The organism is Desulfofustis glycolicus DSM 9705 (assembly GCF_900130015.1).
GTDB lineage: Bacteria > Desulfobacterota > Desulfobulbia > Desulfobulbales > Desulfocapsaceae > Desulfofustis > Desulfofustis glycolicus.
This window is the reverse complement of the sequence record NZ_FQXS01000032.1, coordinates 1-47,847: the sequence shown is the minus strand read 5'-3', so window position 1 is coordinate 47,847 and position 47,847 is coordinate 1. Positions and strand designations below refer to the sequence as shown.

At 55.8% G+C, this 47,847-nt stretch carries 43 protein-coding genes and 1 pseudogene; 18 read left to right on the top strand and 26 right to left on the bottom strand.

Features of this window, described 5'->3' with window-relative positions:
* Both BUC26_RS19200 and BUC26_RS19195 read right to left on the bottom strand, forming a co-directional pair.
* The coding region (locus BUC26_RS19200; RefSeq protein WP_073378712.1) for an IS3 family transposase at positions 1-223 on the bottom strand (223 nt) is incomplete at its 3' end.
* Positions 224-282: 59 nt separating this feature from the next.
* The gene (locus BUC26_RS19195; protein WP_073378711.1) at positions 283-585 is read right to left on the bottom strand and encodes a cyclic nucleotide-binding domain-containing protein; all 303 of its coding nucleotides are present in this window, start codon (positions 583-585) and stop codon (positions 283-285) included.
* A gap of 141 nt (positions 586-726) precedes the next feature.
* Between BUC26_RS19195 and BUC26_RS19190 the strand changes: the two genes are divergently transcribed.
* Entirely contained in the window at positions 727-915 is a 189-nt protein-coding gene (locus BUC26_RS19190) for a DUF2237 family protein (RefSeq protein WP_143166077.1), read from the top strand.
* Positions 916-1,236: 321 nt separating this feature from the next.
* Here BUC26_RS19190 and BUC26_RS19180 read toward each other — a convergent pair whose 3' ends face one another.
* The 8 genes from BUC26_RS19180 to BUC26_RS19145 all read right to left on the bottom strand — a co-directional run bounded on the left by BUC26_RS19180 (position 1,237) and on the right by BUC26_RS19145 (position 10,003).
* Positions 1,237-1,677, bottom strand: coding sequence for a DUF1810 domain-containing protein (locus tag BUC26_RS19180; protein WP_073378705.1), 441 nt, complete (start codon positions 1,675-1,677; stop codon positions 1,237-1,239).
* 40 nt (positions 1,678-1,717) lie between these two features.
* On the bottom strand, positions 1,718-1,915 hold the full coding sequence (locus BUC26_RS19175; protein ID WP_073378703.1) for a hypothetical protein: 198 nt from the start codon (positions 1,913-1,915) through the stop codon (positions 1,718-1,720).
* Positions 1,916-2,563: 648 nt separating this feature from the next.
* On the bottom strand, positions 2,564-3,247 hold the full coding sequence (locus tag BUC26_RS19170) for a Crp/Fnr family transcriptional regulator (protein ID WP_073378701.1): 684 nt from the start codon (positions 3,245-3,247) through the stop codon (positions 2,564-2,566).
* A 111-nt stretch (positions 3,248-3,358) separates the two neighbouring features.
* Positions 3,359-4,558 carry an MFS transporter gene (locus BUC26_RS19165; protein ID WP_073378699.1) on the bottom strand — a complete coding sequence of 400 codons (1,200 nt, stop codon included), beginning with the start codon at positions 4,556-4,558 and terminating at the stop codon, positions 3,359-3,361.
* 26 nt (positions 4,559-4,584) lie between these two features.
* Positions 4,585-4,929: a cytochrome c3 family protein gene (locus BUC26_RS24565; protein ID WP_073378697.1), complete on the bottom strand. Its 345-nt coding sequence runs from the start codon at positions 4,927-4,929 to the stop codon at positions 4,585-4,587.
* Between the two features lie 69 nt (positions 4,930-4,998).
* A complete protein-coding gene (locus BUC26_RS19155) occupies positions 4,999-6,501 on the bottom strand; it encodes an FAD-dependent oxidoreductase (protein WP_073378721.1) in 1,503 nt (500 codons plus the stop codon).
* Positions 6,502-6,805: 304 nt separating this feature from the next.
* Positions 6,806-8,617, bottom strand: coding sequence for a sodium:proton antiporter NhaD (gene nhaD / locus BUC26_RS19150; protein ID WP_073378696.1), 1,812 nt, complete (start codon positions 8,615-8,617; stop codon positions 6,806-6,808).
* 444 nt (positions 8,618-9,061) lie between these two features.
* Positions 9,062-10,003 carry a universal stress protein gene (locus BUC26_RS19145; RefSeq protein WP_073378694.1) on the bottom strand — a complete coding sequence of 314 codons (942 nt, stop codon included), beginning with the start codon at positions 10,001-10,003 and terminating at the stop codon, positions 9,062-9,064.
* A 663-nt stretch (positions 10,004-10,666) separates the two neighbouring features.
* Here BUC26_RS19145 and BUC26_RS19140 point away from each other — a divergent pair.
* A complete protein-coding gene (locus BUC26_RS19140) occupies positions 10,667-12,163 on the top strand; it encodes an acetyl-CoA hydrolase/transferase C-terminal domain-containing protein (protein ID WP_073378692.1) in 1,497 nt (498 codons plus the stop codon).
* Between the two features lie 135 nt (positions 12,164-12,298).
* A pseudogene (locus tag BUC26_RS19135) lies at positions 12,299-13,110 on the top strand (ZIP family metal transporter).
* Positions 13,111-13,280: 170 nt separating this feature from the next.
* Here BUC26_RS19135 and BUC26_RS19130 read toward each other — a convergent pair.
* The 3 genes from BUC26_RS19130 to BUC26_RS19120 all read right to left on the bottom strand — a co-directional run bounded on the left by BUC26_RS19130 (position 13,281) and on the right by BUC26_RS19120 (position 16,218).
* Positions 13,281-14,216 carry a radical SAM protein gene (locus BUC26_RS19130; protein WP_073378690.1) on the bottom strand — a complete coding sequence of 312 codons (936 nt, stop codon included), beginning with the start codon at positions 14,214-14,216 and terminating at the stop codon, positions 13,281-13,283.
* 72 nt (positions 14,217-14,288) lie between these two features.
* On the bottom strand, positions 14,289-15,140 hold the full coding sequence (locus tag BUC26_RS19125; RefSeq protein WP_073378688.1) for an HAD-IIB family hydrolase: 852 nt from the start codon (positions 15,138-15,140) through the stop codon (positions 14,289-14,291).
* Between the two features lie 172 nt (positions 15,141-15,312).
* Positions 15,313-16,218: a TIGR01777 family oxidoreductase gene (locus BUC26_RS19120; protein WP_073378686.1), complete on the bottom strand. Its 906-nt coding sequence runs from the start codon at positions 16,216-16,218 to the stop codon at positions 15,313-15,315.
* A gap of 603 nt (positions 16,219-16,821) precedes the next feature.
* Between BUC26_RS19120 and ftsH the strand changes: the two genes are divergently transcribed.
* On the top strand, positions 16,822-18,690 hold the full coding sequence (gene ftsH, locus BUC26_RS19115; RefSeq protein WP_425267087.1) for an ATP-dependent zinc metalloprotease FtsH: 1,869 nt from the start codon (positions 16,822-16,824) through the stop codon (positions 18,688-18,690).
* 29 nt (positions 18,691-18,719) lie between these two features.
* Here ftsH and BUC26_RS19110 read toward each other — a convergent pair whose 3' ends face one another.
* The gene (locus tag BUC26_RS19110) at positions 18,720-19,658 is read right to left on the bottom strand and encodes a 1-phosphofructokinase family hexose kinase (protein ID WP_084540776.1); all 939 of its coding nucleotides are present in this window, start codon (positions 19,656-19,658) and stop codon (positions 18,720-18,722) included.
* Positions 19,659-20,502: 844 nt separating this feature from the next.
* On the opposite strand from BUC26_RS19110, the gene BUC26_RS19105 reads away from it, so the two are divergent.
* Positions 20,503-21,075, top strand: coding sequence for an Lcl C-terminal domain-containing protein (locus tag BUC26_RS19105; protein ID WP_073378680.1), 573 nt, complete (start codon positions 20,503-20,505; stop codon positions 21,073-21,075).
* A gap of 152 nt (positions 21,076-21,227) precedes the next feature.
* On the opposite strand, the gene BUC26_RS19100 is transcribed toward BUC26_RS19105, so the two are convergent.
* Genes BUC26_RS19100 through BUC26_RS19065 form a run of 8 tightly spaced genes read right to left on the bottom strand, consistent with a single transcriptional unit; the run spans position 21,228 to position 28,601 of the window.
* Positions 21,228-23,363, bottom strand: coding sequence for an FAD-dependent oxidoreductase (locus BUC26_RS19100; protein ID WP_084540775.1), 2,136 nt, complete (start codon positions 23,361-23,363; stop codon positions 21,228-21,230).
* 18 nt (positions 23,364-23,381) lie between these two features.
* A complete protein-coding gene (locus tag BUC26_RS19095) occupies positions 23,382-23,957 on the bottom strand; it encodes an electron transport complex protein RnfA (protein WP_073378676.1) in 576 nt (191 codons plus the stop codon).
* Between the two features lie 11 nt (positions 23,958-23,968).
* Positions 23,969-24,592, bottom strand: a complete 624-nt coding sequence (gene rsxE, locus BUC26_RS19090; protein ID WP_073378674.1) for an electron transport complex subunit RsxE — start codon at positions 24,590-24,592, stop codon at positions 23,969-23,971.
* Entirely contained in the window at positions 24,589-25,188 is a 600-nt protein-coding gene (locus BUC26_RS19085) for an RnfABCDGE type electron transport complex subunit G (RefSeq protein ID WP_073378665.1), read from the bottom strand. Before BUC26_RS19085 ends, rsxE begins: the two co-directional genes overlap by 4 nt.
* Entirely contained in the window at positions 25,181-26,176 is a 996-nt protein-coding gene (locus BUC26_RS19080) for an RnfABCDGE type electron transport complex subunit D (protein ID WP_073378663.1), read from the bottom strand. The genes BUC26_RS19085 and BUC26_RS19080 overlap by 8 nt, the downstream gene beginning before the upstream one ends.
* Entirely contained in the window at positions 26,173-27,492 is a 1,320-nt protein-coding gene (locus BUC26_RS19075) for a 4Fe-4S dicluster domain-containing protein (RefSeq protein ID WP_161949887.1), read from the bottom strand. The genes BUC26_RS19080 and BUC26_RS19075 overlap by 4 nt, the downstream gene beginning before the upstream one ends.
* A gap of 10 nt (positions 27,493-27,502) precedes the next feature.
* A complete protein-coding gene (locus BUC26_RS19070; protein WP_073378660.1) occupies positions 27,503-28,135 on the bottom strand; it encodes a cytochrome c3 family protein in 633 nt (210 codons plus the stop codon).
* Positions 28,125-28,601, bottom strand: a complete 477-nt coding sequence (locus BUC26_RS19065) for a hypothetical protein (RefSeq protein ID WP_073378658.1) — start codon at positions 28,599-28,601, stop codon at positions 28,125-28,127. The genes BUC26_RS19070 and BUC26_RS19065 overlap by 11 nt, the downstream gene beginning before the upstream one ends.
* Positions 28,602-29,357: 756 nt before the next feature.
* Here BUC26_RS19065 and BUC26_RS19060 point away from each other — a divergent pair.
* The 7 genes from BUC26_RS19060 to BUC26_RS19030 all read left to right on the top strand — a co-directional run bounded on the left by BUC26_RS19060 (position 29,358) and on the right by BUC26_RS19030 (position 34,643).
* Positions 29,358-29,921, top strand: a complete 564-nt coding sequence (locus BUC26_RS19060) for a class I SAM-dependent methyltransferase (RefSeq protein WP_073378656.1) — start codon at positions 29,358-29,360, stop codon at positions 29,919-29,921.
* An 84-nt stretch (positions 29,922-30,005) separates the two neighbouring features.
* Positions 30,006-31,193, top strand: a complete 1,188-nt coding sequence (locus BUC26_RS24235; protein ID WP_084540773.1) for an ABC transporter permease — start codon at positions 30,006-30,008, stop codon at positions 31,191-31,193.
* Between the two features lie 24 nt (positions 31,194-31,217).
* Entirely contained in the window at positions 31,218-32,009 is a 792-nt protein-coding gene (locus BUC26_RS19050) for an ABC transporter ATP-binding protein (protein WP_073378717.1), read from the top strand.
* Complete coding sequence (locus tag BUC26_RS19045) at positions 32,009-33,004, top strand: MlaD family protein (RefSeq protein ID WP_073378654.1); 996 nt, start codon at positions 32,009-32,011, stop codon at positions 33,002-33,004. The genes BUC26_RS19050 and BUC26_RS19045 overlap by 1 nt, the downstream gene beginning before the upstream one ends.
* On the top strand, positions 33,001-33,618 hold the full coding sequence (locus BUC26_RS19040; protein WP_073378652.1) for a PqiC family protein: 618 nt from the start codon (positions 33,001-33,003) through the stop codon (positions 33,616-33,618). The genes BUC26_RS19045 and BUC26_RS19040 overlap by 4 nt, the downstream gene beginning before the upstream one ends.
* 82 nt (positions 33,619-33,700) lie before the next feature.
* Positions 33,701-33,967, top strand: a complete 267-nt coding sequence (locus BUC26_RS19035) for a VF530 family protein (RefSeq protein ID WP_073378650.1) — start codon at positions 33,701-33,703, stop codon at positions 33,965-33,967.
* The gene (locus BUC26_RS19030) at positions 33,954-34,643 is read left to right on the top strand and encodes a transglutaminase-like domain-containing protein (RefSeq protein WP_073378648.1); all 690 of its coding nucleotides are present in this window, start codon (positions 33,954-33,956) and stop codon (positions 34,641-34,643) included. Before BUC26_RS19035 ends, BUC26_RS19030 begins: the two co-directional genes overlap by 14 nt.
* 141 nt (positions 34,644-34,784) lie before the next feature.
* Here BUC26_RS19030 and BUC26_RS19025 read toward each other — a convergent pair whose 3' ends face one another.
* Positions 34,785-35,282: a YkgJ family cysteine cluster protein gene (locus tag BUC26_RS19025; protein WP_161949886.1), complete on the bottom strand. Its 498-nt coding sequence runs from the start codon at positions 35,280-35,282 to the stop codon at positions 34,785-34,787.
* Positions 35,283-35,570: 288 nt separating this feature from the next.
* Between BUC26_RS19025 and BUC26_RS19020 the strand changes: the two genes are divergently transcribed.
* Together BUC26_RS19020 and BUC26_RS19015 are read left to right on the top strand one after the other, a co-directional pair.
* A complete protein-coding gene (locus BUC26_RS19020) occupies positions 35,571-36,824 on the top strand; it encodes an exonuclease SbcCD subunit D C-terminal domain-containing protein (RefSeq protein WP_073378714.1) in 1,254 nt (417 codons plus the stop codon).
* A complete protein-coding gene (locus tag BUC26_RS19015; RefSeq protein WP_073378646.1) occupies positions 36,824-40,504 on the top strand; it encodes an AAA family ATPase in 3,681 nt (1,226 codons plus the stop codon). Before BUC26_RS19020 ends, BUC26_RS19015 begins: the two co-directional genes overlap by 1 nt.
* Positions 40,505-40,565: 61 nt before the next feature.
* On the opposite strand, the gene BUC26_RS19010 is transcribed toward BUC26_RS19015, so the two are convergent.
* The 3 genes from BUC26_RS19010 to BUC26_RS19000 form a co-directional block, all read right to left on the bottom strand.
* On the bottom strand, positions 40,566-40,997 hold the full coding sequence (locus BUC26_RS19010; RefSeq protein WP_073378644.1) for a YqaA family protein: 432 nt from the start codon (positions 40,995-40,997) through the stop codon (positions 40,566-40,568).
* 181 nt (positions 40,998-41,178) lie between these two features.
* Positions 41,179-42,600: an MFS transporter gene (locus BUC26_RS19005; protein WP_073378642.1), complete on the bottom strand. Its 1,422-nt coding sequence runs from the start codon at positions 42,598-42,600 to the stop codon at positions 41,179-41,181.
* Positions 42,601-42,823: 223 nt separating this feature from the next.
* Positions 42,824-43,669: an HDOD domain-containing protein gene (locus BUC26_RS19000; RefSeq protein WP_161949885.1), complete on the bottom strand. Its 846-nt coding sequence runs from the start codon at positions 43,667-43,669 to the stop codon at positions 42,824-42,826.
* 373 nt (positions 43,670-44,042) lie between these two features.
* On the opposite strand from BUC26_RS19000, the gene BUC26_RS18995 reads away from it, so the two are divergent.
* The 4 genes from BUC26_RS18995 to BUC26_RS18980 form a co-directional block, all read left to right on the top strand.
* Positions 44,043-45,497, top strand: coding sequence for a sigma-54-dependent transcriptional regulator (locus tag BUC26_RS18995; protein ID WP_073378638.1), 1,455 nt, complete (start codon positions 44,043-44,045; stop codon positions 45,495-45,497).
* Positions 45,498-45,948: 451 nt separating this feature from the next.
* The gene (locus tag BUC26_RS18990) at positions 45,949-46,422 is read left to right on the top strand and encodes a hypothetical protein (RefSeq protein WP_073378636.1); all 474 of its coding nucleotides are present in this window, start codon (positions 45,949-45,951) and stop codon (positions 46,420-46,422) included.
* The gene (locus BUC26_RS18985; RefSeq protein ID WP_073378634.1) at positions 46,422-47,522 is read left to right on the top strand and encodes a histidine kinase dimerization/phospho-acceptor domain-containing protein; all 1,101 of its coding nucleotides are present in this window, start codon (positions 46,422-46,424) and stop codon (positions 47,520-47,522) included. The genes BUC26_RS18990 and BUC26_RS18985 overlap by 1 nt, the downstream gene beginning before the upstream one ends.
* A 42-nt stretch (positions 47,523-47,564) precedes the next feature.
* The coding region (locus BUC26_RS18980) for a transposase family protein (RefSeq protein WP_143166075.1) at positions 47,565-47,847 on the top strand (283 nt) is incomplete at its 3' end.

The following is a 47,847-nucleotide window of genomic DNA, read 5'->3' as shown; positions in this document are numbered from 1 at the left end:
GTTCAGGTTCTCGATGTGCCGCGATCGGTGTAGGACCTCGCTTTCCTTCAAAGAGCGTTTTTGCCTGCTCTTGAAGTTCCTTCTTCCAATGCCCAACCGTAATAGGGTGGACCCCAAATTCTTGCCCTATCTCGTTGAGCGTTTTTATCCCTCGCAATGCCTCCAGAGCTACCTTGGCCTTGAACTCGGGAGTATGGAACTTTCTCTTCTTTCCTTCACTCATCTTTTCCTGTTCCTCGGGATTGCGTCTAGCTTAAACTACTGTCTTAAAACTGGGGTCCACTATACCCGGGCGGAAGTGGCGTTCGGCTGATGACTGGCCCAGGAACCCTCACCGAGGAAATCACCATCACTGAAATATCCGAGTCGATCATGCTCGCCGAACGAGCCGATACTAAACAACTCGACTTCGCCCTGAACAATGATAAACAGATCGGTTAGAGGACTGCTCTGCTCGAAGAGCAGAGCTCCCTGGTCGAAATACCGTTCCGCAGCATGCTTGGCTAAAAGTGTCAGCTCTTCCTCGGACAGCCCAAGAAAGAGTTCGATACTGCGCAGCAGCTGCATCCGTGTGTCATCGCTCATATCCTCTGTCCTCTGGTGACGAGCATCATTGTATGGCGTAAAAAAAACTGCCGCCTGGCAAAAAGAGTTTTGAATTTTCTCCCGATTATAGATAAGCATGGAACTCTTGACAACGATTGAATGGTGGGTTTGAAAAGAGACATGATCGACATTCGTGCAGTGGGTAATTTTAAAGGCGGTGCCAGCCGGTGCCTTTGTGCTCCGAGCCGGCAAGAGGCGCTGGAGTATGGGATGGCGCCATCAATGGACCAGATGGTCACCCATGAGTCGGCGCACAAGTTCGCTCGCCTCGATGAATTTCTGGAGCACTCGGCCGGTAGCGATACATGAACAACGCGCAAGGAAATCATACGATCAAGAGCTGTCCGGACTGCGGCCAGCAGCTCAGAATTCCCAAGAATACCGGTGGTATCACCCTGAAATGTCCTTCCTGCGGGCACCGTTTTGCCTCTGATTTCAAAATCGGCCGGGTTGGGAGGAGACCTCAAGGATCCGCAAGGGTTTCTCTTCTTCGACTGATCTTCGAATTTCCCGGCCGGATGTTCGACCGACTGTTCAAGTAACGGGCGGTGGGCAGTTCTCCTTTAAACATCCGTCTGTATTTGTGCCGGGAAACGTTTCTATTGTCTTGGAAATCTTGCCGGGGGGCTATTATGTTTGTTGACGTTCAAGTAACTCCAGCGTTCGGACATCCTGCTCGCCGTTGTAATATTTGTTGATAGCCCGCTGGAAGAGGTCAATTTCGGGCACTGCCATGAGAAAAAGAGTCATCGAGGACCTGAACTTCAAGTCGTCGGGATGTCCGAAGATAGTGTTTGCCGATTTGCCATCAACCGCAATAACCAGCTCGGTGCATTCCTGCAGTCGCTGCCCGAGAACCGAATGCTGAGCGTAGGCGCGTGCCTCGTCGAGCGTCTTTATCGCGTAGGTTCGGGATATTGGTGTTTGACCGAGGCCGATGAACTGGGGGAAAAGGAACCACATCCAATGCCCGGTTTTGGCACCGCGACGGAGTTCTTGAATCACCTGGGGATAGATCTTTTTCTGGGCTTGCACAAATCGATCGAGATAAAACGGGTCGGCCGCGGCCATGGGTAAGGCTCCTTAGATGTGATAAAGAATGCTGCCGGGATCAGGTAAATACCTTGTAGAGACCGAACCCGGCAGAAAGCAGTGAGGAGGTCAGTATCATCAGGACTACTGCGCATCCCCTGTTTTCAACGGGCGGCTGCTGATTTTTAGCATCCCTGTCGAACAGCAGGATGGTCTCATTAACTCCGTCACCATCGTTTTCAAGCAGGTTGAGCGGATCTTCATCAAAATCGTCCATGAACATCTCCCTAAAAAAAATGCAGGGTTACCCTGCAAAGGGATATACGCCATTGTATCGATCCGGTCACGTCAGCACAAGGATTCAACAAGTAGTGAACCGGTATCCTCCCAACCCCATAATAAGCGCTACAAGAAGGAGACCTGATTTCTAAGCTCCAGCTGATGATTTGCAACCAAATAAAGTGCGACAGTTGACTGAGAATTCAATCGTCACCCAAGGGCTTTTGAGATTTGGGAAGAAGTTGGTCTGTGATTTGGCAATAGCTTGACTTTTAACAATAATTATCCACCGAATAGGCTTATGGATTTGTCCAGGTTTTGTAAGACTGTTCCCTATGAACGAAATGGATGGACAAAACGGCGAGACAGCAGTACGGCCCGAATCAAAGACCAATAGAACCAATTATGCTCATTATTCGGAATTGGCGACGTTAGCGAAGATATAAAGAATGCTTTGACAGCATAAAGTGACGGTCAATTCAGGGAGAGATCGTCCTCTACCAGATAGAGGAAGGCAACACTTTATTCGAGGCACGGTTCACGGACGATACGGTCTTCCCGCAATTGTTGAGGTCATCTGTTGAGCCGGAAGTGACGGGACAGTATGCCGCCGCTATCCACGTTCACATAACTTAGGCGACGATATTCACCGATGCCAGTCGTAAACATCCGCCAGGAGTGAGGTGTTTATATAAGCCTTTCGGTCTTTTTTTTGGTACAGACCTTGATGGTTCCATTTTTTCTTGATGCGACTTACGGTCACTCGAGTCGCATTAATGATCATGCCAAGCTCTTCATTGAATAGGGGGATTGGAATTTCCACCATACCGATTTTGTTTTCCAAGGCGAATGAATGGAGCAGCGACTTGAAGAAAACCTTCAAGCGATCTTCATGAGAAAGGGTAAAATTGGCAATCATGCCCTCCAACAGACTTTCTTGGGTTGCGATAATAAATTTCATGTAACGAACGGCCAAATCTTGACGCTTGGCGATCTGTTCAAGCAAGATCGCTGGAGACATGGAGATAAGGTCCGTGTTTCTTTTGGCAAGTGTTGTGACGTTGACCCGTTCGCCGGAGATACAGGATATATTACAGAGAGAGCGGCCAGGAGGAATAAGGGCAAGCACTCTTGTTTTGCCAATGGAGTAATTTACGAGATACATGCACAGCCCTTTTTCAAGCAAGAAGAGCCGGTTATGTTGCCCACCGCTTTTTATGACTGAATTTTTTGTTACCTTTTTTACCGTGCCGTAGGTGTAAAATAGCTGTTTGATGTCGGCTATCTCTGAGGGAGGAATCCAGGGGGCGGAGTTGAATACTTGGCGCATATGATCCTTGCGTTTTCAGTCCTCCATACGAATAGCTGGCTGGCGAGATAACCATTCGTGTGGATTTCTCAGGGGGATAGTTTTATTACTACCCGTCCCCGCGGTACAGAATCAATACTGGGCCAAAAGTGCAGTGTCCGCAACTACTTTTTGCATGGGGCGCAATTGAAGGAACAGGAACGCTGAGAGTATGCCAAGACCTCCGGCAACATAGAATACGGAATGAAGTCCTAACGTTCGATACAGCAGAGTGCCACCTAGTGGACCGCATATAAAACCGAGGTGCAATGCAGTGTAAAACAGTCCATATGCATGGCCGGGTCCATATTTTTCTCCTTCCCTGACGAGTAGTGCCATACCGGCAGGTTGTGATACGCTGGTACATATCCCCAGGAGCGATGTGAGAAGTAAAATTTGTTCGAACGAGCCAGTCCATGGGATCGTGATGAGCAACATACCTGAACACGTGCCGCCGAGAAGCACCATGAGCCGGTGGGAGGTTTTATCTGCAAGCTTACCGGCAGGCCGAAGCAGGATAAGGAGCATTATCGTGGAACACGCCATTGCCAGGCCGATGCGGGTGTCGCCAAGATTCAATTGACTGGTCAGAAAAATAGGGAGAAAAACGAGTAAAACGGAAATCCCGCAGGCTCGTCCAAAAATAAAGAGAAGAAGACCGGTGAGTCCCCGTCCTGGGCAACGCCATTTAGGTGTTCGACCGGTTTGTCTGCAGGATGAGAAGGTGGTTTTCGGCGTCGGTGGTTGGCTAACGAATATATAAAAGGCTAATGCAGTGGCTGCTAAACAGATAACGAAAAGCGTGGTAAAAACTCCATGGAACCCCCATGAGCTTTTGATTAAGCCGCCGGTCAATGGTCCGAGTGCAACGGCACAGTAAAAGGAAATATCAAAGGTCCCGAGTACTGTGGATGTCTGGTTACGTGGAATCGTTTGCTGAACCATGGCCAACAGGACGGGTCGGAACAAAGCGCAGGCAATACCTTGGAAAAAGCGCAGCAGGACGATTGCATAGAGGCCGTTGGCAAGTAAATAGCCACAAGAAACGGCCAAATACATGCCTATACAAACCAAAAAGGATTTTGCCAGCCCCATTCGCTCAAGCTGTGAGCCGGCAAAAAGACAGCAGGTGGCTTTGGCAAGTGAATAAACCGTAACGCTGAATGCGAGCAGAAAACCTTGGGCTCCGAGGGATAGGACGTAAATGGAGAAAAAAGTATCAACGATACCATACCCTAAGGCTAAGGCGAAGTTGATCAGAAATAGATACCAAAACAACCGTTTCCGTCCCATGGTTCTTGAAAAGACCCAAAGCCTTGCTACGGCGTTATTATTTCAAGCTCGTGACAGCTGTTGCAATACAAATCCGATGGTTCATGAATGTGATGACAGAGAGTGCATCGTAGTTGACCTTCATGGGAATCGTGGATATTAACCAAAAGTTCCATGCCGCGATCAGCGTAGGTTTTGACAGAGCCGGGAACTGCAGAATGACAGTCAATGCAGGCCTGATCTGAGGCGCGTTTCTCAGGTTCGTCGATTTCGTGGCAATTTTTGCAAGTAATGTCGTTTTCCCGATGGATTTGGTTGACTTCGATTGCTCGCGCGTTGAACGGACCGATTAGGTATACCGTGCATAAGCATATCAATATGCTGCGTAACACTGGCTGCCTCCCTTGTAAACGCAGGCCGGAATCTCGATTTTCCGGCCTGCGTTCGGATCGATAGTTGATTTATTGTTGGACCGTTTTTATATATTCGGCAGCGTGTTCGGCAGCCATACGCCCCGAATTCACGGCAAATCCGATAGTGCTTCCGGCCATTAATAGATCGTAGCTGTCCCCATACATGCCACCGGCGTCATTTCCGACCGCATACAGTCCGGGGATTACGTTGCCTTGCGTACTAAGAACCTGCATATCCTGAGTAACCTTGGCTCCGCCCAACGTGCCGAGCGCCATCGGTCTTGCCTCGACAGCAAAAAACGGAGGAGTGACTACCGCACGCAGATATTTCGGATCTTTTGCAAATTGCCCATCATGTTTCTGCTGGGCAAAGCTGTTGTACAGTTCAATTGTTTCCTTCAGGTTATCAATCGGGGCACCCATTTTTTCGGCAAGTCCTTCGATGGTGTCTGCAGTAAAGGCAACGTTATTAGCAATTCCGCGCTGCAGATCTTTATCCAGATTAGCCAGCTTTGTTTTAACGGGAACCATGACGCCGACACCTACGTCAATGCCGTCTTCAATCATGTACTTTTTGGTGTTTGCGTCATAAATCGCAAACATTAATCCACCCGAACGTTCAAGTGCGTTACCGGCAAACGGCCACTGGAAGATGACCATCTCGTCACAGAACCGTTCGCCTTTGGTATCGACCCAGAGGTACGGTTGCCGGACGGATGCCAGAAGGTGAGACGTTGTCGGTTCACCACTCAAGCCAGGACGATAGGATTGGACAACCTCCATCCCTTCAGTTGCGGCATCGGCCGAAAGCATCATTTGGATTCCGTCACCAGTCTTGCCGACGTTGCCCACCGGGATGACATCTGGGAATCGGGTATATTTGCTCATCATTTCTTTGTTGTTCAAAAAACCGCCTGTTGCGACAATAACTGCTTTTGCATGGATATTAAGTGTCTCTCCGTCGCGATTTTCGGCGACGACCCCAGCAACTACACCGTCCTTGATGATAAGGTCTTTGCCAGGAGTTTCGGTCATTATCTGAATATTCATTTCAGGGAATTTTTGGGTCAGCACGTCGAGCATGCCCTTGCCACGACCGTTGAAGATATGCCAAGACTGGAGTCCTCCCGGATAGTTGGATGTCAACTCCGCAAATTCAACCCCTTGGGTTTGTAGCCATTCGATTGTTTCGGGCGATTTGTCAACGAAAGCCCGAACCAATTTCGCATTGGCACGCCAATGGCTATAGTTCATGATCATTTTAAAGGCATCATCCTTGGGCAACAGGATATTGCGCTCCTGTTGAATCTTGCTGTCAGCGGCAAAAATTCCTTCCGCATATTTTGCGGTTCCCCCTATTGCCGGTTGTTTTTCCAGCACGATAACGCTTTGCGCGCCGCCTTGTGCCACGGCATAAGCCGCGACAATTCCTGAGCCTCCCCCGCCGATTACTACGACATCAGCTGAGAGGTTTTTCTCCGCGAAAGCCGGTAAAGCGACTAACTGGAATAAGAGGCATAATAATACCGCGTGTTGAGTGATTCTTCTCATGTGCATCCTCCCTAATGGATTTGTTAGGAAACCGTATTTTGCCTTGCTCATTTGCAGCACCGGTTCCGGTGAACGATGTTTCGTAGCATGGGCATAAGTTTAGAAGAAAAACGCTCAAAAAAACGTATACCGGGATACAACTGGAAAAAAATCGTTTGAAATATTTCGGTCCCAGCTTTTGTGCCGGTAGAGGATTATAAACGAGTTTCCGGCGTGTTTATGTGCGAGACGGTTGTTGTGCCCAAGATATTTTGGCGGAGGTAGTGTTCAGTGGGTGGAGCTGAGTTCAGGGGGTGGCGATCACTCACATCAATCGAGCGTTGAGAAAAAGGTGACAGAGTATACCGGCCGCATAGCCCATTAGGATAACAGGGGTCCAGCGTAGATGGGCACCAAAGGTATAGACCCCGCGAGCGGTACCCATGAGGGCGACACCTGCGGCGGAGCCGATTGACAACATGCTCCCGCCGACTCCGGCGGTCAGGGTTACCAGCAGCCATTGCCCATGCGACATGGACGGATCCATGGTCAACACGGCATACATCACCGGGATATTGTCAACAACCGCCGACAACAGTCCGACTAAAACGTTGGCGGTGGTCGCCCCCAAATCATGATACATGTACTGGGAAATGACAGCAAGATAGCCAAACTGGGCAAGACCGCCGACACACATGATCACCCCGTAAAAGAAGAGCAGCGTATCCCATTCGGCTCGGGAGATCTTTTTCATAAGATCAAATTGACGTGCGGCGGCCGCCTTGTCGGTGTAGTCCTCGATTACCTCCACTGCGCCGACCACCTTCCCTTCGGCATTCTTCAATGGTGCCCCGGTAAAACAGATCCAACGTCCATTTTCGCCAAGGCTTGGCACAAAGCGGGTCGCCTCATAGACGCCATCGAAGTAGGTACTCCTTTTAAAGTGTCCGGCATAATGCCGTTCGATTGCCTTTTCCGGCATATAGTTGAGAACCAGGTCAGCCATCACCGGTTGCTTTTTGTCATAGAATGGCTGCCATTGGTTACGGGTTCCCACCATCTTCGGGGCTGGCAGTCCGGTAAATTCTTCACAGGCTTTGTTCCAATGGGTGATGTTGTGATCGTTATCGATGGCAAAGGCCGGCATCGCCACCTTTTCTATGATATCAGACAATTCCAGTTTGCTCTTCAGAATGGTGGTTATTGGATTAATGGATTCGGCACCCCGGGTGCCAAGGATATAATCGTATCTCTCCGACCGGCCTTCATGGAGTTTGATGTGATAGGAGAGCGGTCCCAAAAAGCCCAACCCCAGCATCATCCCGACCACCGGCGGTAAATGCAGGAAATTATGAAAACATACCGCTGTCGTGATAGTGAGCAGAAAAAAGGCCATGATTGCCCGTGCCCCGTATTTCATCGAGACTTTTTCATCCAGCATTTTAGGGCCGGTATTGACAATCGCCATGCTCATCGCCGCTGCCGGGATTAACCAGTTCACCAGAGATGGAAAGAAAATGACCCAAAACTCAGCAAAATGCACCTTGCCCTTTTGCCAGACCATGAGGGTGGTAATATCGCCAAACGGAGAAAATGCCCCTCCGGCATTGGCGGCGATGACCACATTGATACATGCCAGACCGACAAATTTTTTATTATCCCCACCCACCGCCATAACCACGGCACCCATCAGCAGCGCCGTGGTAAGATTGTCGGCTATGGGAGAAATCAAAAATGCCAGTAACCCCGTCAACCAGAAAATGATGCGCAGGGAAAACCCTCGGGATACGAGAAAAGCGCGGAGGGCCTGGAAAACATTGCGCTCCTCCATAGCATTGATATAGGTCATGGCCGCCAGCAAGAACAAGAACAGTTCAGCATATTCAAGAAGGCTCGACCGGATGGCCTCATGAGCGGTATGGGTATCACCAGCGCCAAGATAGGCGAGCGCCACCAGTATCCAAATAAGACCGGCGGCCAATAGGACCGGTTTACTCTTTCGCAAATGAATGACATTCTCGAAAGGAACAAGAATATACGCCAGCGCGAATAGCAGAATAGCCAGATAACCGTAAACGGTTCCGGTAAGATCAACAGCGGTAGCAACACTTGCAAGTTCTGTGGTCAGGTTTGACATAATTTGATAACCTGGAAAGAAGAAATACAGCGCAATCGTTGCCGACAGTTTGCCATACCCCGATTGACAGAAACGAGTGTTGCTCCAGCCGGGTTATGATGCCACCAGCTTTGATTTCTTTCAATACATGGCTTAACGTCGCTTTGATATACAGACTGTCACTGGACTGGACGGAGCCTTGAAAAATTGTCGTTCCGCCCAACCTCATCGTTGTGCAATCAGAATTTATCCTCGGAATATCATGTATATGCCTACGGTAAAATTTTCTTGCGTGCCTCGCTCCCTAACGAAATTTCGAATTTTTCAAGCTCCCCTTTATCTCAACGAGGAGGCCGCTCACAAAACCCCGACAGTGGTTGTAAAAAACGTGGAATGTTCTCTTTTCTCTGGATGGTGGAGGGGCGATGAATTCTCGTCATGCCCCCGGCACCAATAGGTGATAACTCAGGCAACGATGCACAAAGCCTGTGAATGAACCAGTTGGGTCAGTTTGTTGGCCACCCTGCCCATTGAAAAATCGGCAACCTGTGTGACTCCGCGCCGACCGCAAACGATTGTTCCGCACCCGGTCTTTGCGGCTTCCTCAACTATGGCAGTAGCGCGACTACTGACTCCGTTGACCGTCTTGATAGCAATGTTGTCGGCGGCGACTCCGGCCTCAATGAGTACGCTCTTGGCTCTGTCAAAAATGGGGTCGATTTTTGCTTGTGCGTCTTGGGTTATGTTTTTCGCATAATCGTCCGGAAAGATGGACTCCAATCCTTGCATCGATACCGAGATACCCCGTACCGCATGGAAAAGTGTAATTGACAGCTTGCGGCAATCAAACATCTTGGCAGCATGTTCGGCAAGATGGATTGCTCGTGGAGAGGAATCAAGTGCAATGAGAATGCGTGTCGAATGCGGTTTCCCACCCATCATCCAGACACTGGTTGAAGAGACGTTAGCAAGCAGTTTGCTGGTAACACCGCCAAGCGGCATGTTGGTATCGTGCGCAGATTCACCGCGACCGATAACCAGAACATCGTAATTATTCTTGCATTCCGAGATCAAGTCACGGGCAATCCCTTCTTTTTGTTCACCGATTTTGAATGAAACAGCATCTGCCGGGAAACCTGATGTTTCGAATACGGCTCGTGCTTGCTCCATGAAAGCGGAAGATCTTCTTTTCTGTTCGACTTCCCAGGACCTGATAACCTCGACTTTTTTTATCCAAACCGGATCCCTCTCCAGATCCCAGAACTCTTCGGGAATCGCACTCATGACTTGATAGAGGGTTAGTTCCGATCCTCTTTTGGGCAGCGATTCACTGATATAACGAACTGCTGTCATTGAATCATCACTTCCATTTACCGCTATCAGTACTTTTCTGTTTCCGTCTTCCATTGAGCCTCTCCATGTTTGTAAAGTTGAGACGGCCTTGTGCGAACAACCGAGGATAATGTTCAGGCCGAAAATTTTCATTCCAGTAAGGAGGCGCTATCCAAAAAGAGTGCCAACTGAACGAAATTCAGAAAGATTGGGCATGCGCTACACTTTACGGGATGCTGATCATGCAGCAGTTGTGGGCTGAAACCGGAAGCTGGCCTGAGTGTTCGATAAGGAGAGAGGGGAGAGAGCAGGGAATGAACTAACTATATCTGTCAGCAGACTTTACACTTGACTGTTATTTTGCTTTGCACCTAACAGATTTAACGGAAGTGTAGATCATCAGCATCAGCGCTACCAGTATTGGGGTGGCTATCAGGATCGGATAGAAAAAAACAGACGGTGGCGAAATCGAAGCAAGCAGGGGCTGTGGCAATGTCTGTGGGCTGAGGTCTTGACTGCCGCCTTCGTGAACGACGCTCCCTCCAAGTGATGGTCACAATCTTCGTGCCTTAGTTTTGAAAGTCTGGCATAAAATCCATATGCCCATGGATGTATTCAAAATCTGCGGGATAGAACTACATAGCCACCACCCATCCTCCGCCGAAGAGAACCAAAGCAGGTGCGCCTCGGGCGGGAGGTTAGGAAGTTTTAGTGTTAAGAAAACAGGGAGCTAACGACATGTTGACCGACAGGGTGCGTTTTAAACCGTTGCAGGACAAGATTACCGATGCTGTGACCGCTGCCAAGCACATCGCCGACGGAACAAACCTCTTTATTTCCGGGTTTACCGCCGGTTATCCCAAATTGATTCCCCAGGAACTGGTGAGGCGGGCGGAAAGCGGTGAGCAGTTCAAAATTAATCTGTTTGCCGGAGCCTCGACCGGCGACATGGTGGACGGAATTCTTGCCCGAGCCAACCTTGTGGCCTGGCGACGGCCTTACATGAGTGACAAATTCATGCGACAGGAAATCAACCTCGGGAAAATCTCCTTCAAGGACGACCACCTGTCCCAGCTGTCGGCCAAAGTCAGAGCCGGGGAGTGGGGCCGGTGCGACGTCGCCGTGGTAGAGGCTGCAGCTATCACCGAAAAAGGCCACCTGATCCCCACTATGTCGGTGGGCAACACGCCTACTTATATGCGGGAAGCTAAGAAAATTATCGTGGAAATATCTGAAAGCTCGCCGCTCCAGGAGGGTATTCATGACATCTTTATTCCTGAAGATCCGCCATACCGGACACCCATTCCGCTCTACCGTACCGCCGATCGGATTGGCAAACCCTTCATTGATATGAACCCCGACCGAGTCGTGGCCATCCTCTTCAGCACCGAGAAGGATCATTGTCCGATTTTTATGCCGCCCGATTCTAACTCTAAACGAATCGCCGAACATATCCTCGAGTTTGTCCAACATGAGATCAAGAAAGACCGTATCCCGCCGTCACTACCCTGGCAGGCCGGTGTCGGCGATGTCGCCAATGCTGTTTTGTCCGGGTTCATCGAAGATAAGAACTTTTCCTCTATCGATATTTATTCTGAGGTTCTCCAGGATAGCGTTCTCGACCTCATCGACATTGGGAAGATCCGAGCGGCATCCGGCTCCGCTTTGACCCTGTCGGAGAAGGCCCGGGCGCGCTTCTTTAATGAAATATACCGTTACCAAGAGAAAATCGTGCTCCGGCCGGTGGAAATCTCCAACTCGCCGGAAGTGATTCGCCGGCTGGGAGTTATCGCCATCAACACTGCCATCGAGATCGACATATATGGTCAGGTGAATTCCACTCATGTTATGGGCACGCAGTTGATGAACGGGATCGGCGGATCGGGGGATTTCATGCGTAATGGCGCTCTGACGATGATGGTAACGCCTTCTACCGCCAAGGGAGGCATGATTTCAGCCATAGTCCCCATGGTTTCGCATGTGGATCATTCGGAACATTCGGTGGATGTGGTGGTAACCGAATACGGCCTGGTCGATACCCGCCCACTGACCCCGCGTCAGGTTGCCGAGCAGATCATCCATAAATGTGCCCACCCTGATTTTCGTGATCAGTTATGGGACTATTTCCAGCGAGCGGTCAAAGAGCGAGGCGGGCATGAACCGCATATTCTTGAAAAGTCGTTTTTCATGCATCAACTGTTCATGGAAAAGGGCGATATGCGGCAGAAGGGGTAAGGGTAATCAGAGAACGTTCCGAGTGTTGATCAAATCAGAAGGCCGGTGGCAGGAGAATGGGTGAGGTGCACGATAGCAGGAAATGAAGTAGAGAGGCGGTAACGATTTACTCATCAACTGATTCGAGGGCCTTTTATGGTTGAATGGTTTTTAGAATTAAATGCCGTGATGCAGGCTTTTGTGGCCACGTGCTTTACGTGGTTCTTGACGGCCCTGGGGGCGGGGGTCGTTTTTTCCTTTAAAGAGATCAACCGGAAAATGCTGGACGGCATGCTCGGTTTTGCTGCCGGCGTGATGATCGCGGCAAGCTTCTGGTCTCTTCTGGCTCCGGCTATTGACATGGCGGAAGATATGGGGCATCGGGCCTGGTTGACTGCCGCCATCGGTTTTTTGTCCGGCGGGGCCTTCCTGTGGGTGTTGGACGAGTGTCTGCCTCATCTCCATCTGGGATTTCCACGATCAGAGGCCGAGGGTGTGAAAACCGGCTGGCACCGCAGTGTCCTTCTGGTCTTGGCTATCACCCTGCACAACATTCCTGAAGGATTGGCTGTAGGCGTGGCTTTCGGGGCGTTGGCCGCCGATCTGCCGTCGGCCACCATGGCCGGTGCAGTGGCCCTGGCGGTAGGTATTGGATTGCAGAATTTTCCTGAAGGTGCAGCTGTCTCCGTACCCCTGCGACGTGAAGGATTCTCACGGCTGAAGTGCTTTGGTATGGTCAGTTGTCCGGAATCGTAGAGCCCATTGCAGGGGTGATTGGCGCTTTTGCGGTCATCGCTATGCAGCCGCTCCTTCCTTATGCGTTGGCTTTTGCTGCCGGAGCCATGATCTATGTCGTCGTGGAGGAACTTATTCCCGAATCACAATTGGAAAAAAATACGGACATCGCGACAATCGGCACTATGTGCGGTTTTGCGGTGATGATGGTGCTTGACGTCGGGTTAGGATGAATACCGATTCCAAGCTGGACATCGCCATTGATTTTTGGGTACAGAACTGTGGTCCAGAAGCAGGAAGATTGGTGCCGGTACTCTACCGCCCCGCCTGGCCTTGCTTGCTCACGTCGAGAAGGCATGATTCCAGACGAGATGATTCGCTGGGGTACTCTTGCCGATAAAGGCTATCCGTTTCGTTTATAAAAGATTCCCCGCGGCTGCCGCACTGAAACGATTTTCCCCTCGTTATCGAGGACATCGAGGTATTTGTTCACCTCATTGGCATGAAGTCCCAGGATGGCGGCCAAGTCTTCTAAGGTGCAGGGTCTTCGGGCAATGGTTTCCAGAATTGCTGTTTCAGTGTCGCTGCGGTAGGACTGCGAACGTTTTCTGGTTGCCGCGGCAGCAATGATCTCGACCTGGTCGAGTTGCCAAAATTCTTTTACCCGCTGCAGTTCGGCCAGCGTCGCGCCTCGCAGATTCGGCACGGTTCCCGGGCGATCCAGCGTATTGAGCTGCACGGTGTCGGGCGCAATCCGAACGATTGCATCCCGTAATGCACGAAGCTCGGCTTCGTCGTCATTGTAGCCGGGCAGGATAAGAATCTCCAACCAGATGGTGCCGCTAAATTCCTTGCGAAAGGCAACCAGTCCATCAATGCAGGATGCTGCAGTAAGTCCTTTGGCCGGACGATTAATCCGCCGAAACGTTCGCTCGGTGGCACCATCGAGAGAGGGCAGCACCAGGTCGGCCGGGAGAATTTCCTTCCTGACGGCGGGATTGGAAAGCAAGGTGCCGTTGGTCAGTACCGCGACGGGAATCTCCGGCTGTCGGTCTTTGATGAACTGCAGGATTGCACCGATGTCGGCATGCAGGGTTGGTTCCCCGGAACCCGAAAAGGTGATGTAGTCGGGTGCTGGACGGTTGGCAAAATAATCTTCCAACTCTGCTTTGAGGGCGACCGAATCGATATAGGCCCGCCGATTGAGCGTCAACTCTGTGGTCTTGCCGACCTCGCAGTAAACGCAATCAAGCGAGCAAACTTTGGGGGGCACCAGATCGACCCCAAGGGACATGCCGAGGCGCCGGGATGGTACCGGCCCGAATAGGTATTTATACATGTTTCCAGTTGTTCTCCGATATGAAGGTTCAGGGTTCCGGACTGCTTCGCCATAGGAGCTGAGCATATCTCTTCAGCCCGACTGTTCGAGCCAGGCCAGTATCTCGGGAAAGAAGTGGGCGAGCCCTTCGATAACCCCCGAGGAGTAATTGCCGTTGAGAGAAAGCAGGTCGCCGCGGGCCAGGTAGAGCCTGTCGACCATCTTGTTTCGTTCAAGGGCGGCAACGGCCTGCCGGCGTACATCATCTGCTGCGTTTTTAACCAGGATCGCCTGAAGGCCGCTGGTAAGAGCGTCGAGATCGTTGCCGCTGTCTCCGGCGAAGACGGTCCGGCTCTCCTCGATTCCTTCCTGCTCTATCAAGAAACGGATCGCCTCGAGCTTGTTGGCACTTGCCGGCAGGATATCGAGCAGTCCGCAATTTTCCGCCTCGTCCCTGCTCCAGATCAGATTGGCGGATACGGAATTGGCCTGCAGGATCGTATGCAAATCCTCGGTGAGTTTTTTGCTGTCTATGTCCGGTTCGGTGAAATAGCTCAGTTTGTACGTGTTCTGTTTCTCCGGTGGTTGCAGCCATAACTCGCGACTACTATGGTCGATCAGCAACTCTGCAATATCGTCTCGCGTCAGGCCGTTCCAGTCCTTGCCGATGTGGTGCTGCCAATCAGAATCGACCTGCCAGTCATTGCTCCTGATTCGATAGAGTGTCGTGCCGACGTCACCGATGACGAAATCGGGCTGGGGCAGATTATATTCGGAGATCGCCTGCTGCACCAGTCTTTTGTCGCGGCCGCTGACGTAGCCGAGGCGCAGTTTCGGGTAATCGGCAAGCCGGTTCAGCAACGGTCTGGCGTGAGCGGACTCCGGTTGCGCACCATTGGGAATCAGGGTACGGTCCAGATCACTGCACAGAAGTATCGTTTCCATTGATTACAAAACTCCGTTTCCCTTTATCTGGTAACCCCCCGCCGACACAGTCGGCTTTCAGCGCACATGGCCTTGATTGCCGATCGGCGGGATGAAAAAAGCAGGTCCAACGAAGTCTATCGAAAGCACCGTATAAGGGCGAGTCATCGTGAAATTCCATCATGATACGGGGTTAGTTTTTGAGGAGCTCATCAAGAGCGGTCTCGAGCGTTTCGTAGGTAAAAGAGAAACCGGACTGCAATAATGCCTCTGGCTTACCGCGCTGACTGTTGAGCAAAGTTTGTCCGAATTGTCCGAGCAGCCCCCTCATCATCCAGGACGGTGTCGGCAGCATCACCGGTCGTTTTAGTTTTCCGGCCAGCATTCTGGTCAGATCGGCATTGCGTACCGGTTGCGGAGCACAGAAATTTGCCGGACCGGAGAGGTCTGGCTGATCCATTGCAAAGGCACAGGCCGCAACCAGATCGTCCATGTGTATCCAAGGGAACCATTGCTTGCCGCTTCCCAGGCGGCCGCCGAGAAAGAATTTGAAAGCCGGAATCATCGAGGCCAGCGCCCCGCCGTCCCGATCGAAAACGATGCCGAAACGCATCAGGACGACACGGTTGCCACCGGCTGCCGCCTGCAACGCCTCACGTTCCCAGTCCCGGCTGACCATGGCCAGAAAATCGCTTCCCGGTGGTTGGTCCTCGGTGAGCAGATCGTCGCCGCGATCACCGTAATAGCCGATGGCAGATGTGCTGAGAAAGGTCACATCGGACCGACCCGCCAGGCCTTCCGCCAGATTTCTGGTGGTCAGGATCCGGCTGTCATAGATTTCCTTGCGGGCCTTTTCAGTCCACAGGGTGAAGATCGATTTACCGGCCAGGTTGACGACCACTTCTTGATCCGCCAACCGTTGCTGCCACTCCCCGGGCTTGGTTGTGTCTGCAGACAGATAGGTGAAGAGGGGATGGTTGATCATGTTGCCGGGGGTTCGTCGCCGGCCCACGGCGGTTATTTCGTGGCCGCTTTGCAGCAGAGCCTGACAAAGGTGGCTGCCGACAAAACCGAGGCCACCGGTAATAAATATCTTCATTGCTCCTCCTGAGGATCTTGTTTGATTGCCTTTGCCGAAATTTGCTGCCGGTGTATCGGGGTGCGCCGGCCGGACAAGACAACCGGTCGACTCCTGATGGAACCTACCATAAGCACGATTGTCCTGATCAGGCAAATGACAATGGAGTGAATCAGTCCTCCCGGGCTGGACACCACTATCCCGCAGGCAATAATCGCGATCGTTGGTCAGTCGGCCGGTCGGCAATGGTTTTGTACCCGCTGCCTGGTGAAGCGGCCCGTGAATCCCGAGCGCGGCTGACGGCAGAGTATTGAGCTGCCGACCTGTGTCGGCAGCTCGGTATGGTTCTTGCAAATTTCTTGCCCAATACCGGGAGGGTACTTTTCCCGGGAGCCGTTCGAGGTTTGACGACAAGCGCAGGTATTGAACTGTTTAGTACCGTTCGCGGTGTTTCAAAACGTTCGCGGACTCTTGGGTACAAACAATCATTAGGGGAGTTTGAAAAATTCGAAATTTAAAGAAATTCCAAATTTTCAAGCTCCCCATTACCGACAGGATACCCATATGAAGGACGAACAGACGCCAAAGCACAATCAGCTGGAACAGTATCCGCTCTGGGTGCGAATGCTGTTGTTTTTCCTGCTCTGGCTGATCATTTCCTATGGCTACATGGCATTCTGGCAGGACCGGCAGATCGAGGAGATTTCTTATTCGCACTTTAAAACGGACATAAAAGAAGACCGGGTAGCGTCGATCGAGATGACCGGCAGCAAGGTCGTCGGCAGTTATCTGAACGAGGGTGAAGATACTGGTGAGGCGACTGGTGAACCACCGCAGCGGTTCCGAACCGTGGTACCTGATATTGACGATTCGGGGCTGATGGCGCTTCTCGAAGAACACGGTGTGGAGGTTACCGCCCGGCCGGACGAACAGTCCTGGCTGCGGGCGCTGGTCATCACCTTGTTGCCGTGGATACTGATCATCGGCCTGTTTGTCTATCTGAACAGAAGAATGCGAGCTCAGTTCAGCGGATCGGGCGGGCCGTTCAGCTATGGCAAATCAAAAGCGAAGGAGATACGGTCGGAGGAGGTCGATATTGCTTTTGCAGATGTGGCCGGCCTGGAAAATGCCAAGAACGAACTTAGGCAGATGGTCGACTACCTGAAAGATCCGCAGCAATTCCAGGAAATAGGTGCGGAATTGCCCAAAGGAGTTCTGCTCGCAGGTCCCCCGGGAACCGGTAAGACGCTCATGGCCCGTGCCGTCGCCGGAGAGGCGGGGGTACCGTTTTTCAGTATCAGCGGTTCGGAATTTGTCGAGATGTTTGTCGGGGTCGGCGCCTCACGGGTTCGTGATATGTTCGGGAAAGCCAAAAAAAATGCCCCGTCGCTGATTTTCATCGATGAACTCGATTCGATCGGCAGGGCGCGGGGCACCGGTATCGGCGGCGGTCATGATGAACGTGAGCAGACGTTGAATCAGATACTCTCTGAAATTGACGGCTTCAGCCCACAGGAGTCGGTCATCGTGCTGGCGGCGACCAACCGACCGGATGTCCTTGATCCGGCCTTGATCCGCCCGGGTCGATTCGATCGACAGATTCACCTGGATCTGCCGCGCAAGGAGGCACGGAAAAAAATTATCGAGTTGCATGCCGGCAAAGTGCTGTTGGCAGAAGGGGTTGATTTTGATCTGTTGGCCTCAGCAACCGTCGGTTTTTCCGGGGCGGACCTGAAAAACCTGGTCAACGAGGCGGCTTTACTGGCTGCGCGAAAGGGGAAAAAGCGTGTTGATGAAGAGGATTTCAACGAGAGCCGAGACAAGATTATCATGGGGATCAAGCGGGAGGACCGGCTTTCCGAGCAGGAGCGCGAGATAGTCGCCTATCATGAAGCCGGCCATGCGCTGACGGCGCTGCTGCTCCCCAAGGCAGATCCGCTCGCCAAAGTGTCCATTATTCCCCGGGGTAGGGCGCTGGGCGCGACTGAGCAGATTCCGGAGGAGGAGCGGCATAATCTCTCCAGGACGTACCTGCTGGATCGCCTGACGGTGCTAATCGGCGGTCGGGCAGCCGAAGAGCTGGTTTTCGGCGATATATCATCCGGCGCCGGGGACGACCTGAAAAACGCTACACACCTGGCCCGCCGGATGGTCTGTCAGTGGGGAATGAGCGAGACCATCGGCTTGATGGTATTCAAGAAGGGGGAGCCCCATCCGTTTCTCGGACGCGAGTTGACCGAAGAGAAGGATTACAGTGAAGCCACCGCCGAGAAGATCGATGCGGAAATCAGGCGACTTCTGGAAGAGGCGGGCAAACAAGCCCAGGAATTGCTCGAGCACCATCGGGAACAACTCGATCTGCTGGCTGAGACGCTGATCAGTGAGGAAACTTTGAGCGCCGGGGAGGTGGAGCGGCTCCTCGATTTGGACGGTCTTGGCGATCATTTCCGCACCGACGCCGGCAACTCCGAAAAAACCACTCATGCCGGTTGAGATGGAGTTGTGATCTCCAATCATGGGCGTCAGGTGGAGGGGTCATGCATCTCATTGAGGTGCCGGTAATAGTTTTCAGTATCCTCCTTGCGGCAGAGTTCTGACCCCGGTGTAATCAGGGCAGCCGTTCCGGCGGCCATTCCATAGAGGAAGGCTTGTCGTAATGAAGCACCCTGTTCCAGCGAGAGCGTCATGGCTCCGACAAAACTGTCTCCGGCACCGACCGGACTGACTGGTTCAACTCTCAGACCGCGAACTCTGAACTGGTCATCCGCCGTTGTCAGTAGTGCTCCGGCTGCGCCCAGGGTAAGGACGATCGCATGACAGTCATAGCTATCGACGAGTGTGCGGCAGATCTGTTCCTGCTTGGTTTCGTCATCCAGTTGGCAGCTGCAGAAATCCTCGAGTTCTCTCAGGTTCGGCTTGATCAAAAATAGCTTGCTGTTCAGAGCCAGACGAAGCGGCGTTCCCGATGTATCAAGGATTATTTTGGTCGGTTGGTCGCGAAAATGATCGGCGATCCGTTCGTAAAGATCTTCCGGTACCCCGGGCGGGAGCGTACCGGAGAGGACCAGATAGGCGGGTGGGGCGCCTTCGGTGATCTTGTCGAGGCAGGTTTGCCAGGTCGTTTGCTCTATTTCAGGGCCGGGCAGGGCAAAACGGTAGATCCGGCCGTCATCGGTGGTCCGAACGGCAAAGCTTTGCCTGAAGTAGCCTTGGTGGGATACCGTTTCGCACGTTACCCCCTCTTCCCGGAGCATTTTTTCAACGAGGTTTCCACCGCCCTGACCGGCAGGGAAAACTGCCAAACTTTCGCCGCCAAGGCGCAGTACGGCGCGACTCACGTTGATGCCGCCTCCTCCCGGCTCTCGGCGGACTGTGTTGCACCGTAATTTTTGGTCGGCAATCAGACGGGGGATCTCTCCGCTGATATCCAGGCACGGGTTCATGGTTAGTGTTGATATCATAGGCAGTCTCCAGTTGTGAAAGGATCTTCTTGATGGACAACCGGAGGGCCAGTGTGGAATAAAATGGGGTTCACGTGTCCTGCAGAGTTGGACAATTCCTGTCGGTTCGGACCAGGTCTTGATTGCTCTGAATGTTGTCCGGAGTGCTCCTCTATTTCAGTTTATCAAGCTTCTGCTCTGGCATGCGAGTCCCTTCAGGCCCTCTGTTCCTGAGACAGCGACAGCGTCACGAGATATCCGCTAACGCACTATTCGGGAAAGAGCTGCCGCTTGCCGGGTGATTTACGGGCGCGCACTCACGTACCGTGGTCGGCGTATTCCGAAAATACTTCTGTTACTCACATTTTGCGCGTTTGGGCCGTCACCGTCGGGATGTCGTTTGCCATTGCAGGTTGAGAAGCAAATAGCATACCTGGTTGCGCCTCGACCGGTCTCGGTATAGGTGCGGATCTGGGAGAGAGGCTGGGCGTCAGCTTACAACGGTTTAAAAAATGAGATAACAACCGTTCCGGTGAAGCGCGATATCGGCAGACTATCGGTGCCGTTAGAGCTATCCTACGGCGCCCCATTCAGTCTGCAGGTCGGTTTCAATCAGGTCCTAAGATGCTGAAATTGGATAAAATTCTATTCCGTTTTTACACGCTGTTCGATTTCTCTTTGGTGGTGTACTTGTCATGGTCACCAAGCCGGCAGAAAGTTTTTCCGTTGAACCGGAACAATGTGGCATTGAAATGTTAGGTTACGTGGTTAATTTCCGTTTGACACCTGTGAATTCAGCTCATCTCTTCCGTTTCAGAAACTCAAAAAAGCGGTTTTGAACCGCACAATTAAGGAGGGAGCTGTCATGAGAACGTGTTATCAATCATCGGCATTGTTGGGTATTGTTGCGTTTGTTCTCTTTTCTCTGGTTCTTGTCGCTTCAGCGGAGGAATTTATCATCCCTCCTGTGCCTGACAAGAATGCGGTGCTGCCGGCGAACGACGGCGAAGCCGATGGGTGCAATTCAAGCCGCTTTGCATGCGTGATGAGCGGCGAGGCTGTTTTGGATAAACAAACGGGTCTTGTCTGGGCAAGAAATACTGAAATTTTGCGAAAAGCGGTGCCCTGTGAGGAGGCAAAGAGATTTTGTCAGGATGTCGAGGTAGGTGGAAAAAAAGGGTGGCGGTTGCCAACGAGGGAAGAACTGATCAGTCTTTTGGACACGTCTCAATCCCGTCCGGCCCTGCCCGAAGGACATCCGTTCACGCAATTGAGATCCTTTCATTACAGCGGTTTGGGCGATGTTAATTATTGGACTAGCACAGATTTTCAAGGCGATAGTAACAGTGCCTGGATGGTGGACTTGAGCGTCGGCAGAGTGATCGACAGCATCAAGGTCTTTGATGGCTATGCCTGGCCGGTAAGAGACGGCGAATGAACCGTCAGTTCCCGACCAAGGGCCAGCCGTTAACCTTTCTACTCTTGAAGCGTGAGACGCGAAAACCAAGGGGGCCATTGGCACCCTTGGTTTGAAAGTCAATACGTTCCGGTTGCTTGGTAGCTTGACGGGGAAACAAGCAACGCGGAAGATCAGGCCGCCAGAGCGTTTTTCTCCTTCTCAACGATATGCGGTTCGTTCGGGCACGATTTGGCAATCCGCAGTTGGTCCAGCGGCAGGTCGTCCTGGTCGTAGCAGTAGATGCCGCAATTGAGACAGCGGGTCGCCTCCAGCTGGCACTGTCGCTCGGAAATCGTGCCTTCGACTTCCCGGAACGTTGCCATGCGCTCTTCCAGCGGGATGATCGGCTTGATCGCGTTGGTCGGCTGCGGTACCACATTGACCAGTGAATCGATCATCGCCGGAGCCATCATCTCGCGCTGTCGGTATTCGATCGCAGGAATTTCGCCGGTGGTCACATAATAGTGAATGGATCGGGCGGCGTATCGGCCTGCGGCAATCGCCTCAACGAGCAGACGTGGGCCGGAATAACAGTCGCCGCCGGCGAAGACCCCCGGTAGAGAGGTCTGCAGCGTTTCCTCATCGGCATCAATGGTGTTGTAACGGGTTTTTGCCAAACCGTCGGCCTCGATGATGTCGTTCAGGTCGGCGGCTTGACCGACGGCCTGAATGAGGACATCACAGGGCAGCACTTCGTTCGACCCCTCGACCGGGATGACATCGGGCAGGCCGCCGCCGGCTCTTTCCTGCAGGGTGACCTTTTGCACTTCGATCCCGGTCAGGCGACCGCCTTCACCGATGAAGCGCACGGGGGAGACGAGGCAGCTCATGACCACTCCCTCTTTCTCGGCATCCGCTATTTCGTGGGCGTTGGCTTCCATCAAATCGCGTGAGAAGCGAAAGATCAGGTGTACGCTGGACGCTCCGGTGCGCAATGCAGACCGGGCGCAGTCCATGGCTACGTTACCGGCGCCGATAATGACGAAGTTTTGGCCGGTGATCGTTTCTTCGTCGGTATGAAAACGCCTGAGGTAGTCGATACCGCTGTAGATTCCGGTCAGCTCTTTGCCTTCCAGCGGCAGGAGTCGGCCGTGCCAGGCGCCGATTGCCAGATACACCGCATCAAACCCATTTTTCAGCAGGAATTGAATGGTGAAATCCTTGCCGAGTGTCACGTTGGTGTGTGCCGTTATCCCGAGTTCCAGCACACCGTCGATATCCCACTGAAGTTGTTCTTCGGACAAACGGTATTCGGGGATGCCGTATCGCGGCATACCGCCGAGTTTCGGCATCATCTCAAAGATCTCTACCTGATGACCGAGTCGTCGCAGGTAGTAGGCGGCGGACAATCCCGACGGCCCACCGCCGACGACGGCGATCTTGTGACCGGTATCGGCGGCGACGGGAACCGGAATGCGCTTACCGCTGCTCCGCTCCCAGTCGGATACGAACCGTTTGATGGAATTGATGGCCAGCGGATCGTCGTTGATGGTTCGCCGGCATTGGGTCGCGCATAATTCCGGGCAGACCCGCCCCGTTGACACGGGCAACGGGTTCTTGTCCTTGATGGCGCTCAGGGCAGCGCCGTATTCCCCACGTCGGGCGTGTGCCAGATATTTGGGGATGTCGATCTGGGCCGGGCAGCGCTGCCGGCAGGGTGACAAACACTGGGTATACTGGTTCCAGTGAAGGATTTTGGTTTTTTCGCCGACTAGGGAAATGATTCCCTTGGGACAGGTCTCGATGCAACTGCCGCAGCCGACACAGCGTTCCGGATCGAAAATCGGCAAGCCGCTCTCGGGATCCATACGAATTGCCGAGAAGCGGCAGGCCCGTTCGCAGGAACCGAGACCGAGGCAGCCGTTTTCGCAGCGGATGAAGCCATGATAGAGCTGCAGGGCGGCGCGACAATCCTGCAGGCCGGAGTAGTGGTACTTGCGTGCAGCCCGGTAGCCGCCCTCGCAGGACGAGCAGGCGAGCATCGGTTCGGCGCCGGCCACATCGTAGCCGAGGTATTCTCCAATTTCTTCGGCGGTTTCGGTGCCGCCGACCACGCAGACATTGACCTCGACTTTTCTGGCGACGATCGCCTCGGCGGCAGAGTTGCAGCCGGCCTGGCCGCAGCCGCCGCAATTGGCGCCGGGAAGGAGATTGGCCACGGCTTCGATTCGCGGATCCTCATCAACAAAAAACAATCGTGAGGCGATGCCGAGAATGATGGCGGCGATAAAGGCAATTCCGGTCAGTAATAAAATTGGTGCGGTCACGATGATTCTCCTTTCTTACTAGGCGGCCATTCCCCTGAAGCCGATGAATGCCAGCGACATGATCCCGGCGGTGACCAGGGCGATGGCCGTGCCCTGCATGCTTTTCGGGATCGCCGAGATCTGCAGTCGTTCCCGATGTCCGGCAAACAACAGCAGGGCCAGCGCGTAACCGACCGAGCTGGCGATGGCGAAGACGAGCATCTCGATAAAACCGAGTTCCTTTCGAGTGATCAGCAGTGCAACACCCATGACGGCACAGTTCGTGGTAATCAGCGCGAGATAGACGCCAAGCGCATTGTAGAGCGCCTTGCTTTTCTTTTTCAGGATGATCTCCACCAGCTGCACCAGAGAAGCGATGATCAGGATAAAGGTCAGTGTCTGCAAGAACTCTAACCCATAGGGGCGGAGAACGTAGGTAAAGGTCGACCAGGTGAAGATGGCCGACAGGATCGTCACGAAAATAATGGCCGCCGCCATGCCGAGGGCTGTCCCGATTCGTTTGGAGACCCCAAGGAACGGACAGTGGCCAAGGTATTGGGCGAGCAGAATGTTGTTGACGAAGGTGGATGAAATCGCAAGATAAAAAAGATCCATGAACGTCTCCCCTAACTCTGGATGAATTTCTCACCGCGCCAGCGGGAGAAGAGATTCTGCAGCCCGAGCAGGATGCCGATGGTGATAAAGGCACCCGGCGCCAGTATCAGGAAGGCGAGCGGTTCGAAGGACTCGCCGAAAACGCGCAGGCCGAACCATGAACCGCTCCCCAGCAACTCCCGGATCGAGCCGATCAAGGTCAGCGACAGGGTATAACCGACGCCGATGCTGATGCCGTCCGCCATCGAGATGAGCGGCGGATTTTTGGAGGCAAAACCTTCGGCCCGGCCGAGGACGATACAGTTGACGACGATCAGCGGGATGTAGATGCCGAGCTGTTCGGAAAGCGGGAAAAAGAAGGCCTTCATGACGATTTCGACAATGGATACGAGCGTTGCGATAATGACGATGTAGGAAGCGATACGCACCTTGCCGGGGATGACGTTTCTCAGGCTGGAGATAATGCCGTTGGACAGGGTGACGACGAATGCCAGTGCCAGCCCCATGCCGAGTCCGTTTTCCGCCGACGTGGTAATCGCCAGAGACGGGCACAGGCCGAGAACCAGGCGAAACGGCGGGATTCGCTGCCAAAGACCGGCCTTCAGCGTTGCCCCGATGTGTTGCGTCTTACTCATATCTGCTCCTCTCGCTGAGCGATCTGCTGCAGTATGTCATCATTATGGTTGCGTAAAAACGTCAGTACCGTATTGGTGCCGCTGACTGCGGCCCGAGACGTCGATGTCGCCCCGCTGATACCGTCGATATTGCCGCCGTCGCTGGCCAGGGCCACTGGTGCATCGGTCGGCAAGTCCTGCCACTGCCTGCGGAACGTTACTTCCTCGATGCGGGCACCGAGGCCCGGCGTCTCGCTGTGCTGGACCACCTCTATACCGATCTGGCGGCCGGTCGTCAGGTCGATACCGACCATCAGCTTTAGGTCGCCGCCGTAGCCGCCCGCACCGATAGCCTCGATGGCAAGCGTCGAAATGGTTTCACCGTCGCGGCTGAAAAAGACCGGGATGGTCGCTTCGTCGGTCTCAATAGTGACTTTGTTCGGCAGAACCTCGGTTGCCGGTTTGTTGAACAGTCTCTCCAGCGCCGGGCCGCGGACGTAGAGGTCGGTCTGCTGTTCGATGCGCGGGCCCAACCCCTGATTGGCCATAGTGAGCACCGCCGAACAGATGCCGGCGATCAGCGAAAGAACGACGACCATACGAACTATCTCAGACATCTTCGGCTCCCTTTACGGTAGGCTTGATCATATCCAGTAGCGGCGAGCAGAGATTGCCCAGCAGGACCGCGTAGACGATCCCGTCGACATGCTGCGAGTAACCCCTGATGAGCATCAGCAAAACACCGGCCAGGATGCCGTAGCAGAACATGGGAACCCTGTTCACCGGCGAGGTGGTGTGGTCGGTGATCAGGAAAAACGCCATGAAGACCGTGCCGCCGCTGAGCAGATAGAAGAGTGGCGAAGCGAAGGCTTCCGGGTCGGACAGGTGCAGCAGGGAGGCGGTCGTCAGCAGGCCGATGAAGAAGCCTGCCGGGAGCTGCCATTGAATCTCGCGCAGTACCAGCAGAAACAAGCCGCCAAGGAGCAGGAGCAGCACCATGCCGTCGGCCGTACCGGCGACCTGACGGCCGAGCAGCAGATCTATCCACTGGTAGTGGGATTCGGCGGAGGCGCCGATCGACTTGAGTAGCCGGAGCGGCTCGACCAGGGCAACCTGCCAGTCCATGTCTTTCAGGGCACCGGTGTTGTCCATGCGGCCGGGCCAGGACAATTGCAGGATGGCGATGCTGAGAACCGCCGGTTGGGCGGGATAACCGCCGACGCCGCCGAAGAGCTTCTTGCCCACCACCACCATGAAGAAACAGCCCATCAGGATGAGCCACCAGGGCGCGTTGAGCGGAAGCATGAAGGCCAGCATGAGCGCTAGGGTGACGCTGCTCCAGTTGGAGGTGAGATCGCGCGAGGGAGCCAGCCGCTCGGCAAGAAGATCCAGGGCGATGGCGAAACAGACGGACAGGCCGAACACCCGCAGGGCCGCCGGGCCGAACAGATAGCAACTGCCGGCCATGGCGGGCAGCAGGGCGAGCAGCCACCGCTGGTGGATCAAGGCCAGGCCGTTGCCGATACGGCAGTGCGGCCCGACGGCGACGTCAAGCATGCCGGCATCGGTTGGCCGGGCCGGTTGATACATTTTCAGTTCTTTCATTGCTGTCCTCCCTCGCTCCAGACGTGGCGCTCACCGATGGTCATTTCGTGGTTGCAGAAATGCAGGAGCTGCACGATTGGCCGCTCCGCCGGGCAGACATAGGCACACAAGCCGCACTCGTGACATGCTTCGGGGTGCAGATGGTGGGTTGATTCGATCTGGTCGAATTCGATCATCCGGTTGATCAGGTGTACCTGGATGCGAGCGGGGCATACCCGGGTGCAACGACCACAGAAAATACACGGGGCGATCGGGTCGAACGGAGAAAAATCTTCGGCAACGAGATAGAGACCGCTGTTGTAGGTAATCGGTGTCAGGTCCGAATACTGGGCGCCCCCTTTCATCGGACCGCCGACCACCGGTCGGGTGAACTGCTCAATGTTGAACCCCTGGCTGTGCAGGATGTGCCGCATGGAGCTGCCCAGCGGGAAACGGACGGTTATCGCCTGATCGAGCGATGGGCCGCTGATCGTCAGGCACTTCTGGAGAAAGGGTGATTTGCCGTCCAGCGCCTCGACCATGGCGACCAGGTATTCGACATCCTGGACGATCAGACCGTGGCTGATAAAACTGTGCCGGTTGGGAATCCGCCGCCCGATCAGTCGGGCAACAAGCTCACGCTCAATGCGGCCGCCATATTTGTCCGGTACGGTGACGATTTCGGCATGTTCGGCAAAACGGGTCTCGGCCCAGGCGAAGAGCTGCTCGGGAACCGTCAGCCAGAGGCGCGCATCCGGCAGCAGCAACCGAGTCCGTCGCAGGCCTTCGGCTACCGTGTCGGCGCGTTGCTCGAGCAGGAGCTGGGAGGTGAGAATCGTCGGCTCTTCCTGAATGCCGGTGACGATGACCGCCTCGATCCGAGGCAGGTTCGCAATCGTGCCATCCGTGTAGTCGCGGCCGGACAGTCGCCAGGGCGGATTGACACCGGCCTCGCGGATTCGTGCCAACGCACCAAGCGGATCTCCGAGGGGGACGGGCCCGTCCAACATTTCCTCCGGGGGTGGTGCTGTAGTGCCGTCGTTGTCGATGACAATGGCCGGCGAGTGGACACTCTGGGCGGTCCAGGCCGTGGTAATGTCCCTGACCGTGCCGCTGATGCTGGCCAGCGTGCAGTTGCCGAGTCGGGAGCGGCCGATGACTTGCCCCCGGCGAACACGATCCCCGACCTTCACCGTTGGCAGATAGTGGATGTGGCCCGGGTAATCAAGCGGAATCGTCACCTGTTCCGGGTCGTCGAGTTGACGGATCACCGGATCGTAGTCGGGTACGGCGGGCAGTACCGGTTTGCTGCTGAATAATTTTAAAAGTCCTTGCATGATTCTTTTCTCAGCGTAAATGGCAAGCACCGCACTGCACCGCGCCGTCGGCTTGCGCGAATTTCTCCGGGGCAGTGTCAAGGTGGCAGTCTGAACAGCTTGTATGGTAGGAATCGGCCAGTGAACGAGGCGCGTGACAGCCCAGACAACTATGGTCGTCGATCTCCAGGTACTCGTCATGGCTGAGCAGTTCCGGAGAATAATCGTCGTCGTGACAGGTGGCGCAGGCCATCGTGTTCGTTTCGCTCTGCTGGATAGCCGGATGACACTGCCGGCAGGAAGCGGCCTGGTCGTCCTCGGCCTGCTGCTGATGGCACAGGCTGCAGTCTTTGGCGTGCAGATCCTTGAGTTCGCCGTGACTGAATTCATCCGCTGCCCGATCATCGTCATGACAGTCCGCGCAGGTCGTCGTCTGCGCAGCGGAGTAAAGGGGATGATGGCAAGCGGCGCAGGAATCGGCATACTGCCTGTGTGCCCCATGGTCGAAGAGGACTGCTCCGGCCGTGTTCTGCAGATAGACCCGATCTGTTCCGTCGGCAGTACCGTCAAACAGGTAGCCGGCGATGACTGCCACCAGCGCCACGGCGAAAACGACCGTCAGCGAGCGCGTCCAGTTTCGGCGATCCTGATGATTACCACTCATGACTATCCCTTAAAATGAGCCGTTCGTTGTCCTCGTCGCTCATTTCATACCAGCGGCATGATTGGCGGGTACAGCTGATGAGTTTCAATCGAAGCGAGTTGGAGATTGATACGTGAATGGCGGCCATCTTGCAGCCGTCCTGCCGACAGCGTCGACCAGGTTCGATCAGAGAGGCATGGCAATGCGGACACCTGACATCGCTCAATTCCTCGTCGTCGTCGATCTGCAGGGTGCTTTCCTGTTCCAGCACATTCAGGTAGGCGGCAATCCTGCTGATACCGACCTGTCCCTGCTGGTTGACGATCTCAAAAACGGCCTTGTCGCCCTCATTGAGCCCGACGCCGCATTGGGGGCACCAGCAGTTCAAAAACGTGTCATGTTTGATATGGGAACGCGCCATCAACGGCGGAGACTCCCATACCTCTTCTTCCCAACTGGTGGGCTGGTCGGATTCTTTTTTTTTCATCAGGGAGCTCCGGGGTAACAAGGGAATCGTGGCGGGATCATGAACTCGTTCGGTCAAAGACAGCGTAAGGTAGCGTAACGGCCGATTGGTCGGTGCGGTAATTGCTTGAATCGCTCATGCTTCATGTGTTTCAATACGTATCACTTGCGGGGAGGCTTTGGTATGACCAAGATCTCAAGACAAGGAATTACTACATTGTGGCCAAGAAAAAGTCAAATCAATACGGCTGATGAATAGTGTCACAGAGGACCGTGACGAGACCTCTGTAACGGTCTGCGCGTCGCTTGCACACTCGAGAATGATGCCGGGGGGGCACAAAGAACAATGAAAATCGTCGTCATGGTCGGAAGGGCTGGCCGGTCCTGCCTCCGGCTGCTGCGCTGTGACCGGATCGGCTGGCCGCCGGCTGCGGACCTCCTGTCCGCAGCCCTTCGGGCCTGATTCTCCGGCCCGCCGGGCCTACGCGATGCAGCCTCCGGCAGAACCGACTAGCCCAGGGAAATGATTTTCATATAAATGTTGTTCCGGTTCTGCCGGGCGCCTCAAGGGCGCCCCTCATTGCATGGCAGGAGTTGCCTGCCGGCAGGGCAAAAGAGAAAAAATCGCCCGTGGATGTTTTCCTGGAGGATGTCCGCGTTACCCGCCGTGATTCGTGTATCCCCGGACAAAACGGCCTTTGCAGGACCGTGTCGAGATGATAGAAGAAAGAGAAACAAAGAGCGATAACATGTCTCTCGAAACAGATAAGACGACGGTATGAGCGAAAAACGGTTTAACCCCAAAAAACTTCATAAACTCAACAACCCGAAGAGGTTACATGATCTGCCGCCCGACTACTTGTGGGCGAAAGCAGATCTCCAGGCGACGGAGGTGCTGGTTGATATCGGTGCCGGAACAGGTTTTTTCAGTATTCCCTTCGTTCCCCTGACCAAAAGACTCTATGCCTGTGATATCTCTGAAATCATGCTTGATTGGCTGCGGGAGAATGTCTGTCCGCATTATCCGAGCATTATTCCCGTCAAGATGGAGATGCAGGCGGTGCCGTTGCCTGATCAACTGGCGGATCTGGTCTATATGATCAACCTCCATCATGAATTGGATGATCCGGCGATACTGCTCCGGGAATGTTGGAGATTGCTCAAGGACGGCGGTAAACTGCTCATTGTCGATTGGAAAAAACAGGAGATGGCGGAAGGACCGCCGGCACAGATCAGGTGTTTGCCGTCGAAGGTGAAGGACGATGTTGTACGGGCGGGGTTCAGAAACGGTGTGGTTGATGAAGCGTTGGCAAAACACTTTCTGCTCGTTGCGGAAAAATAAGAGCTGGTGCTTTGTCTGCCCCTGCTCAGTTGTCACGTCGCAGGAAGTTACCGTCAAAACTCAACAAGCCATAGTGTCCGATCAATGAGTGATGGAAACAGTCGCCAACGATTGGAGGATGGTGCATGGTCACGGCGCGACGGTCGGCCGGGCACTGCCCCGGTACTCGTCCGCCGGCCGGACGGGGTGCTGCGACTGTGCCTCGACGGTGACTGGCTGGCCGGCAGGTTGCCGGTAACGGTTGAGCAGGTCGCGGCGGAACTTGCCGACGGCCCGGCTCCACGTCTCGTGTGTGTCGCCGACACTCTGGAGCGCTGGGACAGCGGTCTGCTCTCGTTGTTGGCCCGGGTGCGGGAGCGTTGTGATCGGCTGGACGTGATATTTGATGATTCAGGCCTGCCTGCCGGCGTGCGGCGTCTGCTCGCCCTGGCCGGCAACGAGGCCGGGCAGGGCGGTCGACCGAGCGATTCGAAACGTACCACGCTGCTTGAACGAATCGGCCGGGGCGGGATTGTCGTCTGGTGTCATCTGGTTGATATGACGGTCTTTCTCGGTGAGGCAACCGTTGCCTGCGGTCGGTTTTTGACCGGCCGAGCCCGTTGCCGCAGGTCCGATCTGCTGGTGATCATGCAGGAGTGCGGTGCTCAGGCGCTGCCGATCGTCTCGTTGATCAGCCTGCTCGTCGGCCTGATCCTGGCCTTTGTCGGGGCGGTGCAGCTGTCTCTGTTCGGCGCTCAGATCTATGTCGCCAGCCTGGTCGGCATTGCCATTGTCCGGGTCATGGGCGCGATCATGGCCGGTATCATCATGGCCGGCCGGACCGGTGCCGCGTTTGCCGCCCGGATCGGCACGATGCAGGTCAACGAGGAGATCGATGCGCTGGTCACCCTCGGTATCAACCCGGTGGAATTTCTCGTCCTGCCGCGCATCGTCGCACTGGCGGTGATGATGCCGCTGCTCTGCCTCTACGCCGACCTGATGGGTATTGTCGGCGGCATGGCGGTCGGGGTATTGATGCTCGATCTTAACATTATGGAATATCTGGAGATGACTAAAAAGGCTGTGCGGCTCCAGGATTTCTGGATCGGCATTTTTCACAGCGCGGTGTTCGGCGTACTGGTCGCCCTGGCCGGCTGTCATCGCGGTCTGCGCTGCGGTCGCAGCGCGTCGGCGGTCGGCGACGCTACCACCTCGGCGGTGGTGACCGGAATTGTCAGTATTATCGTGGCAACGGCGGTGATCACCGTTGCCTGCAATATGTTGGGGATTTGAATCATGTCCGGTACCACCCGGCCAATGGGTTCGCCACTCATCGAGGTGACCGGATTGACCATGGCCTATGGTGAGCGGATCATCCAGCGCGACGTGACGTTTAACGTGAACCGGGGGGATATCTTCATTATCATGGGCGGCAGCGGTTGCGGCAAGAGCACGCTGCTGCGCCATCTCGTCGGCCTTCATCGGCCGGCGGCGGGACGGGTCGCTTATGACGGGGAGGACTTCTGGGTACTGACTGCCGACGAGCGCCAGCGAATCATGCGTCGATTCGGGGTTCTCTATCAGAGCGGCGCCCTGTGGAGTTCCATGACCCTGGCCGAGAACATGGCGCTGCCGCTCGAGCAGTATACCGATCTGGCTGCCGGCGAGATTGCCGACCTGGTGTCTTTCAAGCTGGCCCTTGTCGGTCTGGCCGGTTTTGAAGGATTTTATCCAAGCGAGATCAGTGGCGGCATGAAAAAGCGGGCCGGCCTGGCCCGGGCCATGGCCCTGGATCCCGACATCCTCTTTTTCGACGAGCCGTCGGCCGGGCTTGATCCGATCACCTCCCGGCAACTCGACGATCTGATCCTCGAGCTGCGGGACAGCCTCGGATCGACGGTGGTCGCGGTAACTCATGAGCTGGCCAGTATCTTCGCCATCGGCAACAACTCGGTCTTTCTCGATGGTGAAGCCGGGACCATGCTCGCTTCCGGAGATCCGCAGCGGTTGCGCGATGAGTCGGAGGTGACCGTGGTGCGACGATTTCTCACCCGGGGCGAGAGCGATCGTCCGACCGGTGGGGCAACGCTACAGCGAGGTGATGGCTGATGAGCAAAAAAGCGAGCACAGCAATGATCGGCCTGTTCGTGCTCGGTGCGATCGGATTGGCGCTGGCCGGCGTGGTTCTGTTCGGCTCCGGTAAGCTGTTTCGCCCGACCGTCAAGTACGTCATGTATTTCGACGGCTCCGTGAAAGGGCTGTCCGTTGGGGCGCCGGTCGTCTTTCGCGGGGTCAAGATCGGTTCGGTGACCGATATCATCCTGCAGGGAAATCTGCAGGAGATGAGATTCACCGTACCGGTGATTGCCGAGGTTGATTTGGGACGGTTTCAGATATCGAAGGGTGATCCGGAGGCGATCGATTATGAGAGAGATCTGCTGGATAAAGGACTGCGGGCTCAATTGCAGACCCAAAGCCTGGTCACCGGTCAGTTGATGATCGATATCGATTTCCGGCCGGAGCGCCCATCGCGTCTGGTTGCCAACGTAACCGACTACCCGCAGATCCCGACGATTCCGTCCACCGTTGAAGAGATTGCGCAGAAGATCGAAGATCTGCCGATCCAGCAGCTGATCAAACGGGTCAACGACTTGGTGGGCGGTCTGGAACAACTCGTCAACTCCACCGAGATGCAAGAGCTGCCGCACGTGATGAGTCAGGCGGCAACAGAGGCCCGGACTCTGCTGAAGACGATTGATGACGAGGTCGGCCTGCTGTCGGCAGATGCACGGTCCGTGCTTGCTGCGGCTACTGCGGTTATCGAGCGTGGTGATCGGATGCTTACCTTTGAAGAAGGGGTGCCGGCCGAGATGGCGGACAGCTTCCAGCAGCTGTTGGCCGAGGCGCGGCTTTCCCTGCGGCGCTTTGACGAGACGCTGGCCGCCGTCCGCAGCACGGCGTCGGACGAGCGTTCCAAATACGAACTGCGGCGCGCCCTCAATAATCTGGCGGAGACGTCCCAATCCCTCGCCATCCTGGTTGAGTATCTGGGCCGTCACCCGGAAGCGCTGTTCTGGGGAAAAGACGATCAGGGGGAACAATGAACAGGAACAACAGAAACGAGTTACCCGGAGTTATCGCCCTGATACTCGTGGTGGTCGTGCTGGCAGGTTGCGGCAGTCCGCCATCGACCCGCTTCTACGCCCTGTCTTCTCTGGCCACCGGCGATACTCGGTCGGCCAGCGACATCGTCCAGGCCCGAACGGTTGTCGGCATCGGCCCGATTTCGATGGCCAAATATCTGGACCATCCGGCCATTACCGTCCGGAGCGGGGGCAACACATTGGTTCGTTCGGAAATGAACCGCTGGGGCGGTTCACTTGGGGACGAGGTGAGCCGGGTGCTGGTGGAAAACGTCGGGCACTTGTTGTCGGCCGAGCAGTATCTCGTCGTGCCATGGCTGGAACCGGTCGGCAACGATCTGCGGTTGCAGTTGATCGTTAGCCGGTTCGAAGCGACCTCGGCACAGGAGGTGGTCTTCAACGGCGTCTGGCTGCTGTTTGCAGGAGATGACAACAATCCGTTCGCCTCCGGTGGTCTGGCGCTGATCGAGCCGCTTGAAACCGGCGACTATCCGGCGATAACGGCGGCCATGAGCCGGATTCTGGCCGAATTGAGCCGATTGGTCGTTGAACATATCAGAACGGCACCCCGGTAGAGCCGGCCGGGTGCGGCAGCTGTTCGACGAGGTGGCGGCATCGTTGCTGCCGCACAAAAAAACGTAATACCGGGAAGACGCAATGGGAGAAACGACGAGCAAGGATCCGCTGCATGGCATAACGCTTGAGCAAATGGTGACTGACCTTCAAGCCGCTTTCGGCTGGGAGGGTCTGGCTGCAAAAGTGCATATCCGCTGCTTCCGCGAAAATCCGTCGATTTCTTCAAGCCTCAGGTTTCTTCGGCGAACGCCGTGGGCGAGAACGAAGGTTGAACGTTTATATCTCAAGTTGATCGGCGCGAAACGGCCGGCAAGCAAAAAGAACAGGAATTATAATGGCACAAGATGATGTTGACCAGTATCTCCAAGCCACTTCCTTTATCGATTTCGATAAAGCTGAAGTTCGGTCTTTTGCCGAACGGGTCTGCAGGTGGCAGGGCGGCGACAGCCTGAAGGAAAAGGCGATCCGGCTCTACTACGCGGTGCGCGACGAGATTCGTTATGATCCTTATGACATTCGCTATTCGCCGGAGGCATTACGTGCGAGCACGGTAATCGGCAAGGGATCAGGCTATTGCGTCGCCAAGGCCGTGGTCCTTGCCGCCGTCGGTAGACAACAGCGTATTCCGAGCAGGCTGGGTTTTGCCGATGTCCGCAACCATCTGTCCACATCCCGGCTTCGCGAGGCGATGGGTACCGATTTGTTTTTCTATCACGGCTACACCGAGTTCTTTCTGGAAGGGCGGTGGGTAAAGGCGACGCCGGCCTTCAACCTTTCATTGTGCCGGCGGTTTCAGGTCAAGCCACTGGAATTTGACGGTGAACACGATGCTGTATTCCATGAATACAACCAGGAGGGCCGGCGGCACATGCAGTATATCGCGGATCATGGCAGTTATGGTGATCTGCCATTTGAGGAAATCTTTGCCGCCTATCGCCACCACTATCCTGCCATGTTTGCCAATCTTTCCGGAATTTCAGGTGATTTCCATGCCGAAGCGGAAGCGGAGCGAACCGGCCGATAGCGTATCGAGAGTGACGGCGGGCCGGGACGGCGGCCAGCGGTTGCGCGCATGGTGGGCAGGTCGAAGCCGCGACGGAGCGGTGTGCCGGCGCGCGGTGATCTTTTCTGCGGCCGGCTCGTTCGCCGGTCATGGCATGGGAGGTTAATACTGGGAGAACGGCTCCAGGCCGAAAACACCGCGAGCCCGGTCGCACAGGGTGTTGCCGGTATCGTTTTCCCAGGAGCGCCGGAACGTGCGACAGGTCGATGGCCGGTGTTGGTATATTCGGCACGTGACATGGCCGCCGACTGTTCCCAGCAGGGCCAGGCATCGAGGGTGCCTGGCCTTCGTTCCTTTCATGAAACGGCTCGTCTCGCCGTGGGGCAGAGAGAGGTCGAACAGTTCGTTGTTGCCGGTGCTGTTGGTTGCTTCGTTACCGGGAAAAGAAACGAGATAGAAGGCACAGCAGGCGCCGCACCGTTGGCACGGGCTGCACACCGGCGTGGTGCGGAGACCGTCCGAGGCTGTTGCTGTTATCGGAGCGAGGGTGATTTCGGGAAGTGCTGTCGGTGAGTGGGCTGTGAGCGGCAAACCGGTTGCCGTTTCCGGGCCGGCAGGGGCAGGGGGTACCCGTCTTTGTCGCCAGGGAAGCCACGGCATAACAGTCTCCATAAAGCGTCATTGTTCGGTCTTGCTGGCCGGAAACGGCAACAACGCCAGAGACTGAAGAAGCGGGCGGCCCACCGGTTCGGCAGGTGGGAAGCGCTGCATACTCTACCCTATTGTCGAGGGAAAAGAGATAGTTATTTTGTGCACACCACCTTGCTTGTCGCTGCCGTTTGAAGAACGGTCGTCGCTTGACGAACGGTGGGCGAGACAGTAACAGTGGAGGAACATGCCGGTAGTGGGCGGCTACGGAAACGGTGGAGGGTGATGGACAGGCACCGGTTGACAATACTTCATACCTCGGATTGGCATATCGGGCGGACCCTGTATGGACGCAGCCGGTTCGCCGAGTTCGAGGCCTTTCTCGACTGGCTCGCCGCAACCATCGAGCGGGAAGGAGTCGATGTCCTGCTCGTCGCCGGCGATGTCTTCGATACCAGTGCGCCGGGTAACCGGGCGCAGCAATTGTATTACCGGTTTCTCTGCCGCGTGGCGGACTCTGTCTGCCGGCACGTGGTGGTCATCGCCGGCAACCATGATTCGCCGTCATTTCTGACAGCTCCCAGGGAGTTGCTTCGGGCGCTCAATATCCATGTCGTTGGCACGGTCGGCGATCGTCTGGAAGAGGAAGTGCTTGTACTGGCGACCGAAGAAGGGGTGCCGGAGGCTATTGTCTGTGCCGTTCCCTATTTGCGTGATCGGATGATCCGTAGCGTTGAGGCCGGAGAGAGCGTTGCCGACAAGGAACGGAAGTTGGTCGAAGGGATCCGGGAGCACTATCGAGTGGTCGTCGATCGTGCCGAAACGATCCGGGCGGATCTCGGGCTGCCCATTCCCATCATCGGCATGGGCCACCTGTTTACGGCCGGCGGACAGACCATCGATGGAGACGGCGTGCGCGAGCTGTACGTCGGTTCGCTGGCCCATGTCCCGGCCGGGATCTTTCCGGAGGTTCTCGATTATCTGGCTCTTGGGCATCTGCATATTCCGCAGCTGGTGGGCGGCTGTCAAGCGCGGCGCTACAGCGGTTCGCCGCTACCCATGGGCTTTGGCGAAGCGCGACAGAACAAGAGCGTCTGCCTGGTCCGCTTCACTCCGGCCGAATCCCTGCAACCGCCGCTGATCAGTACGATAGCGATACCGGGTTTCCAGCGCCTTGAGCGTGTGACCGGGGGCTGGCAGACCATTGCCGGTACCATAGAAGAACTGGCGGCGGCCGGGACGCAAGCCTGGCTGGAGGTGGTCTATGACGGGGAAGAGCTTATCGGCGGTCTGCGCGAGCGGTTGGACGAGATGGTGGCCGGAACCGATCTGGAAATTCTCCGCATCAAGAACAGCCGCCTCTTCACCAGGGTTCTGGAACAGAACACCAGCGAAGAGAGACTTGATGACCTCGATGTCCACCAGGTATTCACTCGCTGTCTTGAAATCAACGAGGTGCCTGGGGAGCAGTGGGAATCGTTACGGCACGCTTACCGGGAGGCGGTGATTTCCCTGCTCGAGGATGACTCCGAGAGGGACGAGCGGGAGATGTGATGCGAATTCTTCACGTTCGATTCAAGAACCTCAACTCCCTGGCCGGGCAATGGGAGATCGATCTGAGCGACCCGTCTTTCACCGCCGATGGGATCTTTGCCATTGTCGGCCCGACCGGTTCCGGCAAGACGACTATTCTCGATGCCATCTGTCTGGCCTTGTACGGGCGGACCCCGCGTCTCACCAGAGTGACCAAGAGCGGTAATGAAATCATGTCCCGCCAGACCGGCGAGTGCTTTGCCGAGGTAACGTTTGCCACCCAGGCCGGTCGTTATCGTTGTCACTGGAGCCAGCACCGGGCCCGCCGGCGGCCTGACGGAGAATTGCAGGCACCCCGCCACGAAATCGCCGATGCCGATTCGGGCGCCATTTTCGAGACGAAGATGCGCGGGGTTGCTGAACAGATCGAAACGGCAACCGGCATGGATTTCGATCGCTTCACTCGATCCATGATGCTGGCCCAGGGCGGATTTGCCGCTTTTCTGCAGGCGGCTCCGGACGAGCGGGCGCCGATTCTCGAGCAAATTACCGGCAGCGAGATTTACAGCCGTATCTCCATTCGGGTCCATGAGCGGCGGCAGGACGAACGGAAAAAGCTCGATACCGTGCAGGCGGAACTGGCCGGGATGAACCTTCTCAGCAAAGAGCAGGAGCAGCAGCTGGTTGCAGGCCTGGAGCAGAAAGTCGGGCAGGATACGGCATTGAGTGACCAGTTGGCGGAGGCAACCCGGACGCTCAACTGGCTCGATGAGATCGAACGATTGGTCCATGCCGGCACCGTCATCCGGCAGCAGAAAGAGGACCTGCAGCAGAGGATCGACTCCTTCGCCCCCGAGCAGGAGCGGCTTCACCGTGCCGTTGCGGCCCTCGAGTTGACGGGAGAGTATGCCACCCTGGTGTCGCTGCGCGGCGCCCAGGAGGCGGACCGTAACGAGTGGCAGATGTGCCGGGAGACGCTGCCGTCGCACCTCTCGGCCGCCCAGTTGACAACCGCGGCTGCGAGTGCGGCCGGTAAACGGTGCGAAGCGCGCAAAGCGGAGCAGCAACAGGAGCTGCCGGTTATCCGCACCACTCGAGAACTGGACCTGACCATCAGGGAGAAGGAGACAGCGTTGCAAACGGCTGTTGAGGCCGTAGCGGAGAAGGAGCAAACCGTGGCGGCGCTACGACAACAGCAGCAGCAGGGAGCGGCGCGACAGGAGACGACGCAGCGCCTTCTCGCCGAGGTGCAACGGTACCTCGAAGAAAACAAGGTGGATGAAGGTCTCGTAGAGAGCCTGAGCGAGATTCGCGGACGGTTTGAGACGCTGCGAACGCTTCAGCGACAGCAGATCGACACGGGCAAAGAGGCGGAGCAGGCGGAGCAGGCACTGCATGCCGCTATCGAGCGTCGACAGGCACAAGCCGAGACTCTGGCGGCGACGCGCCGGGAGCGGGACGTCAGACAGCAGGCGTTGGCCGACAAACGGACGGAACTCACCGACTTGTTGGCCGGTCGGGACGTGAGCGGCTGGCGTGACGAGCTGACGTGCCTGATGGAACAAAAAAATGTGCTGGTCAGACTTGAGGATGCGGTCTCATCCTTGACGGTGCACCGGCAGGCGGTCGAGCATTCGGCGCAGCGGCAACAGGCCCTGAAGGCGGAGCAGGCGGCTCTGGCGGAGCAATTGCAACAGTGGACCGGCAAAGAGGCGGACCTGGAGGAGCAGGTTCGCCAATTGGACGACCGGTTGTCCCTGCTCAAACGCATTGAGAATTTTGCCGATGCGCGACCACTATTGAAGGACGGAGAGCCCTGCCCGCTCTGCGGTGCCAGGGAGCATCCGTTTGCCAAAGGCGAGCCCCCCGCTGCTGATGAAGTCCGCGAAAAACGAGAGGCGCTCAGGAGTGAATACAAAGCGGCACTCGATGCGCGTTCCCGCGTCCAGATCGAGCAAGCGCGGGTCGGCAAGGACCTTGAACAGCTTGCCGTCGACGTTCGGGAACATGAAAAATCAATCAAGGAAGCTGAAGCGCTGATCAATGAAATCGGCGCGGCTGTCGAACTGGACGCTGCTGCTGACGATCTGACCGCGACCATCAAGCAACTCCGCGCCGCCAACGCTGCGGCAGTGCAACAGGTGAGTGTGCTTGTCAAACAGGCCGATGGCATAGAGAAAGCCTGTGGCGCCCGGCGTGACGCTTTAGACCAAGCCAGGGAAGCGGTGACGGCGGGTGAGACTGATTATCAGGCGGCCGTTCATCAGAGTGACACGGCGCGCCGCCAGCTGGAGTACCTTACTGCCGAGATCGGGGCGTTGGAGCGGCAGCTGCAACGGCTCCTTGACTCATTGCGAGCCGATGTCCGGCTGTTTGGCATCGAGACTGTCTCCATTGATTCGGCAGAGCAGGTGCAGGTCGAGCTGACCGAACGACGGGATCGCTGGCTAGCTCGGCTGCAGGAGCAACGGCAACGGGGACAGGAACTCGCCGCCCTGGATATGCAAAACCGGCACCGCGCCGAACTGATCGAGGCCGCCGCCCGGGAGTGGCAAACGCTGAACCGACGGCTCGAGCTTCTCGAAACAGATCGTGATACCCTGTGCCGGAAGCGGCAGGAGCTCTTCGGCGATAAATCTCCGGAGCAGGAGGAGAAACGGTTGACCGATGGTCTCGAGGCCGCCGATCAAGAGCTGGTATCGGCCCGGCAGCAACAGCATGAGGCCGACCGGGAACTCGGCCGGCTGCAAGCCCGCCTCGAATCATTGGCCGGCTCGCTGGCACAGAGAGAGAGCCGATTGTCTCAGCAGGAAGCTGCGTTTCGGGATCGGCTGATAGCGGCAGGTTTTGCGGATGAGCGCGGTTTCAACGAGAATTGTCTGCCCGAAGATCAACGAGCGGCCCTGTCGCGGCAGGCACAAGCGCTTGCCGACGAAAAAACCAGACTCATGGCCAAAGAACGCGATACTCTGGAACAACTGGAGAAAGAGCGAAGCAAGCAGCTCAGCGATCAGCCCCGGGAAGAGATTGGCCGGCGTCAGGCTGAACTGGTTGCCGCCCAGAAAGCGATTCAGCAAGAGATCGGCGGTATTCGTCAACAACTGGCAGAGGATGCGCGATTGAAAGAAACCCAGCGTCAACGACTTCTGCTCGCTGCAGCCCGGCAGCGTGAATGGGAGCGCTGGGACCGGCTGCATGGGCTGATTGGTTCGGCCGACGGCAAAAAATATAGAAATTTCGCCCAGGGGTTGACCTTTGAATTGATGGTCGGCCACGCTAATCGCCAGTTGCAGAAGATGTCCGATCGTTACCTGCTGATCCGAGACCGTACGCATCCATTGGAGTTGAGCGTTATCGACAACTATCAGGCCGGCGAGATTCGCTCGACCAAGAATCTCTCCGGTGGCGAGAGCTTTCTCGTCAGCCTGGCACTGGCGCTCGGCCTGTCACAAATGGCCAGCGACAAGGTGCGGGTCGACTCGCTCTTTCTTGATGAAGGATTTGGCACGCTGGACGATGAGGTGTTGGATATGGCGTTGGAAACACTGGCGAGTCTACAGCAGGACGGCAAGCTGATCGGTGTGATCTCGCACGTCCCGGCGCTCAAGGAGCGGATTGCCGCCCGGATCGAGGTTATTCCCCGGACGGGTGGGAGAAGCAGGATCGTTGGTCCGGGGTGTCGGCGCTGCGAAGCAGGGTGAAGGCGAGGCGCTGCAGTCTGACCGGCAGGACTCTAATCGTGGCGTAGTCACGAGATCGAGATCACGGAAGAAACTGCCAGCGGGCCAGATAGAGTACCGCCAGGTAGCGAACCGATTTCCCGATTCCCACCAGCAGCACGAACAACCATAACTTCACCCGCATCACGCCGGCGATAAAGGTCAGGACGTCACCGCCGAGCGGCAGCCAGGAAAACAGCAGAGTCCAGATGCCGTAGTGCTGAAACCAGCGCTGTGCGCGATCGATCTGCTCCTGTTTGAAATAAAACCAGGGCCGATCCCGATAGTGCAGCAGATAGCGGCCGAGTCCCCAGTTTACTATGGCACCGAGGGTGTTGCCGGTGGAGGCGGCCAGGATGAGCGGTAGTGCCGGTGTGTCGCTGCGGATCAGGGCATAGAGAACCACCTCGGAAGAGAACGGCAATACGGTTGCGGCAAGGAAGGAGAACGAAAACAGGATCAAGTAGGGGGTCATAGGCTCCTTGCCCGTCGACGGTAACTATCCGAGTGGTTATGGGGAGCTTGAAAAATTCTGAATTCCGTTCAAGATCGAGGCGCGCAAGAAAATATTACCGCAGGCATAGATGATATTCCGAGGATAAAATTTGATTGTGCAACGATGAGATTGGACGGAATGACATTTTTTCAAGGTTCCCTTATGTGCTGCCGGTTCCGCCGGGATCTCCTGATGATCGGTGCAGAGAACCGCGAAACCAGGAAAAATAGACACCGGAGAGGCAGAGTGCGGCGGAGATAAAATAGACGGTATGGATGCTTTGCAGGAACAAGCCATAGTTTTCCGGACCGATGGCCTGGCGGCCGATGATCAGTGCCAGCACCACCGTGGCCATGGCCATGCTCAGCATCTGGCCGATGAGACGCATTGTGGCCACCGTTCCCGAGGCCAGGCCGTAGTGACGTTTTTCGACGGCGCCCATGATAGCGCTCATGTTCGGTGAGCTGAACAACGCGAACCCGGTGCCGAGCAGGACCAGGTTGGCAACGATCAGGTACAGGCCGGTATCCGGCTGTAACCTGGTGAATAATGTCACGCCGACCACGGTGATGATCATGCCGGCGGTGGCCAGCAGGCGTGGTTCGATCCGGTCCGAGAGTCTGCCGGCCAGAGGGGAGAGCAGCGCCATCATGATCGGCTGGGCCATCAAAATCAGTCCTGCCGATTGCGGCGTCATCCCCTTGATATACTGGAGATAGAGGCTGAGCAGGAAGGTGACGGCAAAGGTCGCTGAATAGTTGAGCAGGGCCGCCAGGCTGGAAAAGGCAAAAGTCTTGTTCGCGGAAAACAGGGAGACATGGAAGACCGGATAGCGGGCGGCGCGTTGGTGGCGGATGAAGACAACCAGCAACAGAATACCGGCCAGCAGCAGCAGGGTGCCGATCATCGACGGCAGACGGGTGGCGCCGTAGACTAGGGAAAGGATAGCCACCGCGTAGAGTAGACAGGCCGGGATGTCGAGCTGCTGGTTCGGTTCGCCGCGCCATTCCCCCTTCAGATAGCGTTGGGTCAGCAGAAACAGGAAGAGGCCGAGCGGCAGCATGAGCAGGAAGATGCTGCGCCAGCCGAAATGGTGGGTCATCAGGCCGCCGATGAAGGGCCCGGTCGACAGGCCGATGTAGACGGCGGCAACATAGATGCCGATGACGCGGCCGCGCCGCTCGGGCGGAAAGACCGAGGTCAGGATGGCCATGCCGGTGGTGATGAACATCGCCGCGCCGAGTCCCTGCACGACCCGAAAGGTGATTAAGATGGCGGCAGAGCCGGCAAAGGCCGCCGCTGTCGATCCAATCGTATAGACAACCAGGCCGGCGGCAAATACCCGCTTGCGCCCATGAATGTCGGCAATCTTGCCGGCCGGGATCAGGCCGACGGCAACCGCCAGCAGATAAGCAGTGGCGACCCAGCTCAATTGCACGGCATCCATCTGCAGGTCGGCCTGGATAGCCGGCAGGGCGACGTTGATCGAAGAAATGATGAACGGGCCGACAAAAGAGGTCAGTGTAGCCACGATCAGGGCCGAGCGTTCCAGGGCGGTATGTGTTGCTGGCTGGTGAGGCATGGGGGCGTTTCTCCTGATATCGTTCGAAGGGTGCGCGAGCGATAGTACCGGAATCTAGCGCAATGGCGGGGGCAAGGGAAGGCTTTTGCCGGCAGGTGAGCAGATTTTTAACCGAACCTGTCGTCCCGAGCCGGTAATGGAGTTATGGGATGCGGCGCTGATGTCCGATGCGGGAATGATGCCGGGATACCCGGCCGGATAACTCAAGTGCGTGCCGATCCGTTTAACCGGCCTTGACCTCTTCGTAGGACGGGCAGGCGGTGGTGGCAATGGCAAACGCTTTTCCCCATTCATGCCACTGCTCAACGACGGTGTCGAAAACCATCGGGCAGATATCATCTTTTCCGGTTACCGACTGCGCCAGTTTTTCGGTGGCTTCGAACCACGGAGCCGCCGGCCGGTCGCCGGAACAGAGTGCGGCAAGACGGCAGCAAAGATTGAGCAGTTCGGCCACGTTCCTGGTGGTCGATTCTCCCAATTCGCTGGTGTCCAATTCTTCGTGAAAACCGGCAGCCAACGCATACGTGGCGGGAAGTCCCCAATCCAGAAAGAGTTCCGCGGTCAACTCGGCGCTGTCGATAGCAAAGCGCATCCTCTCCATGGTCTTTCTTGTTTCACAGGACGCATCTTCTGCGAGGATAATCTCATATTCATCCGGAAACACGCTGGCCAGGACCAACTCGCCCATGTGCGAGAGCAGAGCGCAGGTGAACAGTTCGTCCGGGTCGCTTCCTTTGACATGGCTCGCCAGCGTTTTCCCGGCTATTGCCCGGGCCAGTGAGGTCGACCAAAAGCGTTCGTAGTCGAAGGCTCGGCAAGAGCCCTTCCTGTTGGCAGCCACCAGTGAAAAACAGAGGGCCAGATGGGAAATGGTCTTCATGCCGAGTTTCACGGCAGCGCGTTGAATCGAGGCGACCTGGACACCGGTTGCCAGAAAGGCTGAATTGGCGTATTTCAACACTTCGGCCGATAATGCCGGGTCGGCCTGAACGACGTGGGCGATGTCCTCCAGCGACGCCGCATCGCTCTGACACAGACGCATCACCTGGAGCGCGGTCTGTGAAGGCATTGGCAGTTGGTGGCTGTTTTGCAGGGTCTGAAAAACTTCTCTTCGCGTCGGCATGGCAGTTTTTTGGCGAATCGTCATGATGGAGAGTTCAGTTTCTGCTCAGAGTTTATGATACGAGATCGGTAAAGGCAAGTGAAAGCGCGACCGGATTGTAATGCGTGCCGGCGAATAGATGACTCATCCGTTTGCCTCGCCAATCGTTGGGCAAGGACACGGCGGTGCATCAAATATGTTGCACCGCCGTGGAAATGCGCTATAGGAAAGAGTGTATGGGAGACGCTGCCGGATGAAGGCAGCGGATGGTCAAGACCCGTAGTTTTGCCGTAATCGTTCGCGGGAGCGGTATAAACCATGTCGCCAGCAGGAGATGGAAATGACGGAGAAAGCTCAGCAACATCCCGGCAAACGGGTGTTGGTAGTAGATGATGAACCTGATATGCGAGGGTTGCTGGCCAGGTTGCTGACCAAAAAGTGCAGCTATGATGTCCGGCAGGCGGAATCGGGCGATCTCGGTCTGGAGATCGTCGCCTTCTGGCGGCCCGATGTCATCATTACCGACGTGAAGATGCCCGGGATGGACGGGGTCGAATTTTTCCGCCGGGTTGGCGAGATCGACCCGACTGTCACGACCATTATCATGACTGGTTATGGGACCGTGGAGATGGCGGTACAAACCTTGAAAAACGGGGCCTACGATTTTTTTGAAAAGCCGTTTGACAACAACCAGATCATCCATGCGGTCACCCGGGCTATGGAGCGAACAGAACTGCTCCGCCAGAAGCGGCAGTTCGAAGCGTTGAGTCGGCAGCTTTCCGAGGAAGGGATGTTCTACGGGTTTGTCGGTCGATCACCGCGTCTCCTTCAGGTGCACGACCTGCTGCGTCGACTTGCACCGAGCAACATGACCGTGTTGATTCGCGGTGAATCCGGGACCGGCAAGGAATTGGCGGCCCGTGCGCTGCATGCCCTGTCCGGCCGAGCCGAGCGGCCGATGGTGACGGTGAACTGCCCGGCCATGCCGGAGCAGATTCTCGAGAGTGAGTTGTTCGGCTATCGCAAAGGCGCATTTACCGGTGCGGATCGTGATAGAACGGGGCTGTTCCTCGAAGCCGATCACTCCACCCTGCTGCTCGATGAAATTGCCGACATTCCTGTTTCCATCCAGACCAAATTACTGCGGGTGCTCCAGGAAAAAGAGATTCAGCCACTTGGTCAGAACCGGAGTTATCCCGTTGATGTTCGGGTAATCGCCTCGACCAACCAGGACATCGAGGCGAAAATCGGCCGTGGTGAGTTCCGGGAAGACCTGTTCTACCGTCTCAATGTGGTAACGGTAACCATGCCGAGTCTTGAGGAAATTCGCAGTGATCTTCCCCTGCTGATCCATTATTTTTTCAATAAATACCGCTTGGAATACGAGCGTCCGGGTTTGGAATTAGGGGAAGACGCCATCCAGACATTGTTGCAGCGACCGTGGCGCGGCAATATTCGGGAACTGCAGAATACCATCAACCGGGCCGTGCTGCTCGGCAGCGGCCAGTGCTTGAGCCGGCAGGATCTGATGCTTGGCCAACCGCTCTCCGAACCGCACGCAGGAGGTCCGGTGCCGGATGTTTTCGATCGACTCCAGTCTTTGACCTATGGTGACGCCAAAGAAATCGTCCTCAAAGAGTTCTCAAAAGCATACCTTCGGGAAGCGATAGCCCAAGCACGGGGAAATATCAGCCAGGCCGCCACTGCCTGCGGCATGGAACGGCAGGCAGTGCAGCGGCTCCTGCGTCGTTATCAGATCGACATCAGTGATCTCCGCGACGGCGTCGCGCAGTAGACCGCTCTTGTCTCTTCCGGGCTCCTGGCTCGGTCGGTTGGGTCGTCCTGCCAGGCACACCTGACCTCCGGCGGACCTGCAACAGATGTGACGCACATGCAGCGAATGTGTTGCGCTGTAACAGCGTCGTATATCTATCATTTTTTTCAATTTCCCTGAAAAGTCGTATAATAAAGAAAGGCTTTCTGAAAACCGGAGGCTCCTTCTTTTTCCTTGGCTGGTAGCCGGCCAATGTGCCCCTCGGACAGCGGTGAAGCAGGGATTTTCCAGGTCCTGGGCGGTCAGCCGAACCGTTCGCCTCGGTCCTGAAACTAAAAACAACGAATGGATTGATCTGGTACGGAATCTGCAATTAAAGCCCGAGTGTCATCGGTGTATGTGTGAACGCAACCCGGATCACGAGGGGGTCACACTATACCGGCGGTGCCGAGCACCTTCATCGGATGGTAACATGAGACGAATTATCGCTGCATCGCTTGCGCTGAGTCCTTTTGTTCTGGTGCTGTTGTCGTGTGGAGAAGCGGCGGCGCTGCAAACCCACGGCGGATCGGAAGGAATCGTGGTGCATCAGTTGGCCCATGTCCAATATATCGGGGCCTTGGGGTATCTGATCTGGGATGTCCGGCGCAGTGGTTTCAGTGGTCTCGGCTGGGGATACCTGCAATGGTTCTGCTGGCTGATGATCGGTTGGAATGCGTTGGCCTTTATCGGTCACCTGGCGCAAATGGCCTTGCCGGAAAGTGCCGTTACCGCCTCGGCGGGATACCTGTCATCCGAGTTGCTTGCCCCGATCACCGCGGGGCGTTGGCTCTATTACCTGACGGCCCTTGATCATCTGCTGATTACGCCGGCCCTGCTCTTCTTGTTGTTGGCCATGCGCTCGTTCTACCATTCGCAGAACGCGGCCGGTAAGGAGGCGGGCTGATGGAAGGCTTATCCCTGTTGCCGGCTATCCTGCTCGATATCATCGGTTCGGCCGCCAATATCGTTTTTTCCTTTTTGGCGCTGCGCTATGCCAAGCTACTGTCGCGAAAGAATCCGGATAACTTTGTTTGGGGATATCTTTTCTACGTGACCTTTGCCATTGCCGCGTTCACGATTTCTCGGGCTGTCGGCCACCTGGTCAAGCAATTCCTGCTGATCGGCGGACAAACTGATATCTGGCAGGCGATCTCTCCGTATTCCGGAGCGTTCAATACCCTGTTCATGATCTCGGTTGCGGCGGTGATGATCTTTTATCATAAGGGGGTGCAGGCCTATGAGGCCCTCGAGCAGGAGGCCGGCAAGCTCAAAGATGTCAACAGCGACCTGGCCGCCGCAGCCAGTCAGCTACGCGATCTCAACCAGAATCTGGAAGAAAAGGTGGAGGAACGGACCGAGGAACTGTCCCGGTCGGAGCGAAAGTTCCGTCATCTTTTTTCAGCCTCCAAAGACATGGTTTTTTTCTGCGATGCGGACGGCCACCTTGTCGACATGAATGACTCCGGTTTTGAGATGCTCGGTTACGAACGTGCCGATGGCGTTCACCTCCACCTGACAGGTCTGTTTGCCGATGCCGGCATGGTCACCACCTATAACGACCTGCTCCAGCGCGACGGCTATATCAAGGATCTCGACGTGGAAATGGTACGACAAGACGGCTCGGTCATTTCGGTGTTACTGTCAGCCACGGTACTTGTCGGCGAAAACGGTGAACTCCAGGGGTCGGAAGCAATCGCCAAGGACCTGACCAAGGTCAAGATCATGCTCGAACAGCTGGCATCGAGTGAAAAAATGGCCTCAGTCGGCCAGATGGCCGCCGGCGTCGCCCACGAGATCAACACGCCGCTCGGCATTATCCTCGGCTATGCGCAATTGCTGATGGATGATTTCGAGGAGGGAAGCGAGCAGTATGAAAGCTTGCAGACCATCGAGCGACAGACAAAGGCGAGTCGCAAGATCGTTGCCGATCTGTTGAAATTTTCACGGCAGTCAGGCAGTACCCGGGACGAAATAGAGGCTCCTCGTCATTTCGTGTGGATTTGATATCATAAGATCAAATCCACACGAAATAGCGAGGAGAAACGTATGAATGGCAACGATATCATAGCATTAGGACTTGGATTAGAGAGACCCTGGGAAATCACCGGCCAATCTCTGAACACCGAGTGCACGCCCCACGAACTGCGGATCACCCTGTCCGCTCCACGGGGAAGCAGTTTCCCTTGTCCTGAGTGCGGAGAGCTGTGTAAGGCCCATGACTTCAAGGAAATGACCTGGCGGCATCTCAACTTCTTCCAGCACCATTGCTATATCACTGCCGACGTGCCACGAATCAAGTGCAACGACCATGGGGTTAAAAGAATCACCG

Bases quoted from the DNA above. Each gene is read 5' to 3' on its own strand.
- BUC26_RS19195 (WP_073378711.1), bottom strand. From the start codon at position 585: ATGAGCGATGACACACGGATGCAGCTGCTGCGCAGTATCGAACTCTTT.
- BUC26_RS19190 (WP_143166077.1), top strand. From the start codon at position 727: ATGATCGACATTCGTGCAGTGGGTAATTTTAAAGGCGGTGCCAGCCGG.
- BUC26_RS19180 (WP_073378705.1), bottom strand. From the start codon at position 1,677: ATGGCCGCGGCCGACCCGTTTTATCTCGATCGATTTGTGCAAGCCCAG.
- BUC26_RS19175 (WP_073378703.1), bottom strand. From the start codon at position 1,915: ATGGACGATTTTGATGAAGATCCGCTCAACCTGCTTGAAAACGATGGT.
- BUC26_RS19170 (WP_073378701.1), bottom strand. From the start codon at position 3,247: ATGCGCCAAGTATTCAACTCCGCCCCCTGGATTCCTCCCTCAGAGATA.
- BUC26_RS19165 (WP_073378699.1), bottom strand. From the start codon at position 4,558: ATGGGACGGAAACGGTTGTTTTGGTATCTATTTCTGATCAACTTCGCC.
- BUC26_RS19155 (WP_073378721.1), bottom strand. From the start codon at position 6,501: ATGAGAAGAATCACTCAACACGCGGTATTATTATGCCTCTTATTCCAG.
- nhaD (WP_073378696.1), bottom strand. From the start codon at position 8,617: ATGTCAAACCTGACCACAGAACTTGCAAGTGTTGCTACCGCTGTTGAT.
- BUC26_RS19145 (WP_073378694.1), bottom strand. From the start codon at position 10,003: ATGGAAGACGGAAACAGAAAAGTACTGATAGCGGTAAATGGAAGTGAT.
- BUC26_RS19140 (WP_073378692.1), top strand. From the start codon at position 10,667: ATGTTGACCGACAGGGTGCGTTTTAAACCGTTGCAGGACAAGATTACC.
- BUC26_RS19130 (WP_073378690.1), bottom strand. From the start codon at position 14,216: ATGTATAAATACCTATTCGGGCCGGTACCATCCCGGCGCCTCGGCATG.
- BUC26_RS19125 (WP_073378688.1), bottom strand. From the start codon at position 15,140: ATGGAAACGATACTTCTGTGCAGTGATCTGGACCGTACCCTGATTCCC.
- BUC26_RS19120 (WP_073378686.1), bottom strand. From the start codon at position 16,218: ATGAAGATATTTATTACCGGTGGCCTCGGTTTTGTCGGCAGCCACCTT.
- ftsH (WP_425267087.1), top strand. From the start codon at position 16,822: ATGCTGTTGTTTTTCCTGCTCTGGCTGATCATTTCCTATGGCTACATG.
- BUC26_RS19110 (WP_084540776.1), bottom strand. From the start codon at position 19,658: ATGATATCAACACTAACCATGAACCCGTGCCTGGATATCAGCGGAGAG.
- BUC26_RS19105 (WP_073378680.1), top strand. From the start codon at position 20,503: ATGAGAACGTGTTATCAATCATCGGCATTGTTGGGTATTGTTGCGTTT.
- BUC26_RS19095 (WP_073378676.1), bottom strand. From the start codon at position 23,957: ATGGATCTTTTTTATCTTGCGATTTCATCCACCTTCGTCAACAACATT.
- rsxE (WP_073378674.1), bottom strand. From the start codon at position 24,592: ATGAGTAAGACGCAACACATCGGGGCAACGCTGAAGGCCGGTCTTTGG.
- BUC26_RS19085 (WP_073378665.1), bottom strand. From the start codon at position 25,188: ATGTCTGAGATAGTTCGTATGGTCGTCGTTCTTTCGCTGATCGCCGGC.
- BUC26_RS19080 (WP_073378663.1), bottom strand. From the start codon at position 26,176: ATGAAAGAACTGAAAATGTATCAACCGGCCCGGCCAACCGATGCCGGC.
- BUC26_RS19075 (WP_161949887.1), bottom strand. From the start codon at position 27,492: ATGCAAGGACTTTTAAAATTATTCAGCAGCAAACCGGTACTGCCCGCC.
- BUC26_RS19070 (WP_073378660.1), bottom strand. From the start codon at position 28,135: ATGAGTGGTAATCATCAGGATCGCCGAAACTGGACGCGCTCGCTGACG.
- BUC26_RS19065 (WP_073378658.1), bottom strand. From the start codon at position 28,601: ATGAAAAAAAAAGAATCCGACCAGCCCACCAGTTGGGAAGAAGAGGTA.
- BUC26_RS19060 (WP_073378656.1), top strand. From the start codon at position 29,358: ATGAGCGAAAAACGGTTTAACCCCAAAAAACTTCATAAACTCAACAAC.
- BUC26_RS24235 (WP_084540773.1), top strand. From the start codon at position 30,006: ATGAGTGATGGAAACAGTCGCCAACGATTGGAGGATGGTGCATGGTCA.
- BUC26_RS19050 (WP_073378717.1), top strand. From the start codon at position 31,218: ATGGGTTCGCCACTCATCGAGGTGACCGGATTGACCATGGCCTATGGT.
- BUC26_RS19045 (WP_073378654.1), top strand. From the start codon at position 32,009: ATGAGCAAAAAAGCGAGCACAGCAATGATCGGCCTGTTCGTGCTCGGT.
- BUC26_RS19040 (WP_073378652.1), top strand. From the start codon at position 33,001: ATGAACAGGAACAACAGAAACGAGTTACCCGGAGTTATCGCCCTGATA.
- BUC26_RS19035 (WP_073378650.1), top strand. From the start codon at position 33,701: ATGGGAGAAACGACGAGCAAGGATCCGCTGCATGGCATAACGCTTGAG.
- BUC26_RS19030 (WP_073378648.1), top strand. From the start codon at position 33,954: ATGGCACAAGATGATGTTGACCAGTATCTCCAAGCCACTTCCTTTATC.
- BUC26_RS19025 (WP_161949886.1), bottom strand. From the start codon at position 35,282: ATGCCGTGGCTTCCCTGGCGACAAAGACGGGTACCCCCTGCCCCTGCC.
- BUC26_RS19015 (WP_073378646.1), top strand. From the start codon at position 36,824: ATGCGAATTCTTCACGTTCGATTCAAGAACCTCAACTCCCTGGCCGGG.
- BUC26_RS19010 (WP_073378644.1), bottom strand. From the start codon at position 40,997: ATGACCCCCTACTTGATCCTGTTTTCGTTCTCCTTCCTTGCCGCAACC.
- BUC26_RS19005 (WP_073378642.1), bottom strand. From the start codon at position 42,600: ATGCCTCACCAGCCAGCAACACATACCGCCCTGGAACGCTCGGCCCTG.
- BUC26_RS19000 (WP_161949885.1), bottom strand. From the start codon at position 43,669: ATGCCTTCACAGACCGCGCTCCAGGTGATGCGTCTGTGTCAGAGCGAT.
- BUC26_RS18995 (WP_073378638.1), top strand. From the start codon at position 44,043: ATGACGGAGAAAGCTCAGCAACATCCCGGCAAACGGGTGTTGGTAGTA.
- BUC26_RS18990 (WP_073378636.1), top strand. From the start codon at position 45,949: ATGAGACGAATTATCGCTGCATCGCTTGCGCTGAGTCCTTTTGTTCTG.
- BUC26_RS18985 (WP_073378634.1), top strand. From the start codon at position 46,422: ATGGAAGGCTTATCCCTGTTGCCGGCTATCCTGCTCGATATCATCGGT.